The sequence below is a fragment of the Pseudomonas sp. MWU12-2020 genome, assembly GCF_023100605.1.
Lineage (GTDB): Bacteria > Pseudomonadota > Gammaproteobacteria > Pseudomonadales > Pseudomonadaceae > Aquipseudomonas > Aquipseudomonas fluorescens_H.
The window spans coordinates 1-52,833 of the sequence record NZ_JALMEX010000001.1 but is presented as its reverse complement, the minus strand read 5'-3'; the positions used below and the strand labels follow the sequence as shown (position 1 = coordinate 52,833).

Genomic DNA, 52,833 nt, shown 5'->3' with positions numbered 1-52,833 from the left:
GCTGCATTGACGGTCACTGACGGGTTGGCGTTGACTGTGGTCGGGTAGGGGTCTTTGCCGCCATTGCGGCCAATCGGTATGGGTTGAACTTCCCGATTGAGAACGATCACGCCGTTGCCATCGGCGTGGGCGGTGAAACTGATCAGAGAGCTGGCTGCAGATCCGATCAGCAAGAGGCAGGTCAAGCCTTTATTGATATTCCCCACGGCGGCAATTCCTTCTTCAGTGGGCTGGCTCTTGTCAGCGTTGTGAAGGAGAGAGCGAAAGCTGTGCCGCTTTTGAGTTGTCCTTGACTTTCAATGGGTTAGTGCCGAGCCGTGCAGCGCTGTTACATAATCTGTCTCAGCGCTGAAACAGTCGTGCAGGCGCGTGCGGGGGCAGGGGCGGTGCAAAGCTCTGGAACAAGGGTTTGCGCTGAGGTGTTTCACGGCAGTAACAGATGTCCTGACAGAACGATGAAGGCCATTGAAATGGCTGCTTTGCGCGGGGATGGGTGTTTCAGGAATGGACACTTGAGCCCCGAAAGGAGCCCTTTGACGGTTAAGCAGCCAACAAACGCCTCACTGCATCGAAGGCCTGAGACCGCCGTTCATCCCAGTTGCCCTGAATGATTTGCAGCGGTTGCCGGTGCTGTTCCAGCCAGTCGCGGGTGGCCTGATAGAACGCCAGTCGTTCACTCAGTTGCGGCTGGCAGCGTTGGCCGTCGTCGGTCCAGTCGATCTGTTCCGGCGACAACAGCAGGTGCAGGTCGTAATGCCGCGCCAGCAGCTCGGACTCGAGCCAGTGCGGGCAGTCGCCGAACAGCGTCTGGCTCCAGAGGATGTTGCTCAGCAGGTGGGTGTCGAGAATCAGCAGTTCCGGTTGCTGCGCCCGTGCCTGATCCTCCCATTGCAACTGCCCTCGGGCGATGTCGGGGATGTCATTCAGGCAGGTGTCGCGAGGATTCTGCTCGATGAACCAGCGCACGTATTCATCCACCCGCAGGCCACCAAAGTGTTCCTGCAGGCCTGCCGCCAGCCAACTCTTGCCCGTGGATTCCGGGCCGGTCAGTACAACGACTTTCATCGCTGCAACGCCGGATCGGCGCGCCACTCACGCCAACCTTGCACGGCAATCAAGGTGAACAGGGCGTAGAGCGCCGCAGTGAGGTAAAGACCCTTGTAAAGAAACAGACCGACGAAAATCACGTCCAGCACGAACCACAGCGCCCAGCATTGCAAGCGTTTCTGCGCCATCCAGAGTTGTGCGACCAAGCTGAAGGCCGTCAGCGCGGCGTCGAGCCACGGCTGCGCCGCATCGGTCCAGTGCGCCATGGCTGCGCCGAGCAGCAGACTGCCGAGCGCTCCGACACTCAGACCGAGCAGGATCGAGCGCCGGTCCAGACGGGTGACATCGCGCCCGTCATGCATCGTCCCGGCGCGTGTCCATTGCCACCAGCCGTAGACTTGCAGCGCGGCGTAGATCACTTGCAGCAACATGTCCGAGTACAGCTTCACGTCATAGAAGATCCAGCTGTACAGCAGCACCATGACCAGGCCGATCGGCCAGCACCACGGATTCTGTTTGACCGTCAGCCAGACGGCGATCACACCGAGGGCGGCGGCAAACAGTTCAAGCCCGGACATGGGGGTTCCTTGGGGGAATTGAGGAGGGAGCGGATTGTACCCAAAAAACTGTAGGAGTGAGCCTGCTCGCGAGGGCGGTGGGTCAGCCACTCTTGGTTGACTGATACGACGCTATCGCGAGCAGGCTCACTCCTACAGGGGAGCGCTGTTAGACGCGGAATTGCCGCAGAAGCTGGTTCAGTTGTTCGCTCAATTGGCCCAATTTCACGCTCGCCGCGCTCGACTGCTCCGCCGCCAACGCGGTGCTATGAGACAGGCCTGCTGCCTGCGTGACGTTCTGATTGATGTCCTCGACCACATGCGCCTGTTGCAGTGTGGCGCTGGCAATCGAGGCGTTCAGGCCATTGAGATTGCGCAGCGCCTGGCCGATGGCGTTGAGGCTGGCGCCGGCGAGGCCGGCCTGTTCGATGGTCAGTTGCGAGGCCTTGCTGCTGTCGCCAATGACCTTCACCGCCGCTTCGGAATGATTCTGCAGGCGTTCGATCATGGTCTGGATTTCCGCCGTCGATTTTTGCGTGCGCTGCGCCAACAACCGAACTTCATCGGCCACTACCGCGAAGCCACGGCCCTGTTCACCGGCGCGGGCCGCTTCGATGGCTGCGTTGAGTGCCAGCAGGTTGGTCTGCTCGGCAATCGAACGGATCACCTCCAGCACACTGCCAATCTGCGTGCTTTCCGCTGCCAGGGTGCGAATCACCTCGACCGCCTGATCAATGGTCCCCGACAGTTTATCGATCTGTTGCAGACTGCCGTCGATGTTGATCTGGCCCTGTTGCGCCTGGGCTTCGGCATCGCGCATTTCAGCGGCAGCATGTTCGGCATTCTTCGCTACGTCCTGTACGCCGTAGGTGACTTCGTTGATCGCGGTCGCCACCAGTTCCATCTGCTGCGATTGCTGTTGGCTGCGTTGCTGGGCCTGGGTGGCATCGTTGCCCAGTTCACTTGAGGACTGGCCCAGCGCACTGGCCGAGATCTGCAAATCGCCTATCACCCGGCGCAACTTGGCGGTAAAGGCGTTGAAGTGATGAGCCAGTTGCGTGACTTCGTCCTGGCCGTGGGTGTCGAGACTGCGAGTCAGGTCGCTTTCACCGCTGGCGATGTTGGCCATGGCGTTCACGGTTTCCTGCAGCGGACGCACGATGCTGCGGGCAATCAAAATCACCAGCAGGGCCATGATCACGGCGATCACCAGACCGATCACCGAAGCCTTGATCACCTGACCCTGGAACTCGCTCTGCACATCGTCGATGTAAACGCCGGAGCCGAGCACCCAGCCCCATGGCTCGAACAGTTTGACGTAAGAGGTTTTCGCCACCGGCTCGCTGGCGCCGGGCTTGGGCCAACGGTAATCGACCATGCCGGCGCCCTTGCTTTTGGCGATTGCGACCATTTCGTTGAACACCGCGAAACCGTCCGGATCACGGATCGCCGAGAGGTTCTGGCCTTCGAGCTTGGGGTTGGTCGGGTGCATGACCATCACAGGCGTGAGGTCGTTGATCCAAAAGTAGTCGCTCTGGTCGTAGCGCAGACCGCGAATGGCGGTCAGCGCCTGTTTCTGTGCGGCGTCGCGGGTGAGGGTGCCGGAGGTTTCGAGGTCGTGGTAGTAGGTCAGCAGGCCGCTGGCGGTCTGCACCACATGCTGGGTTTTCTGCGCCTTGGCGTGATACAGGTCGTCGTGGATCTGCTTGAGCATCAACACGCCCAAGGTCAACAACATGACCACTGCCACAATCAAAATGAGCCACAAGCGTCGGCTGATCGACACACTGCGCAAGCTGTTCATAACGCTGTCACTCCGATTTCTTTTTCTTGTAATAAATCAACGCCAGCATCCAACCACGTTTGGGTGATCGGGCATACGCGACCCAAGTCGAATAACGCCGCAGCACTATTAAGGCTTGTCTGTTAGGATTTCGGCCCCGCGCGTAAAAACCTGAATCCAAGTTGATATTTCACGGAATTTTGACCGTTTCGTGTGGATCCTGTGTGCGCGGAATCGGTACAGCAACAAACAGCTACGCTGAACGCAGTGAACGTAAAAAAATATTATCGGGGCATGCCGCCGTGCATCGCTCTTTGGGGGACTGATGGATCTTTGGACCGCCTTGCAGGCGCTGATTCTTGGAGTTGTAGAGGGGCTGACGGAGTTTTTGCCCATTTCCAGTACCGGACACCAGATCATTGTTGCCGACTTGCTCGACTTCGGCGGCGAACGGGCCATGGCGTTCAACATCATTATTCAGCTCGGCGCGATCCTCGCGGTGGTCTGGGAGTTTCGCCGCAAGATTCTCGACGTGGTGATCGGCTTGCCGACTCAGCCGAGTGCGCGGCGCTTCACCGCCAACCTGCTGATCGCGTTTCTGCCGGCGGTGGTGTTGGGGGTGATTTTTGCCGATTTGATTCACCAATACCTGTTCAACCCGATCACGGTTGCGACTGCGCTGGTGGTGGGTGGCGTGATCATGTTGTGGGCCGAACGCAGGCAGCATGAAGTGCACGCCGAAACCGTGGACGAGATCACCTGGAAGGACGCGCTGAAAGTCGGTTTCGCGCAATGTCTGGCGATGATTCCCGGCACTTCGCGTTCCGGCTCGACGATCATCGGTGGCCTGCTGTTTGGCCTGTCGCGCAAGACCGCGACCGAGTTCTCGTTCTTCCTGGCTATGCCGACCATGGTCGGTGCGGCGGTGTACTCCGGTTACAAGTATCGCCACCTGTTTGTGCCGGCGGATTTCCCGGTGTTTGCCATCGGCTTCATCACTGCGTTCATCTTCGCCATGATTGCCGTACGCGGTCTGCTCAAGTTCATCGCCAGCCACAGTTACGCAGCGTTTGCCTGGTACCGGATCGTTTTCGGTCTGGTGATTCTGGCGACCTGGCAGTTCGGCTGGGTCGACTGGTCGGCGGCCAAGGCATGAGTGACTCTCGCGCCCGTCGCCCCGAAGGACGTCCATCCGGTGGTGGGATTCAGAACCTCAAGTTGAAACTGATCGTTCTCCTGATCGTTTGCGCACTGCCGCTGTTCGGTTCGGTATCGATGTGGCTGCGCGGAATCTCGCTGGTGCCGCTGGCCGCCTATGGGATCGTCAGCGTGCTGGCGTTCTTTCTGTATTGGGCTGACAAACGCAAGGCTCGTGCCGACGCCTGGCGAACCCCGGAGAACGTACTGCACGCGGTGGAGCTGGCGGGTGGCTGGCCGGGTGCGCTGATTGCTCAGCAGGTGTTTCGGCACAAGACGCGCAAGGTTTCGTATCAGATTCTGTTCTGGGTGATCGTGGTGTTGCATCAGGTGTTCTGGATCGACCAGTTGTTTCTGGGTTCGAACCTGCTTTCACTGTTCTGAAGCAACACAAGAAACTCTGTGGGAGCGGGCTTGCTCGCGAATGCGGTGTGTCAGACAGCATATTCGTCTATTGGCACACCGCATTCGCGAGCAAGCCCGCTCCCACCAAAATCAAAAGCTAAAGCAACAATCCGATTTGGGTTTTCTTCGGCAACTTGCTCACCACCAGCTGATGCGAACGCTGCAGCAAGCCCTGCAGTTCCTCGGCACCCAGCGGGTAGGGTGGGTGCATGATGATCCACTGCGCCCGCGCCAGATAAGGCGCCGGATGAATGCCCGGGCGGTCGCAATGGCCGAGAAACAGATCCTTGTCGACCTTGAACGCCAATGAGTCGCCACGCAGCCCTTGCAGGGCGAACATCTTGTTGCCGGCAATCGAAAACACCCGCACGCCGCCCCATTTGTAATCTTCCCACGCGCCCGGCAAGGCCAGGCAGAAGGCGGCAACGTCCGCTTCGTTCATCTTTCCCTGTTTCATAACAAACGCTCCCCGCACGCATTGAACGAATCGACCAGGTGATCGATCCACGCCCGCACCGCCGGCATCACGCCACGCCGATGCGGATACACCGCCTGCAACCAGCCGCCGGGCAACGACCACTCGGGCAACAGCTGCACCAGCGCGCCGCTCTCGAGGTCGGCTTCGCAATACATCATTGGCAGCAAGGTGAAGCCTTGGCCGGCGAGCACACAGGCCTTGCGCACGATGAAGTCGTCGATGCCCAGTCGCGCCTCCATGTTCAGCTCGACGCTGTTGCCTTGCTGGTCGAGCAAGCGCACATGGACCATGCGATCGGCTTCCAGTGCGCCGAGCACCGGCAGATGCTTCAGATCCAGCGGGTGGGCGATGGTTTTGCCCTCGACGAATGCCGGGCTGGCCACCACGACCATTTGCGCCTGACGCAGACGCCGGGTCACCAGCAACGGATCTTCATCACCGAGTTCGCGCACACGCAACGCAACGTCGAAACCTTCGGCGACCAGATCCACACGGCGATTGAGCAGCACCACTTCCAGTTGCACTTGAGGGAATTTGCCGAGAAATTCGCTGATCACCCACGGCAACATTTCCCGCGCGAGACCGGTAGGGCAGGACACGCGCAAGCGGCCGCGTGGCTCGCTGGACATGCTGGCGACCGCTTCGTCGGCCATTTCCGCTTCCAGCAGCATTGCCTGACAGTGACGCAAGTAGCGCTCTCCGACAGCGGTAAGGTTCAACTGGCGGGTGGTGCGTTGCAGCAGCCGGGCGCCCAGGCGCTCTTCGAGTTCGGCGATACGCCGCGACAACCGCGACTTGGGAATGCCCAGCAGACGCCCGGCCGCCGCGAAGCCGCCAGCCTCGACCACCTTGGCGAAATAGTAGAGATCGTTGAGATCCTGCATGAAAAGTCCACCGTTCTATCAGTGGGACGAACTATCGCATTGTCAGCGGCTAATCAGCTATTGGTTTCTTCCGTAGGATTGTCTCCATTCCGTCGCCGTCGGCGATTCTTTCCAGGAGATCCCACATGAAACTGCTGCACATCGATTCGAGCATTCTGGGCGACAACTCGGCTTCCCGTCAGTTGAGCAGCCAAGTCGTCAAAGCCTGGCAAGCCGCCGAGCCTGCTGCTGTCGTGACCTACCGCGACCTGGCCGCCGACGCCATCAGCCACTTCTCGTCGACCACCCTGGTGGCTGCCGGTACCACCGCAGAACTGCGCAACGCCGCGCAACAGCACGAAGCCGAGCTGAGCGCTTCGACTCTGGCCGAATTCATCGCCGCCGACGCCATCGTTATCGCTGCGCCGATGTACAACTTCACCGTGCCGACCCAACTCAAGGCCTGGATCGATCGCGTTGCCGTTGCTGGCCAGACTTTCCGTTACACCGAAGCCGGCCCGGAAGGCCTGTGCGGTGGCAAGAAAGTAATCATCGTCTCCACCTCCGGCGGCATCCATGCCGGTCAGGCCAGCGGTATCGCTCACGAAGAGTATCTGAAACTGGTCCTGGGCTTCCTCGGCATCACCGACATCGAAATCGTCCGCGCCGAAGGCCTGGCTTACGGTGATGAAGTGCGCAACAACGCGATGAGCGCCGCTCAGGCGAAGATCAGCGAGCAACTGTTCGCCGCTGCGTAAGCATTACGTAAAGACCAGCTGCCGTTCAGGTAGCCCCTCAAAAAACTCTGTATTCTGGTTCTGCAAGGGCCAGATGCGGAGTTTTTTGTTTCTGACTGTTGCATAATCTGGCCCGGGTTATGCAGTCAAACGATCAACGTCTGAGTGCACCGCCGCGCCGGATTACCGAACCACAGGGTTGCGGGCGTGTCGGAACACAAAGGATCTTTCGATTGAGTAACACAGGGTGGGCCATCCCATGATGCGTCTTTGTGCAGCGTTACTGATTTGCCTGCTCGGCAGCCTCGGTTCAGTGCATGCCGCGCCCGGGCGACACCCTGTCTGGAGCGTCGGTTATCACGAGATGACGTTCCTCGATCCGCTGGATCTTCAACCGATGCGTGCCATCGCCTTCTATCCCTCCAGCGACCGCGAACACACCAGCCTGCTTGAGGGCTACACCGTCGAGGCCGGCGCCGACACCAAGGTTGCCATCGGCCGCTTTCCGATGCTGATGCTTTCCCACGGCAACACCGGCACGCCCATTGCGCTGCATGACCTCGCCACCTCGCTGGCGCGCAAGGGGTTTGTGGTGGTCGCGGTGATTCATCCCGGCGACAACTCCAAAGACCACAGCCGCCTCGGCACCCTGAGCAATCTGTACGGGCGGCCGATCCAGATTTCCGAAGCGATCACCGCGACGCTCGGCGACCCGATGCTCTCGCCGTTCGTCAACGCCGATCAGGTCGGGGTGATTGGCTACTCGGCCGGTGGCGAGACTGCGTTGATCCTTTCTGGTGCGCAGCCTGATCTGGACCGCTTGCGCCGTTACTGCCAGGAGCGCCCGGACGATCGCGATGCCTGCAACACTCAGGGCGAACTGATCGTCGACCGTGACGATTTGCAGCCAGTGGCCGACCCCCGGGTGCATGCCTTGCTCCTGATGGCGCCGCTGAGCCTGAAGTTCGGCCGCCACACCCTCGCGGATGTGCATGTGCCAGTGCTGCTTTATAGCGGCGACGGCGACAAATTGGTGGCCTTCGATAAAAACGCCGCTGCACTGGCGCGTAAACTGCCAACCGCACCGGACTTCAAATTACTGGCCGGGGCAGGGCACTTCGTGTTCATGGCGCCGTGCAATGAAGAGCAGATTCGTGCGATGCCGGCGCTGTGCACCGATGCTGACGGCGTGGATCGCGAAGACATCCACCGCAACCTGATCTCCGAAGCCGGGCAGTTCTTCTCGCGGACGCTGGGCAAGCCGAGCCGGGCGGGGATGCAGACCGCGGATCAATAAAAAACGCAATTCCCCTGTGGGAGCGGGCTTGCTCGCGAATGCGGAGGGTCAGTCAATCTAGATAGCGACTGATCCACCGCATTCGCGAGCAAGCCCGCTCCCACAGTGATTTGTACGAAGTTTCAGGACATCGCCCGGCGTTTGAGCAGCAGGGTCAATCCCAGCCCGATCACTGACAACAGCGCCGCACTGAAAAATATCCACGCATAGCCCAGATTCAACGCCACCGCACCCATCAACGGCCCGGCAATCGCCAGCGCCAGATCAAAGAACACCGCATAGGCCCCCAACCCCGAGCCACGGCTGGAACTGGGCACCTGCTTGATCGCCTCGACCCCCAGCGCCGGATACACCAGCGATAAACCGAACCCGGCGAGTCCCGCGCCGATCAAGGCAAACGCGGTAGACGGCGCCAGCCACAGCAGCACCAGCCCAACGGTTTCGATGCTCATGCAGGCAATGGCCGAATTGAAGCCGCCAAAACGGCTGATCGCCGAAATGAACAGCAGCCGCGACACGATGAAACACACGCCGAAGACCGTCAGGCAATACGCGGCGCCGCTCCAGCCACGGTTGAGGTAATAAAGAGTAATGAAGGTGGTCAGTGTGCCGTAACCGATGGACGCCAGGCTCAAGCTGGCCCCATACGGTGCAATCCGCCCGAAGACTGCCCAAAAAGGCAGCCGTTCGCCGCGCACCACTGGCACCGAAGGTTTATTGCGGATCAATACCAAAGCGCCCGCAGCCAATACCGAAAGGGCGATGCCCAGGCTGGCAAAGCCGTAGTCGGCGACCATGACCACGCCCAGTGGCGCGCCAATCGCAATCGCGCCGTAGGAGGCAATGCCGTTCCAGCCGATTGATCTTGCCGTGTGTTCGACCCCGACCTGGCCCATGCACCAACTGATGGTGCCGACCCCGATCAAGCCCTGTGCCACGCCGAGCAGCAGGCGCCCGACGATCAGAATCATCAGGCTCGGCAACGGAAAATCCTGCAACAGCGTCGAAATCAGCGTCAGTAGCCCGCTGAGGACAATCCCGCACAAGCCATAGACAATCGCCCGTTTGGTGCCCAGCGTATCCGACATGCGCCCGGCCATCGGCCGACTGAGCAGGGTGGCCAGATACTGCGAGCCGATCACCAGACCGGCAATGATCGCGCTGAAACCCAGTTGTTCATGCACATAACCGGGCAACACCGCGATTGGCAGGCCGATGCACAGGAAGGCGACAAAGGTGTAGAAAACGATGGAGACGATCTGCAGGGTGATCGTCAGGGAGCTTTGCGGAGGCTGTTGCTGCGCAGACATGTGAACTCGTTCGCGGGCGGCGGTGGGAGAGTCGGCATCATGGCTTGGCGTTGAAATAAAAGGAAGCAGGCTAACTATTTTTACTGGAGTCGGTGGTGTTTTTGAGGGCATCTTCGCGAGCAGGCTCGCTCCCACATTTGGAATGCGTTTCCCGTGGGAGCGAGCCTGCTCGCGAAGGGCTTCACAGCACAAAATCACTATCCCTTGAAATGCAAAAAGCCCTGTCACACCGACAGGGCTTTCGCTTGAAGCTTAGAGCTGTAGGCTCGTGGCTACCTTTAGAACACCACACCCTGACTACGCAGGTAGTCATCATAGGTGCCGCTGAAGTCGGTCACGCCATTCGGGCTCAACTCGATGATGCGCGTGGCCAGGGACGATACGAACTCACGGTCGTGGCTGACGAAAATCAGCGTGCCCGGGTAGTTTTCCAGCGCCAGGTTCAGCGCCTCGATCGATTCCATGTCCAGGTGGTTGGTCGGTTCGTCCATGATCAGCACGTTCGGCTTTTGCAGGATCAGCTTGCCGAACAGCATGCGACCTTGCTCACCACCGGAAATCACTTTGACCGACTTGAGGATCTCATCGTTGGAGAACAGCATGCGGCCCAAGGTACCGCGAATCATCTGCTCGCCCTGCGTCCACTGACCCATCCAGTCGAACAGCGTGACGTCGTCTTCAAAGTCGTGCGCGTGGTCCTGAGCGTAGTAGCCCAGTTCCGCGGCGTCGGTCCACTTGACGCTACCGGCATCCGGGGTCAGTTCGTTGACCAGGGTGCGCAGCAGGGTGGTCTTGCCGATGCCGTTCGGGCCGATGATCGCTACGCGCTCGCCCGCTTCAACCTGGAAGCTGAAGTCTTTGAACAGTGGCTTGCCGTCGAAACCTTTGGCCATCTTTTCGACCATGACGGCCTGACGGTGCAGCTTTTTGTTCTGCTCGAAGCGGATGAACGGGCTCACGCGGCTGGAAGGCTTGACCTCGGCCAGCTGGATCTTGTCGATCGCCTTGGCACGGGAAGTGGCCTGTTTGGCTTTCGAGGCGTTGGCCGAAAAGCGGCTGACGAACGATTGCAGCTCGGAAATCTGTGCTTTCTTCTTGGCGTTGTCCGACAGCAGTTGCTCGCGGGACTGGGTCGCCACGGTCATGTACTCGTCGTAGTTGCCCGGGAACAGGCGCAATTCGCCGTAATCCAGGTCAGCCATGTGGGTGCACACGCTGTTCAGGAAGTGACGGTCGTGAGAGATGATGATCATCAGGCTGTTACGCTGAGTCAGAACGTTTTCCAGCCAGCGAATGGTGTTGATGTCCAGGTGGTTGGTCGGTTCGTCGAGCAACAGCACTTCCGGATCGGAGAACAGCGCCTGAGCCAGCAATACGCGCAGTTTCCAGCCTGGCGAGACTTCGCTCATCGGGCCGAAATGCTGTTCCAGCGGAATACCCAGACCCAGCAACAGTTCACCCGCGCGGGATTCGGCGGTGTAGCCATCCATCTCGGCGAACTCGGTTTCCAGCTCGGCCACGGCCATGCCGTCTTCTTCCGACATTTCTGCCAGCGAGTAGATACGGTCGCGCTCGGCCTTGACCTTCCACAGCTCTTCGTGACCCATGATCACGGTGTCGATCACGGTGAATTCTTCGTAGGCGAACTGGTCCTGGCGCAATTTACCCAGGCGCACGTTCGGCTCGAGCATGACCTGACCGCCGGACGGGTCGAGGTCGCCACCGAGGATTTTCATGAAGGTCGACTTGCCGCAACCGTTGGCGCCGATCAGGCCGTAGCGGTTACCCGCGCCGAATTTGACCGAAACGTTTTCGAAGAGCGGCTTGGCGCCGAACTGCATCGTGATATTTGCTGTGGAGATCAATTACTTTACCTATCAATGGGTTGCGAGCCGCACATTTGGCGCTTGGGCCATTCCTGGGGCATTTTGGAGCTTTTCCATCTCGCCCCAGTCACCGCTGGAATTCAGCCAGCGGGCATAGGTCGAGAGCAGCATTTGGACGCTGTGTCCAAGCTGTTGGGCAATAAAGGCGGGATTCATGCCAGACATTATGCATATTGTCGCATAAGTATGACGGCAGTTGTACGGCGGCCGATAACGAACCTTCAGCCTTTCCAGTGCCGGCCCCCATTGTTTGTGCAGGTCCGAGGTCTGTCTGACGTGCTGGCTCATCTTGGAAGGGGGGAACACGTAGGGGAAATCCTTGATCGCCCCGGTGCCAGCCTTCCGGCGCTCCGCGTACTGCTCAGCAAACGCCAGAGCGTGCAATGCGCGATCATTGAGCAGCACATACCGATTTTTCTTCGTCTTGGTGCGCTCCTTGATCACGCCTTGGGCGATCGCGCGACAGACGTGAGCCTGGCGCTTCACCCTGTCCACGGCATCCCAGCGGAGGGCGATGATCTCCTGCGGCCTCATGCCAGTGAAGAAAGCGAACTCGAAGAAAGCCGCGTAAATCGAACTGGGCCAATGCTCAGTGCTGTATAGCTCCGCGATTATCTTGTTGGCCTCTTCCAGCGTGAACGGATCAGGCTCACCCTTCTTGCGCTTCGGCGCGTCCAATAGCTCGGCCGGGTTCTTCCCGATGAGCTCTTCTCGCACAGCATCATCCAGAATGGTGCTCAGTCGGACGATGGCGTTACGTTTCACGCCTGGCGATGACCACTCAATCTCCCCTACGATTTTTCGCAGCAGCATCGTGCTGATCGCCGTCAAGCGAGTGAGTGCCAGGTATGGCATCCAGTACAGGTTCAGCGCGCTTTTGTAGTTGAGGTGCGTGCCTTCCTCAATTTCCCTTCCGCTCAGCCAGGCCTGCGCATACTCCCCGAACAAAACCTCCTTGCCCCCGGACAATGCCGACCCGGGGAACAGTTCTGCGTATTTTGCTTCGTCGAGCAGGCCATGCTTGATCAGCCCGACTACTTGATCTCTAAGACTGGTGGCAGCCTTGATGCCCGCTTTCGTGGTGGGAAGCGCGAGTGTTTCGGATCGACGCTTACCGTCCCAACTAAAACGGATCCGGATGGTGTCGCCCCTGATTTCCAGCCCGGCGGGCAAACCCAAAGGCTTTCGAGCCATTCGTCGTATCTCCTGATGCTGTACATGATGTTGTGCCCGAACTTGTTCCATACCCCTTCGGGGATCTGGTTTCTGCTGCGTCGGGTCTGCAGGGCCTTCATGGTTGTACCGAGGCGTTCGGCCATTTGCTTTTCGGTGATTTTGTCGGGGTCTGGTGCTTTTAGAACTTGCAGCTCTCCAGGCATAGCGGTGTCCTCTGCCCGGGGCGGGCGTAATTGCTCCATGCCGCGCGTGGCGGCAGAAGGTGGTGATGGGTTATGCGCTTGCCTTGGCCAGGACTGCGTCGGCGACCGCCATTGCAGCTTGGGCGTCGTCCACGTAGGCGGGATCGAACCCGCCAGCGAGATGGATGGTTGCTTGGCAGGCGCGGAGGTTCTCGCGGGTGAGTTTCAGCGCCGCCACCAGCTCTTCGTGCAGTCCGCGCTCCTCGCGGCCTATACCCCAGAAGCGCTGGCCCCAGTGCTCGGCCGGCGGCGGGTTGTTGTTATGCGCGCCGAACGCCAGTGCACCGACTACAGAGTCCAGGAGGTCGCGCTTGTAGGCGTTGTCGCCGTCGATGCTCAGGCCCTGCCGGCGCAGCGCGTCGAGCGCGTTATTCAGATTCGCCTCGGGCGACGGCAGCACCAGGTCAAAGTCGGACTTGCCTGGCCGGCAGGCGATGACGAACATCTGGCAGTCGAGCGGCAGGTGCTGGGCGATATCCATGATCGCTTCGATAATGGCGTCGCGCAGGTGGTGTTTTTGATCGGCCATACGAATTCCTCGCCTGCCGTACACCGGCAGGCTGTTGAGTTGGGGGAGGGGTTACTGCTGGATGAGTTCGGCGGGGACGCTCACCGTGGCGCCGCGCTTGGCGAAGAGAACGGCGCGGAACACGGCGATGGTTCGGGTTTCGCCGGGCTGGCGGTTGAACGGATCGTTCGTCGCGTCGGCCAGCCACTGGTGCCGGTGGCCAACATCGACCCAGACGCCGTACTTCGTGATCAGTTGGTCGGCGTCGGGCAGGGCGAAGAGATCCAGCTGCCCCGCCACGGGCTGCTGCTTACCCTCGATCGCGTTGATTGCCCAGTCCAGCGCCGGGCCGTTCAGTTCCTCGGTGCGGACGCTGACCAGGCAGCTCATCGAGCAGCGCTCGATGTCTTCGGCGGCGATGGCGGAAATCCAAAGAACATCCGCCGCTTGCCTGTGTAGCCACACTCTTGGCATCCGGCGGCCGGGTGGGTGTTGTACCCATAACTGCAGCTTGAGCAGTCGCAGCTACAGCCTGAGCATTCCATTGTGCACTGCGCCTCCTGCTCGACTTCGTTGTCTCGGGTGATCAAGAAGTTGGAGCGCCGATCCAGACGAAAGCCGGTGATTTTCTCAGCCTCCTCATAAGTGGATGGCTCTCTGCGGAAACCCCATTTGGCTGATGGGTCGGCAACGATGCGAGTAACTGTTCTCATCGCCACGGCCCCCTGTAGATCAGGTAGGCCATGTAGAGCGGGGCGAAGATCATAGTAGGTGCGCTCCCGATTCAAGTAGGCCGTCGCGGTCTTGACGTAGCGCCTCATTCTCGGCGATCAGTGCCAGCACAGCCTCGGGCGAGCACTCTTTGAGAAACTGCTCATCACGGTGCAACAGGCCAGCATCCTCGATCATCCCAACCCATCCGTGCGAACGGATTACTTCGTCGCGGCAGCGCTCGGCGAGTTGTTTAAGTTTTGAATGGTCTGTCATGGCTGAACCCTCTTAAACTCAACGACCCAGCACCAGGGGTTGGCGTCCCAGTCGCCGCCGGTGGAGTTCCACAGACCCGCAAATGCTTTCGCTGCCGTGGTTTCAAGCGCCGTTTTCCCGTCATCAGGCCCGACCATGTATCCGGTGCAGATCGGCCAGCCGTCGTCAGGGCGAAAAGCTACGGCGCTGATTCCTTCTGCCATCGCTTGCACTTCGCTGATGTCCTGCAGCCGCTCGACGCGGACGTCGGTGATCTCCAGCAGGATGCGGCTGGCCCAGCGCGGCATGTGGATTGATGTCCGGCCTCGGCCCCGGGCGATCATGGAACATCCGGTTTGGCGTGTACTGTTGTCCGCCGGGTACCAGATTGGCTCGCCTTGGCTCAAATCTCGCGGCGCTACTGCGTCGACTTGGGCGTCCGCTGCCCATGCCTCGCGCACCCACAGTCGCTCGCCGCGACGGCCATACGGGCAAGGCGCGAACTCTTCCAGCTCTTTGGCGCACTCCGCTTCGGTCGCCCCGAAAACGCCGAAACCGTAGCGCGGGTCGCGCTGGGCAATTGCCATCCAGCGATGGCGCTCGCCGGCAGCAACTGAAGTGTCCTCAACCGGGATCTGGCAGCCTTTGACCGGCCGCCGCGTGACCGTCTTCCTGCCATCCAGAATGGCGCGCACCATCGGGGCCGAGAACAGGATCGGCCGTTCCTTTATTTCAGGCATGACTTCGTCCTTGCCGCTATAGCGGCTATCAAATTCAGATGAGGGAGAGGTATCGTTGCCGCCATTAAAAAATGGAGGTGGGAAGTGGTCGTTCACGGAGTCGAGTATCGGTTTTGCTGCGCTTCAAGCGTTGTTGAAGGACACGATGGCCTTGCGCTTGAATGCTGGAGAGGTAACAACGGGCTGTTATTTGAGATCTTTCGAAATGACGAGACACTCCGCTATGAAGTGACCCTTTTCGTAGAGAATGTACCGCTTGAATTGCTTGAATACGCCGTACCGATCGCCCGAGAACGCTTAGGGGATTTTGTTCCTTATCCCTGACAATTCGTCCTTGCCGCTATAGCGGCTGACTTTTAAGGGGGAAGGAGTTAGTGGTTACTGCGGGAGTTTGCCGAGGTGGTCTTCGAGGAACTGCTCGGTGAAGGGCTGAGGTGGATCGAGCGGCGCTTTCAAACCTCGTTCCAGCTCATCAATCCGCTGATCCGCTGCGTTCAGGCGCTGCTGCAGGGCGTCACGCTCAGCGGTGACCTGGTCGAAGTCGGAACCCAGTACATACCGCACGGATTCATGCCCGCATTCGCACGTATCCCACACATCGTCCTGGCACCATTCACGGCCGCTTGATTGACCCTGCTCCTGGCAGGCGGGGCCGAGGTAGATAACTTTGAGTTCGCTCACTTCGAATGTCCCTTTCAATTGTCAGTGCCCGTGTAGGTGCGCCAAGGCACCTTCACGCCGTTTACGAGGAATCCCCAGTCACCGCGCCACTTGCTGGTGATGAAGAGGGTGATGACGCCGCCGGGTGATACCTGGTCGATGCGGTGGTATTCGCCGTGGTTGAGGCGGGCGGTGTCGCCTTCGGAGCGTTTCAGCCACTCGCAGGCGTCCTTCATGAGCCACTCAACGATCCTTGGATCTGGATTCGGAACCATCGTCGACCTGACCGCTTTCTTCCACCAATCGCTCGCCGGTCGCTGCTCGTTGTACCAACCGCGCAGGATGATCGTCCGTGCGTTCCACGGGTGATCGTGCAGGTCTCGATCTTCGTCCGGCCGCAAGATGTGGTGAATGCGGAACGACCACGGGCACCACCACAGCGCCGCCTTGTGCGTCTCCCGGCTGTACGGGTTGAATAGCCACCAGCGGCCCATGTACATCTCGGTTCCGTCGGCGGACATGATGTGCTGGTACGGGGTGAGCTTGGCGCGGGCGATGAGCCAGTCGGCGATTGCGGGGCGCGCGAGTACCTTGGCGATGATTCGCCAGAAGAAGTTCAGCATGGATGGTGTCCTATGCCGGGGCATGCCCGGGCGGTGGAGGGTCGTGAGAGATCAGCTACAGTTCAGGCTTCAGCTGATAGGAGAGTTTTGATGATTGAGGAGTTCGAGAAAGGGGGAATCACGCTCTACGCCGGGCGCTGGCCTATCGCGCCGGCTGTAGGGCCTGTTCGACCTGATGGTTCGGTGTTAGACGAGAAAGGAGTGCTGCGCTTCCAAATTATCAATGATGAGTTGTATACGGCCAGCAGTCTTCTCGTCGGCACGATCCACTTATTTGACAAGGAATGGATTGTTACAGATGACAAAAACAATGTTCTGTACACGTTGCGGCGCGATATTGGGTCGTGATCTCACGCAGCCTTCATGAGGGCTTCGATGATCCGCTGACCAGCGAGCGGCGGAACCGCGTTGCCGGTCATGTGCATCGTCAGTTTGTGGTTGTCCGGGCGGAGCGTGTTCTTCGGAAACGACTGTGCGGCCATGGCCTCGTCAGCGCTGATCATCCGCATCATGTCGCCGTCGACGACTGCCCAGCGGTCCAGCGTGGTGATAGTGCCGATCGGGCGGTCAAGGCTGCGACCGGTGAGCCCTGAGCCTGAGCCGTAGTAAGGCATCACGAACCGATCGCCGAAGCGTTCGCGACCATTTTTCACGCGGGTCAGTGTCGACGCGGCGCGGCCTGGCTTGTTGATCGGCGACCACTTGCCGGCGTCGAAGTCGATAATGTCGCGAGCGGGTACGTGCTGATAGCGTGGCAGTTGCAGGTGCAACGGTGCCTTGCTGCGCGAGCAGACCATGAAAAGGCGTACTCGGTGTTGCGGGACGCCGAGATCGGCGCAGTCCACGATGTGCGGCGCCAGTGCGTACCCCAGCCGCTGCATCGCGTCAGCCCACGCCGGGTACAGAATCCAGTCCATGAACTCCGGTACGTTCTCGATCACCGCGAACTCCGGCCGGTTGACCTCGGCGTTCTGTACCGGCGCCCACGCTGTCGATCGCGAGTTGTCGTGCTGAGGGTTGCCGGCAGCCTTGCCGCGAGCCTTGGTGTGCCCTTGGCAGCAGGGAGAGGCGAGCATGACGTCGTGCTTCGGCACGTCCGCCCAGTTCGCCTGGTGCAGATCCTGACAGGCGTGGACGGTGTCTGGGTTGTTCCGCGTGTGCCATTCGACTGCCTCGGGCCAGTGGTTTGCTGCCCAGAGAACGTTTAGGCCGGCGTTGCGGCCGCCCTTTGTCCATCCGCCGAACCCGGCGAACAAGTCGATTGCTGATTGCATAGGGGGATCCTCGCCGGCTGGCGTGATTCGTAGAAGTGGGGTATTTGTGTTTGGCCCGGCATGGGGCCGGATCAAGGAGTGAAAATGAAGCGGCGCGAATATTTCAGAGAATGCAGCAGGCTTTCTGGCGTTGTTGCCGATAAAAACGAGGCTTTCGCCAATTTCGTTTCAGACCACCCAGACTTGACCGAAGAAGACTTCGAGGAGTTCGACGCTCATCAGGCAGAGCTGTCGATCGCCATGGGTGAATGGCAGCGCTTCTGCCAAGAAAACAGAGGTAACCTCACCGACTGATCTGCACCTATTCATCCATTCCTACGCGAAGTGCCTCGCGCTGATAAGCCAGCTTCAATTTCCGCGACACGTTTTCGGGTATCACGTATTCGTGTCGCGGAGGGGTGAGTAGGGGAAGGGCGCCGCCCGGGCCAAGGCCGTGCAGGTGGTGAATCATCAGCGTGATCGCCTCGCCCTGTTCCTCGATGCCGCTCCAGGCCATCAGCTCAGCAAGGGCTTGGCGCGTAGCGGGCAGGGTATGGAACCGAACCTCTACTTCGCCACGGCTCTTCCTCTTCGCCGCGGCTTTCTCTGACCGTTCCGCATTGCTCTTGGCCATGGCCTACCTCTTCAATTCCGCTGGCCGGCAAGTCCAGCCAGGTTTGTCGGCGGCGCGTGGCCGCCCGGTTGATGGTTCGTCTCACGCTGCAACCTTTACCTGATGCCAGGCGCCGGCGGCGTAGAACAGCTTCGCGGCTTGGGCTTCATCCATCGAAACTTCGTCCGGAATGGCGATCCAGCCTGATGCCACCAGATGGTTCGGGTTCGCGCTGTTGCGCAACTCCAGGTAGTAATGCTCGATGGCATCGGTCAGGCGCTCGACCTTGTAGATGCCCTCGGGCGAGATCTCAACCGACTTGATGTACTCGGCGCCGCGCTCGTCGCGGCACATGGCGCCGATGTAGATCGTCCAGCGGTAGGAGAAGTCGAATATCGCGTTGGCGATCGCCAGACTGCGGATCTGTTTGCAGCTCTTCCAGTTCGCCATGATCTGGCTTCCGCTGGGGTCGATATTTACCACCGCGACGTGGTTGGTGCGCAGTAGAGCTCGGCAGCTGCGTTCGGCCCGGGCGAAACCGTTGTTGGGTTTGCGTTTCGACTTCATAGCGAGTCCGCCATTTTGCGCAGAGCCTTGCGGTCGGCGGCCGATATCGGGTTCGGTCGCCGCTTGAGGACCGTTTCAGGGTCTACTTTGTTGGAGCGGGGCGGTGGCAGCGGATTGCGCGGCGGGTTTTTCAGTTGTTCGATCCGCCCGCCGGTGGCCAGGTACTGGGCGACCTGGTCATTGATGGATTCCGCATGCTGCCGCTGCTGCTCGATCAGGTTGACGTGGTTGCTGATCATGCTGGCCTCACTTGATCCGGATCGAGCTTTCGCCGCGCTCAAGGTGAGCCCAGATCGGTTCCGGTATCAGTTCATGTTCCGCGTCTTCGCCGGCTTCGATGCGCTTGCGCACCACGTCGTTGTGATCACGGATTTCCTTGAGCTTCGCAGCGATCGACTTTTTGTCAGGGGCGAACACAGTCTTCGTTTCGATGAAGTCATCAGGAATCTCGTCTTCCTTGTCGACGATCACCTTTTCAGGCGCCAGCGCCAGCGTGATTGTGAACAGCGGTCGCTTGATTGACTTGATCGCCGCGGCTTCCATGTTCCGGCGCAGGTAATCACTGATCTGGGAAACGCTGTTTTTCTTCACGCGTTTCAGTTCGTTGAGGCGCTCGACCTCTTTGTCGATGGCGTCGATATCGCTCTCGATGTTCCGACGCAGCATGACAATGTTGTCGGCCTTCACCTCGAACTCGCCTTGAATCTCGTCCATGGCGTGCTGCAGGGCCTCTTTCAGGCCCTCATCATCGGTGTCGGCCATTCCCTGAAGTTCGGCGAGCTTGCCGGTCAGTGCGTAAAGTTGAGTCATGCTGCATTCTCCCGCTCAGTGGCTTCGGTAATGCGCTTCCACTCCAGTGAAATGCGCTCGGCACCTCTGGTGTCCTTTCGAATAGTCAGCTTGCGTACGGCGACGTCGTGGATCTTCTTCAGTTCCTGGGCGGACTGGGCGCCAGCCATGGTGTCGATGACCGATTTGATGTAATCCAGCCGTTCCTGCTTCTGACGATCTTCTTCCGCTACCCGATCTTCTGCCTTGTTCAGTGCCACCTCATCCCGAACTGTTTCGACATATGCGGCGTCATCGAACAGCCCCATGTGGATGTCCGCGGCGAACCCGAGCGGCTGGAGGCATTTACCGATGGCATCTGTGAGCGACTTCTTTGCCGCCTCCCAGTCGGTGATGATCTTGCCTTGCTGCAGGAGAACGAACGGCGTGTGCCCGTAGTGCGTCACGGTGCATTTCTGGCCGCCTTCGCCCTGGTACCAAAGCTCAATTCTCACGGTGTGGACTTTCGCGTTGATGAGTGGCGCGGTCGGCCATTCCTTGGTCGGCGCTTGCAGCGGGCCGCCTTCGTCGAATCGCTCTTCAAGGATGGTCCAGCCCCAACCTTCACCGCATGGGCCGAACACTTCGGTGGCCTTGCGCATCAGGTAGGTGGGTTTGATGGCGGTGCCTTTGAAGCCACCCATGCCGGTGAAGTTCTTCGTGGCGCTCGGGTCGGTCGTGTCGACCTGATCCCAAATTCTGGTGTTGGACATGACTGTTCTCCGCGCCACCGGAAAGGGGCGCTGTGGAAGTGTTATTCGGTGGCTTTGGCGACAATCGCCCGGGTATCTCGAAGTAATTCGGCCTTCTCGCTTTCGTAGCGATCTGGATGCCACTGGCAATCGAGTGCCGACCAGCGCTTGGCAATGCTCAGAAGGTCGGGCGCGGCGGCGATCAGCTTGGCGTCAGCCTCTTCATAGACCCAGTCGACCACCTGCTCCTGATCGTCGTTGAAGTCGATTGCGAACGCGCGCTGCCCTGGCACGTTCGAATGCGAGACCTCTCGGACGGTCCATGGTGCTGGCGTATGCTCTTGTGCGGGCACGGGGAATCCTTGGCCGCGACATGCGCAGCGCTTGAAGTTGAAAGTCAGGAGGTGACGCGGTCGGCGAGGGCGCTGAGCAGCATCAGGAAGGTGAAAACGCCGAGGGAAGAGAACGCACCGCGCCAGATGATCAGGCGGCGCGCCCATTGGCGACTGGTCACTGGAACACCTTGTAGGTGGTCGACTGCGGCGGCTGGCATGTGCTGGAGGAATCGCGCGCCACGTTGTAGCTGGCCATCACGATCAGCAAGCCGCCGGCGAGAACCCAAAACATGATCTTCATGGCCGAGCCCTCACAGCGATGCGTCCGCCTTTCATGGTCACCGACAGACGCTGCGGGAGGTTGTCGACCAGATCCTCGCGCTTGCGGCCGATCACCTCATTGAAGGGCAGGCCGAAGCCGAGGATGGCGATCTTGCGCTCGATGTCTGCCAGTTGTTCATCAACCAGCGTTGTCACGATTGGCGTGGTCATGCTGCCAGCTCCTTGCGCTGCCGACTGATCTTCAGCAGGCGGGCGCTGTAGTGTTTGAATTCTTCTGCGGTGATGGCGTTGGCCGTGAAGTGCTGGATGATCAGCCCCTCGGCCAGGGTTTCGTCGATCTGGCGGGCGCCGGCGTGTTCAACAGCCTCCAAAGCCTTATCGATGGCGATGTGAGCGCTCATAGAGCGCTGTCCATGTCGTCCTCGGCTGCTTCGCGCTCAGCAGCAACTGCATCGGCGGCGTGAGGGCGGAGGAAGTTGGCGGCGATCGCCTCAAGCTGCGTGACCGGGCTGTTACTGCCCAACAGGTGCTTGGCGTGCGTCAGTGCCTCGGCCGGACTGCCAACCACGACGGCCAGCACCAGGTTGGCGAACGAGTCGCAATCATCCAGACCGTCGATCTGCCGCTGATTCAGGTGGTGCTGCAGGTGTTCGGCGTACTCCGCCGAGGTCACTTTCTGCACCGGGCCAAACCGGCGCTTCCATTCCACATCCGAGCCGCACACCAGTTGTTCGGCGGCGCTTTCCAGCCATTCCCGATGATCTTCTGGCTCGCTCACCGCCGGAGGCAACTGCGCGTCGTACATGGCCTGACAGAGTTTCAGTGCTGCGTTCATGCGACCTCCGGCCAATGGCGCTCAATGCTCTGTTTTGCGTAAATGGACAGCCGCTGGTAACTGTTCACGCCGCCGCAGCCAGGCATGGTTCCTTCCAGCTCGACACAGGCGCGAATGTCGCAGCGCCGCGAGCAGACCCAGCCCCCGTAGTGGCATTGGTGGACTTCACCTTTCGGTTCAGGGTGATAGGCGAGGCCGCCTTTCCACGATGGCGAGCCGCGCAGCTTCAGCCCGCAACCTCGGCAAACCGCTTGTGTGTCGGTGCAGTTGTGCATGACGACCTCCAGTGTTTGGGGTTAGGCAGAAACGGATGAATTCAACTTGTGGTGCCGAGCCATAGCTATCCAATAATCTCGGTTGGCCTTTGCCCGTTCGACCATTGAGTTGGGGCCGTGCTTCTTCCCGAACATCATTCGGTAGTTCTGGCTCCTGGCCCTGTCCACGCATTCGCGAACACTCATAGCTTTCTCCACTCGTTGATTGATCCAACAAAACTCGGATGCACTCGTTCGCTCCGCTGGTTGCCGTTGGGCGCGGAGGGGAGTGCATTCGGGATTGGTCGGGAAGAAGTGGGTGCCGGTCTTTCCCGGCTGTCACGGCGCTTGTGCCAGATCAAGGTAGCTCGCCAATACCAGGTTGGCGCTGACCCTGCGCAATGCGGGTTGAGCTATTCGCCGGTTGGTGCAGATGGCCGGAGCTGATCCCGGCATGACTATTAGCGGCCTTAGTGACACCGGAGTTTCACCGGGGCGAAGGTTTCAGCCGATTATTTTTGGACTCGCCGTGGCCATCTGGGCGCTTACTCACTCTACCGGCCACGATTCCCGCGATCCCTCAGGTCTTACACTTGCCCGTCAGCCCGGGCATTCATCTGCTTGTTGCGGTGATGCAGGTGGGCGGTTATAGGCCGCAGTTTCGTCCGCATCGGGGTGTGATCTAGCCGGTGCTGATCTCCGACTTATTAGTCTTGTTGCTCTAAAGACTTTTAAACGGCGTATTTTCAAGAGTTTCACGAGCAACCGGGGCTGCTGTAGCCGCTATCAGCGCATCAGCCTGCGCGTTCAGATCACACCCCAATGCGCTCTCATAGAGAGGATTGGGCAGTTAACGACAGGCTGTCGTGGCGCTGGCTGGTCAGTCGTAGATGCCGTAGCTGAACTCGTCCTCATCGCAATCGACGATGATTTTGGATTTACCGAAGTAAAGTGCGGCAACCATCTTTTCGAATGGAGAGCGGAATTTCAGGGTCTGGCTGATCTTCTCGTTGTCGATTTTGGCGGCGTATACAGATCCGACCTCATGCCCCTTTTCGTTTCGGTCCTTCCCGTAACGGTCGAAACTGATGTGGATCGCGTTGCCGAGCATGTGTTCACTGCGCTCGGAGCGTCGGGAGTAGGTCGAAGCTCCGTGATCCTTCGGTTCCTTGTCGAAGTAGATGTGCATGCCGCCGTAGTCGGATGGCTGGAAGCGAATGTCCGGAGCTTCCCAGTGCTCTTCGGCTGCCGACTCTTTGTGGTCTTCGACGAAGGCTTCCAGCAACTCCTGCAGGCTGATCACTTCCGGCATCGCATCTTTGTTCAGCACCTCGTCGATCTGTTTCTGCGCCAGGCGCACCATGTCGGCTTCGACGCCGCTGTTTTCCCACTTTTCCTTCAAAGCAGCAGCGATCATTGCGTTGTAGCGAGTCAGCTCAAAGATTTCGGTCAAATTAGCTGGCAGCGCGGCCTTGATTGCTTCTTCGACCTGCTTACCCATGTCGCCATAACGGCCGAAGCAGTTGTCGACCACGTTCGTGAACATCTTCTTGACGTGCTCGTCGATGATTTCGACTGGCTTGTCGCTGTTTGCAAAAGCAGTGACGCGCTCGGCGAGCAGCGCTTGAAGTGTTTGTTCGCTCATTTGATGCTCCGTGCTTGATCGGTTGATTTCCCGTCTGGCCCTGTCGCCAAGGCCAGCCAGTGAAATCGTCATGCTGCGAACAGCTCATGCTGCTGTGGCGCCGGCATCAAGTAGGCGACCAGCTGCTCGGTCGGCCACTCCGTGACGTCGGTCCAGTCGGGATAAATGACCTTGAACACCTTTGGGTGCAGCCATTGGCCCTGCTGCTTGTCCGGGCTGATGCAGAACTTGAAGCCTTCATCACGCAAGCTCATGCCGCCGCCTTGCAGTCAGCCGCTGTCATGCGCCGCCCATCGTCCAGCTCGACCACGCACACTCCGTTGGTATAGCCATGCTCTGCGTTGAGCCGATTCGCCTCGCGGATGCAGACGTCCAGATCTTCGTCGACGAATACCTGCAGCTCGCCGCGGAGAGTGATGCGAAGAACCTTGTTCATCGTGTTGCCCTCGGTTGTTTTCCCAATGCACCCGTCACCAGGTGCATCAGTGAAAAATTCCGTGTTGCTATCCGCCCCATGCGCGGCGCCGCGGTTTCCCCACCTGGCCGGCGTCACACATTTCGTGTTCGGTGCTCTTCGCCGGCTGGCTTGCATGGTTTGGCGTCCTCCCATATGGGGAGTCCGGCAGGTTCCAGAGCCTGCATGGGGATCGAAGTTTGTGTTTCGCGCTATGCCCGTTTCCGGGGATCGATCCGCGAAGATTCCTGACTGTTAAAGAGCGGCGGGTCTCTTGAGGCCCTGGCACCGTCTTGCGTTGGCGTTGAGGCAAATTTAGAAAACTTAACAAGATTGGTCAAGGCCTATTTTTAGAAAACTTAACAAAAGTTTAGAGAGGCTGATTTGCGGGCACAAAAAAGCCCGCCGATTGGCGGGCCTTGGGGGGGGGGCGGTGTTACGTCAGTTCGCGCCGCGTGAGTACATCGCCCACCAGAAGACGTGACCGAGGATCACGATCTGCTGCTCCTGGATCTGATCGAAGGTGTAATCCTCGTCGGGATGCTCGTCGCGATTGAAGCTGCGAAGCCTAAGACCGGTCGGGATTCGGTAGAGTTGCTTCACGCGCAGCTGTCCATTGTGATTGATGGCGTACATCTCGCCATCGACCACGTCGCGCAGAGTGTTCTTACCGATGTTGATGCCCACCGTGGCGCCGTCGCGTAGCACAGGCACCATGCTGTTTCCGCTGACAACCACGCACTTGGCGTTGCTGAACTGAACACCATTGTGGCGCAAGTCCTTCTTGAAGAAGCGCAGCCGAGAGGTATCGCTTTCTTCAATAGCAAATCTTCCCGAGCCTGCCGCCAACTCAACTTCTTGAAGGAAGGGGACGTAGACCTCGTCATCGTCGAGCGGGGTGTCGTCGTCCCACGTCTCGATCGTTCCGAGCGGTATCGACTTGTGCGCCTCGGGCGATCCAACACCATCAGATAGCCAATCCGGCGAACAGTCCAAGGCTTTGGCCAAGGCGAGCAGGTTCTTGCCCTTCGCCCCATTCGTACCAGCCAGCCAGAAAGAGACAGTCGTCCGAGAGACGCCAGTCATTTCGCTTATGTCAGTCGCTCGTAGGCCCTTGGCCTCCATTCGACTCTTCAATCGTTCGCTGAAATTCATATTTAGGATTCTAAACAAGCATCTGTTTAGATAACTTGCACTTTGCTGTTAACATTTCTAAACTCGCTCGCAGTGAAGTGGAGAAACCTTAAATGACCTATGACCAAGCCCTGCAATTCTTCGGCTCGCCCGGCGCGATCGGTGAAGCCCTGCGCGTCACCCGTAGCCGCGTCTCGCAGTGCCGATCTGCCGGTGGCTTCTCCTACCCAATGCAATGCGTGTTGGAGAAGGAGTCCGCCGGGAAGCTCACTGCGAGCCGTCACGACGACCCTGCCAGCTCGACCAAGCAAACAGCTGCATAACCAATTTCCACAGCCAGGAGCATCGAAGCATGTACATGGACCCCAATCAAAAGCGCGCCATCCCGGTGAAGGTTCGTTTCGAACCAGTGCTTGATCGGATTCTGCGTAAGGCCGCGACCAAAACCCGTATGCAGCACGCCACCTACCTCTACGAAATCATCGAGTGGGCAGTGGCCAATGGCGTGATCGAGGAACTGATGCAGGACAAACAAGAAGATATCGCGGGCTGAAGCCCCTTTGGAGGGCCAAATGACCGTAGAGCTGGAAAGGCTGCCTCCGCAAACGCGGAAAAGGGTGGAGGAGTTGATGCGCGCCAATGGCTGGAGTTTCAGCCATGCCGTCAACGCAATGATGGAAACCGCGATTGCATGCGGTGCGCTCTCAGAAGTGGGGCGAAAGAAAGCCAAGGTGCTGAAGTTGGTGCCCCCAATGAGGGCCTCTGGCAGGGACTCTTAAGGGTAATCCAGAGGGCCTCTGCCAAATTCGGGACGAAAAAAAGCCGGGATTGCAGCCCGGCTCTCTTAAAACGCGTTGTGGAGCAAATCATGCACCAATCAATCCAAACGATCAATACCCCGGCCGGTGTCGCGACACAATTTGGCAACGGTGGAAACGTGTCGCGTACCACTATGTCTTCTCGCGAGATTGCCGATCTGGTCGACTCGCGTCATGACAAGGTCAAACAATCCATCGAGCGCCTGGTAGAGCGCGGTGTAATCGTCCAACCCCCAATGGGGGATGAACAATTCCGCGACTCGCTTGGCCGCCCACGAACCGAATCTGTCTATCACGTCGGAAAGCGCGACAGCTTCGTTGTTGTGGCTCAGCTCAGTCCTGAATTCACCGCCGCGCTGGTGGACCGCTGGCAGGAGCTGGAAGGGCAGATCGCCCAGCCGCGCGAACTCTCTCGAATGGACCTCATTCAGCTCGCGTTCGAAGCTGAGCAGCAGCGCCTGCAACTGACAATCCAGGTCGAAGCTCAGGCCTCGAAAATCCACTCTATGGAGAACCTGTTCAAGGAGGGGATGACCCATACCCAATTCTGCAAGGGCCTCAATGGGGTCAACGTCATGCAGGTGGGAAAATTCCTCGAGGGCCGGAGCTGGCTCTACAACGAGAGCAAATCCGGCCTGCGCTTCCGTGTGGCGTCCTACGCCCGCGACAAGTACATGACCGAGCATCAGCACGAAGTAACTCCCCACGGCAAAGAGCCGTTCGTTTCCTTCACGCCAGTCCTGCTGAAGAAGGGCGCCGTGCGCCTGTACGACCTGTACCTGGCCGGCGAGCTGCCAATGAAGAAGACCTGGGACGGGCTGTTCACCCATGACAAAGCACTGAGGGCCGCGTAATGGCCGGGGACTGGATCAAAATGCGAATCGACCTTCAGACACATCCGAAAGTTTTCCGCATGGTGTCCGCATTGAAAGCGGACAGACTGCGGATCATTGGCGGACTGCACATTGCGTGGAGCATCTTCGACACTCATTCAGACGACGGCGTGCTGCACGGTTACAGCGTCGATGCGATGGACGCTGTGGTGGGCTGGCCAGGCTTTACCCAAGCCATGATCGAGGTGGAATGGGCGTCCGTGCAGGACGATGGAAGCCTTGTAATGCCTCGCTTTGACGAGCACAACGGCGCCAGTGCAAAGCGTCGCGCCAACGACAGCGAGCGCAAGCGTAACGACCGCAAAAACAACTCTGTCCGCAATGTGTCCGCAAGCGATGCGGACAAAACTCGGACCAGAGAAGAGAAGAGAAGAGAAGAGAAGAAAGAGCAAGATCAAAAGCAAGGTGCTGGCGCACCGGCGAAGGCTGGCAAGTTCGATCCGCTCACTGCAAAGCCTGAAAACGTGTCCGAGAAGGCATGGGCCGATTGGTGCCAGCACCGCAAGGAAATCCGCAAGCCACTGACCGCCAAGAGCTGCGAGCAGCAGGCCAAGGCTTTGCTGGGTCACGCCGCGCCGGATCAGGTGCTCGCCACTTCGATCTCCAACGGCTGGACCGGGATCTTCCCGGAGAAGCGTGCCAGCAACGTGCACCCGTTCCCGCAATCCCGTCACACCGGCTTCGCTGAACGCGATTACCAGGCCGGCCTGATCCAGCGGGAGGACGGCAGCTATGCGCTCTGAGCCAATCCAAACCACTCCAGAACTGCCGCCGGGCACCCGTATTCAGCCTGCTGAGTGCGAAACCCACGGCAACTACGACCAGAAGGTCTATGCGGTGCTGGGCCGAGAGCTGAAAAGCAATTGCCCGGAATGCAGCCGTATCGCCCGTGAGAAGTCCGAGGCTGCCGAGCAGGCCAACAAGGCGATGGAACTGCGCATGTCCCTCGCTCGCAAGCTGGGCGACGCGCTGATCCCGAAACGGTTCACCACTCGCACCCTGGGCAACTACCAGGCCGAGAACGAAGGCCAGCGCAAAGCCCTCCGGTACTGTCAGCACTACGTGCAAATCTTCGACGAGATCCTGAAGACCGGCCGCTGCATGGTGCTGATCGGGAAACCCGGCACCGGGAAAACGCACCTCGGCGCAGGCATGGCCAACGAACTGCTGCACAACACGTCGCGCACTGCGGTGTACCGCACTGTCGGCGCGATCCTGCAAGCGATCCGCTCGACCTACGACAAGCACAGCGAACGCACCGAGGCAGAGATCCTGTCGAGCCTGATCGACCCCGATCTGCTGGTGCTGGACGAGGTTGGAGTGAGCAAGGAGCAGCCGAGCGACTTCGAGCTGACGACCCTGTTCGCAATCATCAACGGCCGTTACGAGCAGGAGCGCCCGACGGTGGTGATCTCCAACCTCGACGCGCACCAACTGCCGGGCGCAATGGGCGAGCGCTGTGTAGACCGCCTGCGCGAGGGCGGAATGATCGTGGTCCCGTTCGAATGGGAATCTCAGCGCGGCAAGGAGGGTTTCTGATGCCCAGTCAAAAAAGTTGGGAGCCAGATTTCGCGGCTGAAAGTGCGAAGTTCCGGAAGGATTCCGCTGAGAAGGGGATGTGCCTCGACACGTACCCTGGTGGTGGCGGGTTTTACGTCGATCAGCGCACTCAGCACGCATGGGCTGAGTGGATTCGCCGGGTAGTAGCGGAGCAAATGGAAAACCAAAGGCTACAAAGCGCTGAAAGTGCACTCGACGAGTGGGTAGAAAAGACTGAGTGGGTACAGAAGACCTGCCACTGGTCAGAGCTGGGTAAGCACCGTGCTGACGTGCTGCGCGAACGCATCGAGCAACTTCAAGCCGGCTTCAAAAACTTCCACCGCAGCCTCTGCGAGCGCTTCGGCTACTTCCACGACGAGATCGACTGGCAGCGTGATCAGGTGTCGCTGGAAGAACACATCGCCACGCAGTTCAGCCATGTCAGCGCGGAGAACGCTGCGCTGCGTGGCCAGGTCGAGGCGCTGCAACGCGGAGCAGGGCAGCTGCAGGAAGAGAACGAGGCGCTGCGCCTTCGTTGCGATCGACTGGAAGAGGACAAGCAGTCCATGGCCGAAACCCACGTTCTCTACACCTGGCTGCGCAAGAAATGCGATCAGCCGAGCAATGATTTTGTGGCTGTGCAAATGAGCGTCGGCCTCGAATGGTTGCCTGTGCATGACCTCGATCTATGCCTGCGAGCCATGATCAACCGGGAGAAGCCATGAATCCGGAATACACGATCCGCGACCAGCGCGACGTAAACCGCTTGGCCGGCGTTCTGCACGCCATCGACCTGAGCAAGCCAAAAGTGGTGGTGATCCGCGACGAGAAGCGCCCGGACGTCTGCAACCGCAAAATGTGGGCAATGCTCAAGGACGTCTCCAACCAGGTGATCTGGTATGGAAAGAAGCTCAGCGACGAGGATTGGAAGTGCCTTTTCAGTGCCTCGCTGGAGAAGCAGCGCGCTGAGCCTGGCCTCGACGGTGGCTTCGTCGTGATGGCCGTATCGACCCGAAAGCAGTCCCAGAAATGGTTCAGCGATCTGTTCGAGCTGATGCATGCCTTCGGCGCCGAGCATGGTGTTCGCTGGACTGAGCAGGACAAGTGGGGAGGGCGGTACTGATGCGCGTAGCCATCAAGGAAAAGAAGGCGCCGAAGCCGAAGAAATGCCGCGTTGCCTCCTGCGGGGCCTCATTCGTCCCTCAGCGCTTAGGGCAGGCCGTGTGCAGCCCAGCCTGCGCGCTGACGGACGCGCCCCGGAATGAACAGAAGGCAAAGAAGGCGATCGCCCAGCGTGATCGCCGCGAGATCAAAGCCCGCAAAGAGAAACTGAAGACCAGAGCTGACCACCTGCGCGAAGCCCAGGCTGCGGTCAACGAGTACATCCGCCTGCGTGACGCGCACCTGCCGTGCATCAGCTGCGACTCGATGCCGAGCGACAGTGACCTGATCACCGGCAGCCGCTGGGACGCCGGCCATTACCGATCCGTCGGCGCCTGTCCGGAGCTTCGCTTCGAGCCGCTGAACATTCACCGGCAGTGCGTGAAGTGCAACCGCAACCTGTCCGGCAACGCGGTCGAGTACCGCATCCGGTTGGTGCAGCGCATCGGCGCCGACAAGGTGGCTTGGATCGAAGGGCCTCATCAGCCCCAGAAGCTTACCGTCGAAGAAATCAAAACCATCAAGGCCGAATACCGAGCCAAGACCCGCGAACTGAAGAGGGCTGTAGCATGATCTATCCAGGCGTTCTGAACGCAGTTGTCTCCGCCCTCGCGGCTGAGGCCATCGACAACACCAGCAAACAGGCATGGCAGAAGCTGTACAACTCTGCCGACGAAGAGGAGGGCGGCGATCTGGCGACACTGGTCCGTTCCCGTGGCGCCGACACCATCGACCGCACGCAGGTGGACTGCTGGGTGTCTGCCCGGCTGCACAGTGCGCTCGAGCCGAAGCACTGGGATGCGCTTGTGGCGAAGTACAGCACCCACAAGGGACGCAAGGTGCAAGCGATCTCAGCGTTGCAGACCCTCATCAACACCCCGGCCCCGAAGCTGTTTCTGTTCAAGGCGACCACTGCCTGGGCTATCCCGCAGCTGAAGGGGGCGCGGCCGAAGGTGGCCACGTCCGTATCCGTCGAGATCCCGCTCGATGCACCGGAGTGGCGTCGCGAAGCAGTGGTGAGGGCTGCGCTGGCGGCAGGCCAGGCCAAGGCGAAGAGAGATGAGTCCCGATCGGCCGACATGATCGTGCTGAAGGACAGCTTCTACGACATGAACACCTGGGACAACGACGGGACGCCGGAATCGACTCGACGTCGGTGGCGGCAGGATATCGGCAAGGCTGCTGACGTCTTGGTCGACGAGGCTCTGGCGCACGCTGCCGACATTCTGGAGGCGGAAGGTTTGCTGATTGAACAGGCTGCGTGATTGCCTGTTGACATCAGTGAGCGAATGAGCGAAATTAATCCCATCCTGTCATTCCTGCGTGTGTAGGACAGACAAACGAAACCCGGCCACCGCGCCGGGTTTTTTATTGCCTCGAATTCGACTCGCTGGGAGGTGCGCATGAAGCTGAAGGCCAAAGCCAATCTGCTGGAGCGCGCAAGAACAGCGTGGGAGACGGTCGCGCGACAGGTTGGTGAGACGGACTTCTCTCGCCATCCACAGACCGGTGAATACCTCCACCCTGGTGTCGCCATGGGTTGGCGCATCCACAAGAAGAATCTGTAGTTTCACCTGTAGCCAGGACAGCCCTAGGGAAGGCCTGGACGTCGATAGCCGGATAGTGTGACGTACGGAATCAACACCGGCAGCCCGCGCACCCTGACCTCAAACTTGCTTTCGGGGTGGCGCGAGACTGGATCAGCGAGATCGATGCAAAGGGGCGTCGACGCTGGGATAGTCTTTGGCAGACAGCTCGGAAAGACGAGCGCACCTATTCAGGGCCTCTGCATTCGCAGGGGCCTTTTCGTTTCTTCATGCCCACGGAGTCGAGCGCATGGATTTTTTGCACCGCCTGCTCGACAGATTGGATCTGCTGATCGCCGGCCTGTTCGGCGTCATCGTCGCCAGTTGGTGGCACAAGGACGATCTGACCGATTGGCGCGCCTGGCTGATCTTCCTCACCACTGGAGTGGCCTGCGCCCTATACCTGACCGGTATGGTCAGTGCGTACCTTGGCGTGACCGAGCCGAACATCGTTGCCGGTGTGGGCTTCCTGCTGGGAACCTTCGGCGGATCGCTGCTCGCAGCCATCAACCGAGCCATCAAAGACGCTGATCTCTGGGCGCTTATTCGCCAGCGGTTCGGGGGAGGCAATCCACCATGAGTCTTGAACTGATCAACTCCATTGCCTGCGGCTTGATTGCCTTGTGGGCGACCTGGTGTGTTCTGAGCGGTCGAGTGCGGGACGGCATCCTCGGCAAGCTGATCTATTCGGCGATCGCCATTAGCGGGTTTGTGGTGATGAGCCGCAACCAGAACATTTTCATCATCGGCCCAACCACTGCCGGGATCACGTTGCACGTCTCGCTGGCCCTTGCCGGTATGCGTCACATCTTCATGGTCATCTGGTGGCGGCGGGTGAAAGCCTGGCTTTGCCGGACGCTGAGTTGTGAACACTGCCTGCGTTGTGACAAGGCGCCGGGCGGGATCGAACGTCGATCCAAGTAAGTCGCGACACGTTTCGCGAATCAACAAATTGTGTCGCGACACTGGAGTGAACATGACCAGCGTAACTCGCCTGCGCCACGCGCTCCCGCTGAGCCAGGACATCAACAAGGCACTGATCGAACTGGATAGCGCGATCGCCAAGGCCGTCGATGCTGCCAAGGCTGCCGGCCTGCCTCAGGGCTTGATCGTCGCCGAGCTGCACGGGCACGCCCATGCACAGACCCACAACATGGTGAAGGCATGACTGCTGAAACTCACGACATCGCCGACCATCGCCCGCACCTGATGGTAGTAGCCAGTGACGGCGCCCATGTCATCCCGCGCGCGCTGATCCAGTCAGTGATCGACCGCAAGCAGCCATCTACCATCCTCACCGAGCCGGTAGTGCAGCGCATCATTGAAGAGTGGCTTCAGAAGGTCACCAGTCAGGATTCCCCATGACAACCAAGCAACCCGACTGGGAGGCGATCGAACGAGCCTACCGGGCCGGTTCGCTTTCCATCCGAACCATCGCTGAGCGCCACGGCGTGAGCGACACCGCGATCAGGAAGAAAGCCAAGGCCCTTGGATGGGCGAGAGACCTTTCTGACCAGGTGCGGAAAGAGGTTCGCAGCAAGCTGGTTCGCGGAGAGGTTCGCAATGACCAAGGCGCGAACTGCGAACTCGACGCCGAGATCATCGAAGAGGCCGCTGAGGAAGGCGCCCGGGTGGTTCGCAGTCACCGGCGAGACATTCGCAAAGCGACGATCCTTGCGAACCTGCTGATGGATGATCTGATGACCACCATCCAGCGCCGCGAAGAGATCGAGGAAGACATCGAGGCTGAGACCTCGGAAGACAACAACGGCATGCGCCGAGCCTCGATGCTCGCCGCCGTGGCGCTGCCCAGCAATTCCAAAACACTGTTCCAGCTTTCCTCTGCAATGAAGAACCTGCAGGTTCTGGAGCGTCAGGCATTTGGCCTGGACGAGAAGGAGAAGACGGACGACGCCGACGAACTCTCGAAGATGATGGACGAACTATCGAAGGACGCCTGACATGAAGCCCGAGCACATGAAGCTGCTCCGGGATAAGCGTTGGCGGTTGAACAATCTCTACTTCATCACCGACAAGCAGGGCAAGAAAGTCCGCTTCCGGATGACGGACGAGCAGATCGAATACTTCGACGGGATGCATACCCGCAACATCATCCTGAAGGCTCGACAGCTGGGCTTCACCACTGAGTGCTGCATCATCCAGCTCGACGCCGCTCTGTTCGAGTCGGCCAAGTGCGCGTTGATCGCCCACACCCTGAACGACGCCAAGCGCCTGTTTCGGGAGAAGGTGAAGTACGCCTACGACAACCTGCCGAAAGATATCCGCGCGGCGAACCCTGCGAGCAACGACGCCGCCGGCGAGCTGGTGTTCAGCAAGGGTGGTTCGCTTTACGTCAGCACCTCGTTCCGGGGCGGCACGCTGCGTTACCTGCACGTGTCCGAGTTCGGGAAGATCTGCGCCAAGTTCCCGCACAAGGCCCGCGAGATCGTCACCGGTGCCTTCGAGGCGGTGGCCACTGACTGCTTTGTCACGATCGAGTCCACGGCAGAGGGGCGTGCGGGCTACTTCTTCGACTACTCACAGAGTGCCGAGAAGCAGCTGCTGTCAGGCACGCCGCTCGGCAAGCTGGACTGGAAGTTTTTCTTCTTCAGCTGGTGGAAGAACAAGGCCTACTGGCTCGACCCGGCTGAGGCGGTCATTCCGCAGCGGCTGACCGACTATTTCAACGAGCTGTTCGCCAAGCACGGCATCGACACGAACCCGGGCCAGCGCGCCTGGTACGCCGCCAAGGAGAAAACCCTCGGCGACGACATGAAGCGGGAATACCCGTCGATCCCGGCCGAAGCCTTCCAGCAGTCGATCGAGGGCGCCTACTACGCCCAGCAGTTCACGAAGCTGTATGCCGCTCAGCGCATCGGAGCGATACCGAATAACAGCCACCTTCCGGTGATGACCTTCTGGGACATCGGCGTCGGCGACTCCACGGCCATCTGGTTCGTGCGGCAGGTCGGCAGCGAGTACCACGTCATCGACTTCTACCAGAACAGTGGGGAAGGCCTGCGGCACTACATGAAGGTGCTCAAGGACAAGGGTTACACCTACTCCGAGCACTGGGGGCCGCATGACATCGACAACCGCGAGTTCGGCAGCGATGCCAAGACCCGCCGTGAAATGGCGCGCGAAGGCTACGAGATCGACGGCCAGCACTACCGCATGACGTTCCAGGTCGTGCCGAAGATCGGCGTCGATGACGGTATCGACCAGGCTCGCGAGATCCTCGCCCACTGTGCCTTTGACGAGGCCAAGTGCGAAGAGGGGATCACTGCGCTGGAGAACTACCGCAAAGAGTGGGACGACAAGAAGGGCTGCTGGAAAGACCGGCCGCTTCACGACTGGGCATCTCACCCGTCTGATGCCTTCCGCTACTTCGCTGTCGCCAAGACGAAGCGCGCAACCATGACCCACATTCCTGTCACCTTCACTTTCTGAGGCCAATATGCCCAACTACAGCGCCATCAGGCAGGAGTACAGCGATGCCTTGCCCGGCTGGCAGCTGGTCAAGCGTTGCGTAGCCGGGCCGCGAGAGGTTCGCAAGTACGACGAATATCTGCCCATGCCTGACCCGCTGAATCAGTCGCCCGAGAACATCGCGCGGTATCAGCAACTCAAGAAGCGGGCAATGTTCCTCAACGTCACCGGCCGCACGCGCACCGGGCTGCTTGGCGCGGTGTTCCGCAAGACGGCAGAGATCAAGCTGCCCTCGGCAGTCGAGTACCTGCTGGAGAACGTCAGCGGTGACGGCTCAAGCCTTGAGCAGTTGTGCAAAGAAGCTACTGGCGAGTGCCTCGACACCGGCCGCGGCGGTCTGCTGACTGACTTCCCGAAGGTGGAACTGCCAGAGGGACAGACTTCGCTCACTGTCGCGCAGGCGGCGAAAGCGCGTGCCTACGTCCACTTTTACCCGGCCGAGAGCATCGTCAATTGGCGGGAGGACGTGATCGACGGCGTGCGCCGGCTGACGCTGGTGGTGCTGCACGAAAAGATCAACGAAACCACGGATGACGGGTTCGAGTTCACCGCCAAGGATCAATACCGCGCGCTGATGCTGATCGACGGGAAGTACGTCCAGCGCGTGTACTCGGAAGATTCGCCGGACGGCATCGAAACGAATCCGACCGATAAGACGGGCAAGGCCTTCGATCACATCCCGTTTCACTTCTTCGGCTCACAGAACAATGACGCCAGTATCGACAAGGCGCCACTGGAAGACCTGGCCGAGGTGAACATCCTCCATTACGGCAACAGCGCCACGGTGGAAGAGGCGGGCTTCATCAGTTCGCAGCCGACGCTGTTCATCACCACGGACATTCAGCCCGACGAATTCATCAAGCTGAACCCGAACGGGATGCATATCGGTTCGCGTCGTGGGCACAACCTCGGCAAGCAAGGCTCTGCCGTCATGCTGCAGGCCAAGGAAACGCAGCTGGCCCGCGAGCTGATGAAAGACAAGGAAGATCAGATGCTGATGATCGGCGCGCGCATCGTCCAGCAGGGCGGTGGCGCCGAGACAGCAGAGGCTGTTCGCATCCGCTACAGCTCTGATAACTCGGTGCTGGGCACGATCGCTGGCAACGTCTCCGAGGCGGTGCGGCTGTCTCTGTTCGACGCGCAGCGGTTCATGATGGAGGCGGTCGACGAAGCTGGCACAGTCTTCTGGCTCAACCAGGAGTTCTTCGATGAGGCTATGGATGCTCAAGCGATCCTTGCTCAGATGCAGCTCTGGCAACAGGGCATCATCGCCAAGAAGGACTTGCGCACCAACCTGCGTCAGGCTGGGGTGCTGGAATCTGACCGCGCAGATGAGGACATCGATGCGGATCGTGAAGAGGAAGCGCCTGTGGTGGGCAGCGAACCAGATTCGCCACCAGCCAACCAGCCACCCGGGGTGAATGATGAGTAGCGAGGGCTATCTGACGGATGCCACCACTCGGCACCAGGTCTACGTCCAGCGATACGCCGGCGGCAACCTGAAGCGGGTGGCGTCATTCATCAGTAAGGCCATCAACACGGCAAAGGCTCGCGTTGCGGCAGGCCTCAGCGCCTACGGCACGCGTCGATACACCTCGCAGATAGAAACGCTACAAGGCGATCTGCGGGGTATCTACGACGACATGAAGGGCAGGGCGCAGCTCGACCTCGGAGAGTTCGCGGTCTATGAGGCCGAGTTCAACGGCAAGATGCTGGGCAAGGTCATCAAGGCCGTTGTGCAGTTCCACGTGCCGTCGGCTGAGATGGTGAGCGCCGCTGCACTGGCTGACCCGATGCTGCTGGAGGCTCGCAAGGGTGCCCAGCGCATCAGCATCAGCGGTGCGCTCGACCAGTTCGGCACCAAGAAGGCCGCCGAGATCATCGGCGAGATTCAGATCGGTTCCAGCCTGGGCGAGACCAGCCAGCAGATCGGCCGGCGCCTGACCAGCATCCACCAGTTGCATCAGGATCAGGCCTCGTCGCTCGTTCGCACCATGACCAACCATGTCGCCAGCACGGCGCGCATGGAGACGCTCAAGGCTAACGACGACATCCTGCAGGGCTGGCGCTGGATCTCCACGCTCGACAGCAAGACCAGCGCCATGTGTCAGGCGAGGGATCAGCACATCTACGGATGGGACGACCCCAAGCCGCCCGGCCACTGGAATTGCAGATCGAGCGCGCTGCCGGTTCTGAAAGATGAGTTTGCCCGCGAGATCCCGGGTTCTGCCAGGCCCTCAATCGGCCCTGATGGCGTCACGCTGGTATCCAGCAAGACAAGCTATCAGGAGTGGCTCTCGCGTCAGCCTGCCGCGTTCCAGCGCGATATCCTCGGCCCGAACCGGTACGCACTCTTCACCAAGGGCGAGCTGACACTGGAGAAGTTCGTGGATGACAACGGCAAGACGCTGACCCTTAAGCAACTGAAAGACCTTGAGCCGCTGGCCTTCGAGCGAGCGGGCCTATGACAACGAGCCACACAAACGACCGGCCTTGAGCCGGTTTTTTTATGCCTGCGGCTGAGCCAACGGCAAATCATCCGGGGGATGACATGAAGTACAAGATCAGCAAGGCGGAATACGAAGCGCTCGATGCGGCAATGCAGGCGCTCTACAAGGTGATGGGCGATGACTTCGTTCTGAGCGTTGAGGGCTTGCCAGCCGGCGGTGAGGATCTGGAGGGCCTGAAGCGCCAGAACCAGACGCTGCTGGACGAGGCCAAGGAAGCCAAGCGCCTGAAGCGCGAGGCGGACGAGAAGCTCGAGCGCGAAAAGCTCGATGCAGCCAGAGCGAAAGGCGACTTCGAGCAGCTGTATGCCAGCAGCGAGCAGGCCCTTGCGGCTGAACGCTCGCGCTTGGCTGAGTTGACCGCCAGCATCGAGCGCCGCGACCTGACGTCGGCAGCCTCGAAGGTCTCCAGCAGCATCGCCGACGGCGAGAACGCCGAGATCCTGGCCGAGTTCGTCCAGCGCCGCCTGAAGATCGTAGACGGTCAGGTCAAGGTCACGGATGCCGCCGGCAACCTGACCATCGCCAGTCTCGAAGACCTGGCAAAAGAATTCCAGCAAGCGCCGCGCTACGCATCACTGGTGCGCGGCACGCAAGCGAACGGCGGCGGGGCTGCCGGGGGTAAGGGTGGCGGGGCCACCAAAACGTGGGACCAAATGACCGGCATGGAGCGCGTAGAGCTTCGCCGAACCAACCCCGCCGAGCACGCGCGCATGAAAGCCGCTGCTGAGGCCAAGTAAAAGGAAATTCTGCAATGCCAACCATTCTCTCGGACGTCGTGTTTCGCGATGAGCTGCGCGACTACATCACCGTCAACAGCGTGGAGCGCACCGCGTTCTTCGAATCCGGCATCCTGACCAGTAACTCGGACATGTCCACGCTGCTGGCAAGCCCGTCCAACACCTTCACCATTCCATGGTGGGTAGACCTGGACGCTTCCATCGAGTCGAACTACTCGAACGACGTGTACACCGACATCGCTGTACCGCTGTCCGTGCACACTGACAGCATGCAGGCGCGCGCGGCTTACCTCAACGAAGGCTTCAACTGCATGAACCTGGTGAAAAACATCACCAATCAGGATCCGCTTGAGTTCGTTGCGGGTCGTTTGCTGAGCTACTGGCGCAAAGTGGCCCAGCGCCGCGCCATTGCCACTACCATCGGCATCTATAACGACAACGTCGCAGGTAACGGTGGTGACATGGTCGTTGACGCCGGCGGCACCATCAGTGCTGCGGCCATCATCCGCGCCAAGGCGACCATGGGTGACTACAGCGGCCAGCTGGGTGGCTTGAGTGTCATTGCCATGCATTCGGCCGTTCAGACCGAGCTGCAGATCCTCAACCTCATCGACTTCACCCCGATCGCCGACCAGATTCCAGAATTTGGCCGCTTCCAAGGTATGCGCGTTGTGGTGGATGACGGTATGCCGGTTATTGCGGGCACTCCGAACAAGTATCTGTCGGTAATCTTCGGCCCGGGCGCCCTCGGCTTTGCCGAAGAAACTCCGCCAGGTGAAGACGGACTCGAGTACGAGCGCGCTCCTGATCGCGGTAACGGTGGTGGCGCTGAAACCCTGTGGACCCGTCGCAATTTTGTGGTTCACCCGCTGGGTTATTCGTTCACCAGCGCGACCATCACCGGAACCCCGACCACCACTCGCCCTATCTCGGCGAACTGGGCGGACCTGGCGCTGGCCACCAACTGGACCCGCAAGTTTGCACGCAAGCAGGTACCGCTGGCGTTCATCACTTCCACCGTATCGGCCTGACCGATAGCCGGCCCCTTCGTGGGCTGGCGAACTTGAAGGAGAAGCATCATGCCAGTTGAAAAAGATCGCCACATCGATCCCGAGCTCAAGGCTCGCTGGGGCTTCGGCGGCACCGAAGGCAATATCACTGTCGGCCCAGAGACCGTAGGCGAAACCGGCGGCGTCGATCACGCTCGATCGCGCATCGCAGAAGGTGGCGGCCGTAACAATGGCGGTGGCGCTGAGCCATCCCGCGAGGCTCTGCAGCTCGACGCCGTAAACGCGCTGGCTGCGGACCTCGAAGCGGGCGTACTGAACCCTGTCGAGGGTGACGGCCCAGCGGTTCGCCTCTATCAAGCCCTGTCCGGCATTCAGCAGAGCATGCAAGGCCTGGCGGATGCCCGCGACGCTGCGGTAAGTAAGTCTGATGGGCTGCAGAAGCAGGTCGATGACTTGCTGGCGCAGGCTGAGCAAGCACGCCTTGCGGACGCCGAAGCAAAGGAAATTGCCGTTCTGAAGGCCAAGCTGGACGCGGCGAAGGTGGCCTACCGCGCCAACACCTCGAAAGAGTCGCTGCAAAAGCAGGTCGACGAACTCGCCAAGTAACACCCGGGGCTTCGGCCCCACTCATTCAAGCGGAGGCCTGATGGCTACCTACATCACCGTGGCGGACGTTGACGCCGAGCTCGGGCCTTCATGGGCGCCAGACGACAAGAAAGCTCGCGCCGTGCTGCAGGCGAATGCCTATTTGACCTCGCTCAACCTGGTCGGCATCGACATGGACGCCATTCCCGAAGAGGTGAAGCAGGCCGGCGCCGAGCTGGCGGTCGTTGCTTCTGAGGGCAAGTTGTACCAGCAGCAGACCGAGGGATCACTGGAAGCCAAGACGGTGAAGGCCGGATCGGTGACCACAAGCAAGACGTTCGCCTCAATCGACACCAGCAAATCCACTGCGCTGCCCGATGGGGTCCAGTTCGCGCTGGGGCTTCTTGCGCCTTGGCGCGCCAGTGGCTTCAGCTTCAACGTGTACAGGTGACCCATGGGCCTACGTGAAGAGATCCAAGCGGATCTGGCCGAGGCCTTCGACACTGACCTGGCGGACGCTGTGCAGCCCTTCAGCGGCGGCGTGACGCTGCCGGGAACGTGGGATCCGGTCAACGAGATAGCTGGCGCCCCTGTTGTCATCGCCTACACAGGCCGGGGCGTATTCGACGCGTTCAAGATTGCCCAGGTCGACGGCGTGAACATCCGCGCCACCGATCAACTGCTGATCGCGCTGACCAACGAAACGATCGGCGGGGTTCCGGACATCGGCCACAAGATCAACGATTTCGACGTGGTCAACGTCCAGACCGACCCGGCCGGCGCCCATTACGAGATCCAGCTGAGGAAAGTCTGATGGCCAACAAAGCGGGCTGGAGCCATAGCCTCACGGACTTCGCCGATCAGGCTGGCGAGGACATCACCCAGATGGCGCGCGTGATCGCGACCGCCATGCTCGCGGAGGTGGTGAACCGTTCGCCGGTCGGCAACCCTGACCTATGGCAGGCCAATGTGGCGTTGCGCACGAAGAACGTAGCGCTGGCAGATGCCTATGACGCGAACGTCGACGCCCGCAACGCTGCGCGCACCGGTGGCAAGGCCTTCAAAAAGCTGACCAAGCGGGAGCGCGAAGAGAACTACTTCGTCAAAGCGCAGGCGGCTGGGAAGGGGTACATCGGCGGCACATTCCGAGGCAGTCATCTGGTCTCGATCGGCGCGCCGGACATGACCGTGACCGACAACATCGACCCGTCTGGCCGCGAAACGATCAGCAAGGGCAGCATGCTCATCAAGGCCTCGGGCAAGTTTCCCGTGATCTATATCCAGACCAACAGTCCCTACGGCGAGATGCTGGAGCTGGGGCATTCCACGCAGGCGCCCGGCGGGGTTTATGACCTCGCGTTCATTGGCGTATCCGAGGCATACACATGACCTTCGAGCAAATCAGGGCGCTCATCACTGCGCGCATGGTCGCCTTCACCGGCATTGAACAGGCTCGGATTGATTACCCGAACCAGCCGGAAATGTTCACGCCGCCGGCGACCGGCCTCTGGTGCCGGCTGAATATCCAGTACGCCTCGGCCTTCATGGCTGGCATGGCCGATCGGCCGCACACCCGCAAGCCCGGGCAGATCAGCATCCAGTGCTTCGCCCGAGAGCGCACCGGCACAAAGGCCATCAACGAGCTGGCCGACGCGCTCGAAGCGCACTTCGCCTACTGGCAGTCCGGCGATCTGGAATGCATGGAAGCCAGTCAGGTGGTCGCCGGCGAGTTCGAGGGCTTCTACCAAACCAACGTCAACATCCGGTTTCGCGCCGGCTGACAGCAAAGCAAACGCCACGCCCGCGCCTGCGGGTTTTTTTATGCCCGCGAAATAGGAGGCTCCAATGAGCTCTGGCGCAAAAGTTGTAAGCCACATCATCCCCGAGGTGACGCCCGGCGTTACCCCGACCGGCACTTGGGACACGCTGCGCCTGACCGGCAATGCGCTGACCCCGACCGTCAACACCCAAGTCAGCGACGAGATCACCGATACTCGTCTAAGCCAAGGCTCGGTGGCCACCAGCATCGATATCGGCGGCGACCTGACGGCTGAATTCTCGTTTGGCTCGTTCGATCAACTGCTGGAGGCCGCGTTCTACGGCAACTGGACCGGTAACGTGCTGAGCGTCGGTGACACCCGCCACACCTTCAGCATCGCCAAGGGTTACGACGACGTCGGCGTCTACGGCGTTTTCAAGGGCGCGCACGTTTCGACCTTCGCGCTCGACATCCCGTCTGACGGCAAGATCACCGCCACCTTCAACATGGCGTGCCTGGACTACACCGACAGCGAAACCTCAATCGTCGTCTCGCCGAACGCACCGACCACCACGCCGTTCCTGTCGAACAACAACGTCGGCACGATCCTGGTGAACGGCCAGTCTCTGGAAGGCGTGGCCTGCGTCTCGGCCATGACCGTCAACCTCGACAACAGCCTGCAAACACAGCGCTGCCTCGGCTCTGACAGTCTCGGCCCGGGCGCACACATTGCTACCGAGGCGGCGATCACTGGCAGCATCACGCTCGCCTGGTCGAAGCGGGCGTGGGAGATCTGGAAGAACACCTTCACCCGCGCACCAATCGGCGTCGTGTTCCCGATCACCGACAGCCTGGGCAACAAGTACACCTTCAACTTCCCGGCGGTGGAAGTGGACGGCGAACTGCCGAATGGTGGCAAGCGCGACCTGATCGAGGTGACGCTGAACTACACCGTTGCCAAGGTTAGTCCGACCATCACCCGCGTTCCGTTCGTGCCTGTGACCAGCGTCTCGGTGGCGCCTACGACCGCTTCCATCGCGGTAGCCGCGACTCGTCAGCTCACTGCGTCGGCATTGCCGGCCGAAGCCGCACAAAACGTCACTTGGTCCAGTTCGGCGCCGAGCGTTGCCACCGTCAGCCCTTCTGGCCTGGTCACCGGCGTCTCCGCTGGCTCCGCGACGATTACCGCCACCAGCGTGTCGGACGTCACCAAAACCAGCACGGCGGCGATCACCGTCACTGCATAAACCTGCTCGACCTTTGGCTGCCCCGGCATTCACGCCGGCCGGGGCAGCCCTTTTATTGGCGCGGCGTTGAGGAATTACCATGGCTCTGCAACTGGGCAAGAAGAAACCTGCAGTCACCGGCGAGCGCTGGGCGAACTTCGACAAGGACACCAAAGTGCTGCTGGCCGGCATCGACAACCCTGAGTATCAGGTCGCGCTGGAGCGCATGCGCCGCCGCATTCAGCGCAACGATGCGCGGTTTGAAGAGGGCCAGGTGGGCGTGGTCGCCGGCGAGAAGACCGAACACCAGAACCATTCGATGCTGCTGGCAAGCTTCATCGTGAAGGACTGGGATGGCGTGCTGAACGCCGAGGGCAACCCGATCAAGTACAGTCCGTCGATCGCCGCCGAGCTGCTGGAAACCAATATCGAGTTCTTCGTCTTCGTCCTGCGCGAGGGTGCAGCTGCAGCCAATGACGCCGCTGAAGAGCGAGCTGAGTCGGTGGGAAAGCCGTCTGCCGCTTCGAGTGGGAGCAAGAGTGGGGCGGGGAAAGCGAAAAGCGCCGCGCGGTCTACGCGCGCCTGAAGCTGGCGGTACCGGATGAGCCGGAAAATGATCCGATAACCGCCTACCTATTGAACCTCTACCGCAATGTGTGCCGTGGGCGCCGTTACATCGCCGGCATGGTCGGAGCCTTTCCGCTGCCTCTGTCGGCGCGGGAGATCTCAGGCTGGCTGGAGTCGCACCCGTCGCCGCTTCCGCGCGAAGAGATCGACGACGTGATGTTTGCGCTGGATGCAGTGTGCTTGGCCAGCGACGATGGTTAGAATGAAAATTCATAGCCACGGAGAGGAAGACATGCAGCGTAATTGGGACTTGATCAGGATGATCCTCTTGGACCTCGAAGAGGCGAAAGGTGAGCATCGAAAGGCTGAGGAAATGCCGCCGTTCCCGGCTGACTGGGTGGCTCTTCACATGAAAATGATGGAAGAAGGCGGCCTGATCGAGGGCAACGACCCTGGATTTCTCAGCGGCCCTCCCCAGTTCTTTGCGCTTGGGCTGACATGGAAAGGGCGCGAGTTTCTCGACAGCATCAGAACCCAGTCGGTTTGGGATAAGACAAAAGGACTTCTGAGAGAAAAGGGGATTGGGCTGACACTCGACACAATCAAGGCCGCAGTGGTTACCGTGGTAACTCAGCTTTTGAAGTCTTGATTTTGTCGAGGCCCTCTGGTTGATGCTAGATTCCCCCTTCAAACAGGGAGGGGGTGTCTTTGAAAAGACAAATAGCATTTGGTGTTGCATTCCTACTGCTGGCGGGCTGCGAAACAACTAGAGTCGCGCCAGAAAAGGCCTCTCAGGTCCCAGCAGAGGATGTTTTCGCTTTCGGTAAGCCAAGCGCAGCAGATGATGCGCGTATTGTTTTCACGCAAGACGCTGGTGCTTTGAGTTGCTTAGGTGCCGGCATGCAGGTGTTCTTGAACGAAAGGCTTGCTGCTGAAACAAGTAGCGGAAAATCGGTGAAGCTTTACCACAAGCCTGGCCCTGTGCAGCTGAGTATCAAGAACAATGCCGCATGCGCCGGCGGTGATCTGCGCGGGCTATTGCTTGATCTGAAACCAGGCTACTCGTATTCGGTTCGCGGGTACCGCGGCATGTGGGATAAAGCAGAGCCGCTTCTTACTGCGCCCGAGCCGTACAAGTACGCGAAATAGCGAGGACTTATGAGAACGATATTCGCCGCACTCATTGCTGTAACTGCGCTTTTTTCAATGTCGGCGCAGGCTGCCGAAAGCTCTTGCAAGAAAATTTCTGCCTTGGCCGGTGAGGCAATGACTGCTCGTCAAAAAGGTGAGCTGCTCGAGGACTCGCTCGACAAAATTGGTGATGGCAGCAAATTCGCCAGAGGGGTCGTTCTCAAGGCTTACGAAAAGCAAGTCATGATCACAGACACCATGAAGGAAGAAGCAGTAAAAGAATTCCGCAATGAGGCGTATCGAGTCTGTCTCAACGCGAACAGCTGAATCAGCACCCAATGAATAACCCGCTCCGGCGGGTTTTTTTGCGCCTGGAGAAAGACAATGGCTCAGACATCCCGCCTCGTTCTGGAAATCGATAGTCGGGACGCCGAGCAAAAGGCTGCCGACACTCGAAAGGCACTTGAGGCGCTCGAGGGGGCAGGTCTTCGTGCCAAGCCGGTGATGGACAAGTTGGCCGACGGAATCGACAGCGTTGGTCAGTCCTCGGAAACAACGGGCAGGAAGGTAAAAACGCAGAAAGAGCAGTTGGAAGAGCTGCTGGGCAGTATTGATCCTGTCACCCGAAAGCTGGGCGAACTGGACAAGCAGGAGAAGGAACTGGCCAAAAACCGGAAGCTTGGCTTGATCGACGCGGATACCTTTTCCGAATATCAAACGAAGATCAATACCACGCGAGCAGATCTCGGGCGATTCAACTCTGACCTTGGCAAAACCGGCATGACGGCGAAGGCAACAGCTGCCGCATTGCGGGGAGTCCCTGCGCAGTTCACTGATATCGCCGTATCGCTGCAGGGCGGTCAGGCGCCACTCACCGTTTTCCTACAGCAAGGTGGGCAGCTTAAAGATATGTTCGGGGGTGTTGGGCCGGCAGCAAAAGCGCTGGGCGGCTATGTCCTCGGCCTGGTCAATCCTTTCACCTTGGCTGCGGCAGCGGTAGGCGTGCTCGGTCTGGCCTACTACCAAGGCTCGAAAGAACAGGATGCCTACCGTCTTTCCCTCGTAACAACCGGTAATGCTGCCGGCACCACGACGCTCGCACTTTCTGAAATGGCCAAGCGTATCAGTGGCACCGTTGGCACCACGGCAGATGCTGCCGCAGCGCTTGCGCAGCTCGCCGGTACAGGGAAGATCGCCAGTTCCAGCTTCGAGCAAATCGCAACGTCCGCCATCGCCTACGAGAAGGCGACCGGGAAGGCAGTATCAGAAACCATCGCAGAGTTTGTGCGGCTGGCGGACGACCCGGTGAAGGCGGTCGCTGAACTCAACAACAAGTACAACTTCTTGACCGCTTCGGTATATGAGCAGGTCCGAGCGGCGCAGGAGATGGGCGAGAAGGAGGCCGCTGCAGCGATCGCTCAGGAAGCTTACGCCAAGGCTTTGGGTGAGCGAGCCGCAACTATGAAGTCAAACTTGGGCTCGCTCGAAAAGGCATGGAACGATCTTGCTGGCGCCGCGAAGAGTGGCTGGGATGCAATCCTCGGTATCGGGCGCGAGTCGAACAGCGGTCCGGACGTAAAGGCGATTCAGCAGAAGATCAATTACCTGAAATCTACCCTTGATACTGGGTATGAGGACGACAACACCAGAGAGCGGATCGCGTCGCTGCAGGCCGAGCTCGATGCCTACGACAAGAAGTCGAAGGCTGAGCAGAAGGCTGCTGAGGAAGGCGCCCGTGCAGCCCAGGTTCAGCGTGATGGGCAAGTGGCTTACGAGGCTTTTGAAAAGAGCCTTGAGCAGAACTTCACCAAACGCCAGAAAATGAACAAGGCGCTTGAGGATGAGGAAAAACGCATCAACGCCGCTCGCACAGCAGGCTATACCATCACCGCTGAGCAGGAGGCCGCAGCACTAAAAGCGATTCGCGAGAACTCCATCTACAAGGAGTCCGAGGAGAAAAAGCCGAAGGCTTATACCGAAGACGCCGGCATGAAGGCGCTCGACCAAGCCCGCCAGCAATATGCCGTGCTGCAACAGCAGAACTCGCTGATCGGGGTGCAGAAAGGTGAGGTCGACAAGCTCGGCGCCGCCGGCCAGGCCCTTGTGAAGTGGGAGCAGGAACTCGCTGACATCAAGGGCAAGCAGACCCTGACGGCTGATCAAAAGTCGTTGTTGGCCAACCAGGAGCTGATCACCGCTCAACTGAAGAAGAACGCAGTGCTCGAAAAGGAAAACGCGCTGCGCAAGATCGCGACCGACGAGACGCAAAAGCTCGCCGCATTCCAGACCAATCTTGCAAGCCAGTTGGCGAAGGCTCAGACCGGGCTGGACAACAATCTGGCCGGCATGGGAATGGGGGATCAGCAGCGGCAGCGCCTGCAGGAGCAGCTCAATATCCAGCAGCAGTACCAGTCTCAACTGGACGCACTGGAGCAGCAGCACAACGAAGGACGGATCAGCGACAACCTGTACAACCAAGAGACTGAAGCCCTGCGTTCAGCGTTGCAAACTCGCCTCGCGATGCAGCAGCAGTATTACTCGGACGTCGACAAAGCCCAGTCGGACTGGTCGCTCGGCGCCTCGTCGGCGTTTCAGACCTACTCCGAGCAGGCCCGCGACGTTGCCGGCCAGACCCGCAATCTGTTCACCAACGCCTTCAGCAACATGGAGGACGGCATCATCCAGTTCGTGAAGACCGGGAAGCTGTCGTTCAAGGATCTGGCGGACGGCATCATCGCCGACTTGATCCGCATCCAGGTGCGTCAGGCGGCGGTGGGCATCTTCGGCACGCTGTTCAGCGGGCTGGCTGGTGCTGGTGCATCTGCGGCCGGCAACGGTTTTGCTGCCGGCTCTGCCGCGGCGACATCGTCGAGCCTGGGCGCATCGGCGGCCGGGTACAGCTCGAAATACGGCTTCTCCGACGGCGGCTATACCGGCGACGGCGACAAGTTCGAGCCGAAGGGCGTGGTGCACGGCGGTGAGTTCGTGGTGCGCAAGGATGTGGTCAGCCAGCCAGGCGCTCGGGAATTCCTCGAGCGCATGAACGCGAACTCGAAAGGGTACGCGGATGGCGGCTACGTCGGATCGGCTGCCGCAACCACGAAGTCCAATGTCGTGCCGATCTCCTCGGCGTCACCCGCTGCCCCGGTCATCCAGCAAAGCTTCAGCTTTCAAGGCACTCCAGATGACGCCACCGTCAACATGGTCAAGGAGGCCGCGATGCAGGGAGCGAAGGGCGGCTACGAGCTGGTCGTGCGCGACCTGAAACAAAACGGAACCATCCGCCAGCTGATCGCGCGGCGATAAGCCTTTAAGGAGTACCGCATGGCTCTCACGTGGCCGGCTTCGCTGCGCCCGTCAGAAATGACGTGGGGCATCGTCAACAACAGCAGGGCGTTCACTTCGACACTCTCGAACGCCCAGCAAATCATCGGCTACCCGGGCGCCTACTGGCAGTGCACGCTGACCTTCGGGTTATTGACGAGGGCTCAGGAACGCGAGCTGTCGGCGTTCCTCGGGCGGCTCGACGGCATGATGGGCACCTTCAACCTTCCGGCTTTCACCAGGCGCAGGACGAACAGCGTCGGCGCACTGACGGTGGTTACTGGTAACGCTCAGGCGCGGTCGATGGTCATCGGCGGCGCAACGGCGAACGCCCCGGCTTTCAGCGCCGGCGACTACATCACCATCGCCGGCGAGATGTTCGAAGTCACAGATCCTGCATCAGCAAATGCGCAGGGCAGAGTGACCGTGCTGCTCAACAAGCGGATACGCAAGACGCTCACGGCCGGTACTGCCGTCGAGTATCTCAACCCGTACTCGGAAATGCGGATGACCTCTGACACCTGGTCCATGTCCGTGCGCCCGGTGGTCTCGAATGGCAGCTATCAATTCAGGGAGGCCTTCTGATGCCCTCAGCATTCCCGTTCAGCCAGAACGTGGTGAACATCATCGCCACTGGACGGTTCATGCCGGTCTACGCCGTGCAGCTCGATTTCGTGGACGGCATGGTCTTCGCTCACACCGGCACTGGTGACCTGGTAGTCGACGGCATCACCTATCAGGGGGTGGGAAATTTCGGCCAGGTCAGCCAGTCGCAGGAAAGCGACAACTCCGGTTCGCCGATGTCGGTCGAGCTGACCCTCAGCGGCCTGGATGCCTACATCCTCTCCGAGACGAACGTACGCGGTTGCCGCGGCCGGATGGCCAAGGTCCTGTTCGTGGTGTTCGACGAGGCTGGCAACTACGCGGCAGACATACTGTTTTCCGGCCGGATGGACGCAGCCAAATTCTCGTTCGCCGGCAACGGCCAAGACGGCAACAGCATCACTGTGCCCGTGGTTGACCGGATGGCCGAGTGGAGCCGCACCGGTACCGAGCGCTTCACCGACGAAAACCACCGCGCACGCCACGACGGCGACCGGTTCTTCTACGCCATCGCCCAGATGTCCGAGTGGCCCATTTACTGGGGCTCGAAGAAGGACGCACCGACATTCACCTATGGAAGTTAGCCATGCGCTACCGAGACTGGACAACCCGTCTGAACGACGTGATCAAGGCCGCCCAAGAGCGGCCTTTTTCATGGGGCGAATTTGACTGCTGCCTGTTCGCTGCTGACTGCACGGCGGCGATTTGTGGCGTCGATCCGGCCGAGAACTATCGCGGCAAATACACAACGGAAACCGGCGCCAAGCGGCAGCTGAAAAAGCAGCACGGCAGCCTCGAGGCGGCGTGGGACACCCATTTTTCTCGGGTGCCGCTGGCTTTCATCCAGCGTGGTGATGTCGTGATGTACGACGCGCCCGGCGGCCGGAGCATGGCTGTTTTCTGGGCTGGCGATTATTGGGCAACAACCGACGACGGCGCAGCCCGTGTCGTATGCGAGCCACTGGCCGCGTGGAGGGTTGAATGAGCGGCGGCGTCAGAAAACTTGCCTCGGTCGTGGTTGGTGCGGTTGTTGGTTTTGCCCAAGGTGGCCCGTGGGGTGCGGTCGCCGGCGCTGCGCTGGCCTTCTACGCATCGGAGCAGCAGGAAAAGCTCAACACCAAGTCGCCATTGCGCGACAACGAGCCGTCGGCGCAGACCGTTCGGTCGTCGAAGGCGCCGGTCCGTTTCATCCTTGGCCGCGTTTCCACTGGCGGCGTGCTGGTCTGGGCGCAAGAACAGGCCGGAGCACAGGGTGAGGGCGAGTGGCTGCACCTGGTGTACGTGTTGTGCGAAGGCCCGATTACGGCACTTGAGAACATCTACCTTGGTGAGGAAGAGATCGGAAGTTACGGCGCGCAGGCGACCTATGAGCTGGTGGTCAATCCGACCCAGGTGAACGCTTTCCTGAAGGCCAACTGCCCGGACTGGAAGGACAGCCAGATCGGCAGAGGCCTGTCATTCGTTAGGGTTTCGCTGCAGTACAGCGCAGAGAAATTCCCGTCAGGCATCCCGGATACCCGTTTCGTGGTGCGCGGCCGCAACGACGTGTACGACCCACGCACCGGTACCGCGGTTTACAGCGCCAATACCGCGCTGCATCTGCTTTGGTTCTTGCGCGCGCGTTGCGGAGTACCGGACGACGAGATCGTGTTCGAAACCTTCGCCAATGCTGCCAACGTGTGCGACGAGGCCCTGACCAATGCCGATGGCTCGACCAGCCAGCGCTATCGCAGCGGCTGCGTAATTGGCGCAGACGAGCAGCGCACGGGAGTGCTGCAGAAGCTGGAAGCAGCCTGCGGCGGGCATCTGATCCGTGTCGGCGGTCGCTGGATGCTTCAGGCGGGTGCGTATTACGGCCCGTATGACTTCGAGATCACCGAGGACATGGTGATAGGCACTGTCACCGGCAGCACTGAGCCGACCAACGACTCGGCGATCAACACCGTCCGGGGCACGTTCATTGACCCGTCGCAATCGTGGACGGAAACCGACTACCCCGAGGTAAGTGTTGCCGAATGGATCGTCGAGGACGGTGGCGAGGCAGCGGAAACGCTGACCTATTCCTATGTCACCGACCCGTACCAGGCTCAGCGCCTGGCGAACATGGAGTTGCGCCGGCGCCGCGCGGGCGGTGCGATCAGCATTCCGATGAACTTCTCAGGCTACAACTGCCGGCCAGGTCGCGTGGTTCGGGTGAATCTGCCCTCGCTCAATATTCTGGGTGAGTTCATCGTATCTGACTGGTCGATGGGGGATAGCGAGGGCTGCACTGTCCAGGTCAAACAGTACGAGGCTGCAATCTTCGATGATGCCGTAGGGCAGCCGTACGACCCAATCGGCTTTATCAAGCTGCCATCAGGTGGTTTAGGTACTCCCACCGGTCTGAGATGGGAAGCAGGAGACGAAGCCGAGATCATGCAGGGCGTTCTGTCCTGGGCACCACCTTCCGGCATCGTTTCGTCTTACGTGGTCACCGTGCGCTTCGGCGCGACAGCCGTCAAATCCGTCTCAGTGCCGGCGACGGCGACAGAGTGCCCGTTGAATGGTTTGCCATCGGGCAACTACACGATGAGCGTTACAGCGCTCGGGCCGATGGCGCGGTCGGGAGAGGCAACGATCACTGTCAGCATCAATGGTCCGCCCATTCCTGAAAGCTGCGTCGTTCAGTCATCGATCGACAACATCGTGCTGATCCCGCACAACTCGCAGAACGGACTGAACGGTGGCACCTATGAGTATTTTTTCAGCACCTCACCAACGGCGACCGTAGCGGATGCGGAGTATTTGGGCCAGGGATTGTCTTTCACCCACACCGGCTTGGGGTTCTGGACGAATTACTACTACTTCATCCGATCGTCGAACGCCTATGGGAAAAGCTCATTTCTCTACGTCCCAGCGCAAACTTCTAACGATGTTTCCGCCTATTTGGCGGCGCTGGCGGGTAAGGTCGGACACACGGAGTTGGGTCAGGACATTATCGATGAAATCGATAAAATTCCGGGACTGCAAGAGCAGATCGATGCCCTCGACGGCCTGAAGACTTACAACCCGGACGAAACCTACGAGGAATACGACCTTGTCGTCGTCGGCAAGCGCATCTACCAAGCTACCGGCCCGGTACCAGTCGAAACCTCACCGCCAAACTCTGCATATTGGCTTGACGTAGGCCAGACCGTGCAGACCGCGAATGGCTTGGCACAGCAGGTATCGACGAATACCGCCGAAATTCTTGAGCTCGACGGAGCTGTCACCGCCCAGGCAACAGCAGTACAAGCTCTTCGCGCAGCTTTTCGTGACGATAATGGACAGGGCGACTTGGACGGTGCCCTGAAAGAGTGGGGAACGACGGCTTCCTTGGCCTCTGAAAGTAAAGTTCGAGCTTCGGAAAACGAGGCGATGGCTCGGCGGATTACCTCTTTCGACGCCGCGATAGGTGAGAACGCCGCCAATATCACCGAGCTGGAAGAAGTCGTTGCTACAAACGCCTCGGCAACCGCGACGAAGATTGAGCAGTTGAATGTCTCCGTTGGCCAGAATGCGGCTGCAATTCAGCAGACTTCCACCGCTTATGCCGACACCGCTGGAAAGCTGAACACCATGTGGTCGGTGAAGATGCAGGTCACCGCCGAAGGGAAGTACGTTGCCGCCGGTATCGGTCTTGGCATCGAGAACACTGGTGCCGGTTTGCAGAGCCAGTTCCTGGTTGCAGCTGACCGGTTCGCTATTGTGAACAGCATTGTTGGTGGCGCGACCACAATTCCTTTCGCGGTAGAGGGTGGACAGGTCTTCATCAATTCGTTGTTGGTGAAGGATGGATCGATCGGTAACGCCAAAATCGGATCATTCATTCAGTCAGACAACTATATCGCTGGGGTGCTTGGGTGGCGTTTGGACAAGCTCGGGAATCTTGAATTTAACGGGCCGGCACCGGGAGGGGGCCGACTGACAATGACAAACAGGGCCATCAAGGTCTACGACCAAAATGGCGTCAAACGGGTTCAGCTGGGAGATCTCGACGCATGACTTATGGAGCAAGAGTCTGGGACGAGAACGGCAATCTCTCCATGGATACCAACAGCTTCACCTATCAGGTTCTGTGGCAGGGAGTGATCGATTTCAGCGGGGCGGTTCAGAATTACACACTGAGCATTCCGGGGTTCAATCCGGCAAATTGCGTCTTCATGATTATCCCGACAAGAGCGCAGGACGTGCAGAGTGCGGAAGCTGACCCGCTTGGCAACACCCGCTCCTATCCCTACGTGACAACCTCTGTCGGGCAGGTCGTGGTCAGGCCGCTCAACCCTTCATCACCAGGGGGGACTACTCCTACCCGGATAGTTGCCAAAGGGTATGCGGTGAGGTTCGCGACATGACTTACGGGTTTAAGAGCATCAACGACAACTCGTTCGTGCAGATCGACTCCGAGGCGCCGCGGTTGTGCCTGCTGACAAAAGGTGCGTATTCGGGCGTCAGCTCGGCGACAGCGGTGTTCGCCCGGGCGGTGACCAGCGTGGACCCACCACTGGTG

Annotated in this window: 75 protein-coding genes (1 of these 75 only partly in view); 44 read left to right on the top strand and 31 right to left on the bottom strand. The window is 59.8% G+C overall.

The window, feature by feature from the left end; genetic code table 11:
- The 4 genes from M0814_RS00370 to M0814_RS00355 all read right to left on the bottom strand — a co-directional run.
- Positions 1-206, bottom strand: the beginning of a protein-coding gene (locus M0814_RS00370) for a hypothetical protein (protein WP_003225361.1). Its footprint begins 253 nt before the window's first position; 206 of the gene's 459 nt are visible here — the first part of the coding sequence; it begins with the start codon at positions 204-206; its stop codon lies beyond the left edge, outside the window.
- 334 nt (positions 207-540) lie between these two features.
- Positions 541-1,065 (bottom strand): AAA family ATPase, encoded by a 525-nt coding sequence (locus M0814_RS00365; RefSeq protein WP_103485121.1) that lies wholly within the window; start codon positions 1,063-1,065, stop codon positions 541-543.
- A complete protein-coding gene (gene pnuC / locus M0814_RS00360; RefSeq protein ID WP_041064427.1) occupies positions 1,062-1,625 on the bottom strand; it encodes a nicotinamide riboside transporter PnuC in 564 nt (187 codons plus the stop codon). The genes M0814_RS00365 and pnuC overlap by 4 nt, the downstream gene beginning before the upstream one ends.
- Positions 1,626-1,773: 148 nt before the next feature.
- On the bottom strand, positions 1,774-3,408 hold the full coding sequence (locus M0814_RS00355) for a methyl-accepting chemotaxis protein (protein ID WP_103485120.1): 1,635 nt from the start codon (positions 3,406-3,408) through the stop codon (positions 1,774-1,776).
- A 304-nt stretch (positions 3,409-3,712) separates the two neighbouring features.
- Here M0814_RS00355 and M0814_RS00350 point away from each other — a divergent pair, with 304 nt between their 5' ends.
- Both M0814_RS00350 and M0814_RS00345 read left to right on the top strand, forming a co-directional pair.
- Positions 3,713-4,543: an undecaprenyl-diphosphate phosphatase gene (locus M0814_RS00350; protein WP_103485119.1), complete on the top strand. Its 831-nt coding sequence runs from the start codon at positions 3,713-3,715 to the stop codon at positions 4,541-4,543.
- The gene (locus M0814_RS00345) at positions 4,540-4,968 is read left to right on the top strand and encodes a DUF1294 domain-containing protein (RefSeq protein ID WP_103485118.1); all 429 of its coding nucleotides are present in this window, start codon (positions 4,540-4,542) and stop codon (positions 4,966-4,968) included. Before M0814_RS00350 ends, M0814_RS00345 begins: the two co-directional genes overlap by 4 nt.
- A 118-nt stretch (positions 4,969-5,086) precedes the next feature.
- Here the strand turns inward: M0814_RS00345 and M0814_RS00340 are convergent, their stop codons facing one another.
- Both M0814_RS00340 and M0814_RS00335 read right to left on the bottom strand, forming a co-directional pair.
- Positions 5,087-5,446, bottom strand: coding sequence for an MmcQ/YjbR family DNA-binding protein (locus tag M0814_RS00340; RefSeq protein WP_103485117.1), 360 nt, complete (start codon positions 5,444-5,446; stop codon positions 5,087-5,089).
- Positions 5,443-6,351 carry a LysR substrate-binding domain-containing protein gene (locus M0814_RS00335; RefSeq protein WP_103485116.1) on the bottom strand — a complete coding sequence of 303 codons (909 nt, stop codon included), beginning with the start codon at positions 6,349-6,351 and terminating at the stop codon, positions 5,443-5,445. The genes M0814_RS00340 and M0814_RS00335 overlap by 4 nt, the downstream gene beginning before the upstream one ends.
- Positions 6,352-6,476: 125 nt before the next feature.
- On the opposite strand from M0814_RS00335, the gene M0814_RS00330 reads away from it, so the two are divergent.
- The gene (locus M0814_RS00330; RefSeq protein WP_103485115.1) at positions 6,477-7,088 is read left to right on the top strand and encodes an FMN-dependent NADH-azoreductase; all 612 of its coding nucleotides are present in this window, start codon (positions 6,477-6,479) and stop codon (positions 7,086-7,088) included.
- Between the two features lie 238 nt (positions 7,089-7,326).
- Positions 7,327-8,364: a dienelactone hydrolase gene (locus M0814_RS00325; RefSeq protein ID WP_003225347.1), complete on the top strand. Its 1,038-nt coding sequence runs from the start codon at positions 7,327-7,329 to the stop codon at positions 8,362-8,364.
- A gap of 122 nt (positions 8,365-8,486) precedes the next feature.
- On the opposite strand, the gene M0814_RS00320 is transcribed toward M0814_RS00325, so the two are convergent.
- The 9 genes from M0814_RS00320 to M0814_RS00280 all read right to left on the bottom strand — a co-directional run bounded on the left by M0814_RS00320 (position 8,487) and on the right by M0814_RS00280 (position 16,475).
- A complete protein-coding gene (locus M0814_RS00320; RefSeq protein WP_103485114.1) occupies positions 8,487-9,674 on the bottom strand; it encodes an MFS transporter in 1,188 nt (395 codons plus the stop codon).
- A 278-nt stretch (positions 9,675-9,952) separates the two neighbouring features.
- The gene (locus tag M0814_RS00315) at positions 9,953-11,539 is read right to left on the bottom strand and encodes an ABC-F family ATPase (protein WP_080593251.1); all 1,587 of its coding nucleotides are present in this window, start codon (positions 11,537-11,539) and stop codon (positions 9,953-9,955) included.
- A gap of 12 nt (positions 11,540-11,551) precedes the next feature.
- On the bottom strand, positions 11,552-12,754 hold the full coding sequence (locus M0814_RS00310) for a tyrosine-type recombinase/integrase (RefSeq protein WP_103485113.1): 1,203 nt from the start codon (positions 12,752-12,754) through the stop codon (positions 11,552-11,554).
- A gap of 255 nt (positions 12,755-13,009) precedes the next feature.
- Positions 13,010-13,507: a hypothetical protein gene (locus M0814_RS00305; RefSeq protein WP_103485112.1), complete on the bottom strand. Its 498-nt coding sequence runs from the start codon at positions 13,505-13,507 to the stop codon at positions 13,010-13,012.
- A gap of 51 nt (positions 13,508-13,558) precedes the next feature.
- Positions 13,559-13,951, bottom strand: a complete 393-nt coding sequence (locus M0814_RS00300; RefSeq protein WP_247868447.1) for a hypothetical protein — start codon at positions 13,949-13,951, stop codon at positions 13,559-13,561.
- A gap of 297 nt (positions 13,952-14,248) precedes the next feature.
- Positions 14,249-14,473: a hypothetical protein gene (locus M0814_RS00295; protein ID WP_103486585.1), complete on the bottom strand. Its 225-nt coding sequence runs from the start codon at positions 14,471-14,473 to the stop codon at positions 14,249-14,251.
- Positions 14,470-15,192: a hypothetical protein gene (locus M0814_RS00290; protein WP_112997832.1), complete on the bottom strand. Its 723-nt coding sequence runs from the start codon at positions 15,190-15,192 to the stop codon at positions 14,470-14,472. Before M0814_RS00290 ends, M0814_RS00295 begins: the two co-directional genes overlap by 4 nt.
- Before the next feature lie 378 nt (positions 15,193-15,570).
- Entirely contained in the window at positions 15,571-15,873 is a 303-nt protein-coding gene (locus M0814_RS00285) for a hypothetical protein (protein ID WP_146774711.1), read from the bottom strand.
- 14 nt (positions 15,874-15,887) lie between these two features.
- Positions 15,888-16,475, bottom strand: coding sequence for a hypothetical protein (locus M0814_RS00280; protein WP_103484829.1), 588 nt, complete (start codon positions 16,473-16,475; stop codon positions 15,888-15,890).
- 90 nt (positions 16,476-16,565) lie between these two features.
- Between M0814_RS00280 and M0814_RS00275 the strand changes: the two genes are divergently transcribed.
- On the top strand, positions 16,566-16,823 hold the full coding sequence (locus M0814_RS00275) for a hypothetical protein (RefSeq protein ID WP_103484830.1): 258 nt from the start codon (positions 16,566-16,568) through the stop codon (positions 16,821-16,823).
- Positions 16,824-16,825: 2 nt separating this feature from the next.
- Here the strand turns inward: M0814_RS00275 and M0814_RS00270 are convergent, their stop codons facing one another.
- On the bottom strand, positions 16,826-17,749 hold the full coding sequence (locus M0814_RS00270) for a DNA cytosine methyltransferase (protein WP_112997833.1): 924 nt from the start codon (positions 17,747-17,749) through the stop codon (positions 16,826-16,828).
- A gap of 84 nt (positions 17,750-17,833) precedes the next feature.
- Between M0814_RS00270 and M0814_RS00265 the strand changes: the two genes are divergently transcribed.
- A complete protein-coding gene (locus M0814_RS00265) occupies positions 17,834-18,043 on the top strand; it encodes a hypothetical protein (RefSeq protein WP_103486280.1) in 210 nt (69 codons plus the stop codon).
- Between the two features lie 7 nt (positions 18,044-18,050).
- On the opposite strand, the gene M0814_RS00260 is transcribed toward M0814_RS00265, so the two are convergent.
- From M0814_RS00260 to M0814_RS00195, 15 genes are all read right to left on the bottom strand, one after another.
- On the bottom strand, positions 18,051-18,362 hold the full coding sequence (locus M0814_RS00260) for a hypothetical protein (RefSeq protein ID WP_103486281.1): 312 nt from the start codon (positions 18,360-18,362) through the stop codon (positions 18,051-18,053).
- 81 nt (positions 18,363-18,443) lie between these two features.
- Entirely contained in the window at positions 18,444-18,908 is a 465-nt protein-coding gene (locus M0814_RS00255) for a hypothetical protein (protein ID WP_112997834.1), read from the bottom strand.
- Entirely contained in the window at positions 18,905-19,147 is a 243-nt protein-coding gene (locus tag M0814_RS00250; RefSeq protein ID WP_103486646.1) for a hypothetical protein, read from the bottom strand. The genes M0814_RS00255 and M0814_RS00250 overlap by 4 nt, the downstream gene beginning before the upstream one ends.
- A gap of 7 nt (positions 19,148-19,154) precedes the next feature.
- Positions 19,155-19,718, bottom strand: coding sequence for a siphovirus Gp157 family protein (locus M0814_RS00245; RefSeq protein ID WP_103486235.1), 564 nt, complete (start codon positions 19,716-19,718; stop codon positions 19,155-19,157).
- Positions 19,715-20,449: a hypothetical protein gene (locus M0814_RS00240; RefSeq protein WP_103486234.1), complete on the bottom strand. Its 735-nt coding sequence runs from the start codon at positions 20,447-20,449 to the stop codon at positions 19,715-19,717. Before M0814_RS00240 ends, M0814_RS00245 begins: the two co-directional genes overlap by 4 nt.
- A gap of 41 nt (positions 20,450-20,490) precedes the next feature.
- Positions 20,491-20,781, bottom strand: coding sequence for a hypothetical protein (locus tag M0814_RS00235; protein ID WP_146774712.1), 291 nt, complete (start codon positions 20,779-20,781; stop codon positions 20,491-20,493).
- A 157-nt stretch (positions 20,782-20,938) separates the two neighbouring features.
- A complete protein-coding gene (locus M0814_RS29065) occupies positions 20,939-21,064 on the bottom strand; it encodes a hypothetical protein (RefSeq protein WP_256616944.1) in 126 nt (41 codons plus the stop codon).
- Positions 21,061-21,255, bottom strand: a complete 195-nt coding sequence (locus tag M0814_RS00230) for a hypothetical protein (RefSeq protein ID WP_103486236.1) — start codon at positions 21,253-21,255, stop codon at positions 21,061-21,063. Before M0814_RS00230 ends, M0814_RS29065 begins: the two co-directional genes overlap by 4 nt.
- The gene (locus M0814_RS00225; RefSeq protein WP_112997835.1) at positions 21,252-21,446 is read right to left on the bottom strand and encodes a hypothetical protein; all 195 of its coding nucleotides are present in this window, start codon (positions 21,444-21,446) and stop codon (positions 21,252-21,254) included. The genes M0814_RS00230 and M0814_RS00225 overlap by 4 nt, the downstream gene beginning before the upstream one ends.
- Positions 21,443-21,880 (bottom strand): hypothetical protein, encoded by a 438-nt coding sequence (locus tag M0814_RS00220; protein WP_112997836.1) that lies wholly within the window; start codon positions 21,878-21,880, stop codon positions 21,443-21,445. Before M0814_RS00220 ends, M0814_RS00225 begins: the two co-directional genes overlap by 4 nt.
- A complete protein-coding gene (locus M0814_RS00215; protein ID WP_103486590.1) occupies positions 21,877-22,155 on the bottom strand; it encodes a hypothetical protein in 279 nt (92 codons plus the stop codon). The genes M0814_RS00220 and M0814_RS00215 overlap by 4 nt, the downstream gene beginning before the upstream one ends.
- An 859-nt stretch (positions 22,156-23,014) precedes the next feature.
- Positions 23,015-23,779: a hypothetical protein gene (locus tag M0814_RS00210; RefSeq protein ID WP_103486588.1), complete on the bottom strand. Its 765-nt coding sequence runs from the start codon at positions 23,777-23,779 to the stop codon at positions 23,015-23,017.
- A 68-nt stretch (positions 23,780-23,847) separates the two neighbouring features.
- On the bottom strand, positions 23,848-24,033 hold the full coding sequence (locus M0814_RS00205) for a hypothetical protein (protein ID WP_103486587.1): 186 nt from the start codon (positions 24,031-24,033) through the stop codon (positions 23,848-23,850).
- On the bottom strand, positions 24,030-24,215 hold the full coding sequence (locus M0814_RS00200) for a hypothetical protein (RefSeq protein WP_103486589.1): 186 nt from the start codon (positions 24,213-24,215) through the stop codon (positions 24,030-24,032). The genes M0814_RS00205 and M0814_RS00200 overlap by 4 nt, the downstream gene beginning before the upstream one ends.
- A 459-nt stretch (positions 24,216-24,674) precedes the next feature.
- Positions 24,675-25,388, bottom strand: a complete 714-nt coding sequence (locus tag M0814_RS00195; protein ID WP_103486679.1) for a helix-turn-helix transcriptional regulator — start codon at positions 25,386-25,388, stop codon at positions 24,675-24,677.
- Positions 25,389-25,480: 92 nt separating this feature from the next.
- On the opposite strand from M0814_RS00195, the gene M0814_RS00190 reads away from it, so the two are divergent.
- From M0814_RS00190 to M0814_RS00005, 38 genes are all read left to right on the top strand, one after another.
- A complete protein-coding gene (locus M0814_RS00190) occupies positions 25,481-25,690 on the top strand; it encodes a hypothetical protein (RefSeq protein ID WP_044463860.1) in 210 nt (69 codons plus the stop codon).
- 35 nt (positions 25,691-25,725) lie between these two features.
- The gene (locus tag M0814_RS00185) at positions 25,726-25,920 is read left to right on the top strand and encodes a hypothetical protein (protein WP_237143817.1); all 195 of its coding nucleotides are present in this window, start codon (positions 25,726-25,728) and stop codon (positions 25,918-25,920) included.
- Positions 25,921-25,939: 19 nt separating this feature from the next.
- Positions 25,940-26,146, top strand: coding sequence for a hypothetical protein (locus M0814_RS00180; protein WP_103486678.1), 207 nt, complete (start codon positions 25,940-25,942; stop codon positions 26,144-26,146).
- A 173-nt stretch (positions 26,147-26,319) separates the two neighbouring features.
- A complete protein-coding gene (locus M0814_RS00175) occupies positions 26,320-27,039 on the top strand; it encodes a Rha family transcriptional regulator (RefSeq protein WP_112997844.1) in 720 nt (239 codons plus the stop codon).
- Positions 27,039-27,821, top strand: a complete 783-nt coding sequence (locus M0814_RS00170; RefSeq protein ID WP_112997837.1) for a DNA replication domain protein — start codon at positions 27,039-27,041, stop codon at positions 27,819-27,821. The genes M0814_RS00175 and M0814_RS00170 overlap by 1 nt, the downstream gene beginning before the upstream one ends.
- Positions 27,811-28,617, top strand: coding sequence for an ATP-binding protein (locus tag M0814_RS00165; RefSeq protein ID WP_112997838.1), 807 nt, complete (start codon positions 27,811-27,813; stop codon positions 28,615-28,617). Before M0814_RS00170 ends, M0814_RS00165 begins: the two co-directional genes overlap by 11 nt.
- Positions 28,617-29,342, top strand: a complete 726-nt coding sequence (locus M0814_RS00160; protein ID WP_103486674.1) for a hypothetical protein — start codon at positions 28,617-28,619, stop codon at positions 29,340-29,342. Before M0814_RS00165 ends, M0814_RS00160 begins: the two co-directional genes overlap by 1 nt.
- Positions 29,339-29,740 carry a recombination protein NinB gene (locus M0814_RS00155; RefSeq protein WP_103486675.1) on the top strand — a complete coding sequence of 134 codons (402 nt, stop codon included), beginning with the start codon at positions 29,339-29,341 and terminating at the stop codon, positions 29,738-29,740. Before M0814_RS00160 ends, M0814_RS00155 begins: the two co-directional genes overlap by 4 nt.
- Positions 29,740-30,351, top strand: coding sequence for a recombination protein NinG (locus M0814_RS00150; protein ID WP_112997839.1), 612 nt, complete (start codon positions 29,740-29,742; stop codon positions 30,349-30,351). Before M0814_RS00155 ends, M0814_RS00150 begins: the two co-directional genes overlap by 1 nt.
- Positions 30,348-31,043 (top strand): hypothetical protein, encoded by a 696-nt coding sequence (locus M0814_RS00145; protein ID WP_112997840.1) that lies wholly within the window; start codon positions 30,348-30,350, stop codon positions 31,041-31,043. The genes M0814_RS00150 and M0814_RS00145 overlap by 4 nt, the downstream gene beginning before the upstream one ends.
- Positions 31,044-31,181: 138 nt before the next feature.
- A complete protein-coding gene (locus tag M0814_RS00140) occupies positions 31,182-31,346 on the top strand; it encodes a hypothetical protein (RefSeq protein WP_158547276.1) in 165 nt (54 codons plus the stop codon).
- A 268-nt stretch (positions 31,347-31,614) separates the two neighbouring features.
- Entirely contained in the window at positions 31,615-31,944 is a 330-nt protein-coding gene (locus M0814_RS00135; RefSeq protein WP_112997841.1) for an MFS transporter, read from the top strand.
- Complete coding sequence (locus tag M0814_RS00130; protein WP_112997842.1) at positions 31,941-32,288, top strand: hypothetical protein; 348 nt, start codon at positions 31,941-31,943, stop codon at positions 32,286-32,288. Before M0814_RS00135 ends, M0814_RS00130 begins: the two co-directional genes overlap by 4 nt.
- Positions 32,289-32,340: 52 nt before the next feature.
- A complete protein-coding gene (locus tag M0814_RS00125; protein ID WP_103484259.1) occupies positions 32,341-32,532 on the top strand; it encodes a hypothetical protein in 192 nt (63 codons plus the stop codon).
- Positions 32,529-32,729 carry a hypothetical protein gene (locus M0814_RS00120; protein WP_103484258.1) on the top strand — a complete coding sequence of 67 codons (201 nt, stop codon included), beginning with the start codon at positions 32,529-32,531 and terminating at the stop codon, positions 32,727-32,729. The genes M0814_RS00125 and M0814_RS00120 overlap by 4 nt, the downstream gene beginning before the upstream one ends.
- Positions 32,726-33,325 (top strand): hypothetical protein, encoded by a 600-nt coding sequence (locus M0814_RS00115; protein WP_103484257.1) that lies wholly within the window; start codon positions 32,726-32,728, stop codon positions 33,323-33,325. The genes M0814_RS00120 and M0814_RS00115 overlap by 4 nt, the downstream gene beginning before the upstream one ends.
- Position 33,326: 1 nt before the next feature.
- Positions 33,327-34,814: a terminase gene (locus M0814_RS00110; RefSeq protein WP_103484256.1), complete on the top strand. Its 1,488-nt coding sequence runs from the start codon at positions 33,327-33,329 to the stop codon at positions 34,812-34,814.
- A gap of 7 nt (positions 34,815-34,821) precedes the next feature.
- Entirely contained in the window at positions 34,822-36,285 is a 1,464-nt protein-coding gene (locus tag M0814_RS00105) for a DUF4055 domain-containing protein (RefSeq protein ID WP_103484255.1), read from the top strand.
- Positions 36,278-37,321 (top strand): minor capsid protein, encoded by a 1,044-nt coding sequence (locus tag M0814_RS00100; protein ID WP_103484254.1) that lies wholly within the window; start codon positions 36,278-36,280, stop codon positions 37,319-37,321. The genes M0814_RS00105 and M0814_RS00100 overlap by 8 nt, the downstream gene beginning before the upstream one ends.
- An 83-nt stretch (positions 37,322-37,404) precedes the next feature.
- A complete protein-coding gene (locus M0814_RS00095; protein WP_103484253.1) occupies positions 37,405-38,100 on the top strand; it encodes a hypothetical protein in 696 nt (231 codons plus the stop codon).
- Between the two features lie 14 nt (positions 38,101-38,114).
- Positions 38,115-39,131, top strand: coding sequence for a coat protein (locus tag M0814_RS00090; protein ID WP_103484252.1), 1,017 nt, complete (start codon positions 38,115-38,117; stop codon positions 39,129-39,131).
- Between the two features lie 48 nt (positions 39,132-39,179).
- Complete coding sequence (locus M0814_RS00085) at positions 39,180-39,716, top strand: hypothetical protein (protein ID WP_103484251.1); 537 nt, start codon at positions 39,180-39,182, stop codon at positions 39,714-39,716.
- A gap of 40 nt (positions 39,717-39,756) precedes the next feature.
- A complete protein-coding gene (locus M0814_RS00080; protein WP_103484250.1) occupies positions 39,757-40,146 on the top strand; it encodes a DnaT-like ssDNA-binding protein in 390 nt (129 codons plus the stop codon).
- Between the two features lie 3 nt (positions 40,147-40,149).
- Positions 40,150-40,509, top strand: a complete 360-nt coding sequence (locus M0814_RS00075) for a hypothetical protein (RefSeq protein WP_103484249.1) — start codon at positions 40,150-40,152, stop codon at positions 40,507-40,509.
- Positions 40,509-41,084: a hypothetical protein gene (locus tag M0814_RS00070; RefSeq protein ID WP_103484248.1), complete on the top strand. Its 576-nt coding sequence runs from the start codon at positions 40,509-40,511 to the stop codon at positions 41,082-41,084. The genes M0814_RS00075 and M0814_RS00070 overlap by 1 nt, the downstream gene beginning before the upstream one ends.
- Positions 41,081-41,476 carry a phage tail terminator-like protein gene (locus M0814_RS00065; RefSeq protein WP_103484247.1) on the top strand — a complete coding sequence of 132 codons (396 nt, stop codon included), beginning with the start codon at positions 41,081-41,083 and terminating at the stop codon, positions 41,474-41,476. Before M0814_RS00070 ends, M0814_RS00065 begins: the two co-directional genes overlap by 4 nt.
- Positions 41,477-41,540: 64 nt before the next feature.
- Positions 41,541-42,701 carry a phage tail tube protein gene (locus M0814_RS00060; RefSeq protein ID WP_103484246.1) on the top strand — a complete coding sequence of 387 codons (1,161 nt, stop codon included), beginning with the start codon at positions 41,541-41,543 and terminating at the stop codon, positions 42,699-42,701.
- 79 nt (positions 42,702-42,780) lie between these two features.
- Positions 42,781-43,266, top strand: a complete 486-nt coding sequence (locus M0814_RS00055) for a hypothetical protein (RefSeq protein WP_103484245.1) — start codon at positions 42,781-42,783, stop codon at positions 43,264-43,266.
- A 2-nt stretch (positions 43,267-43,268) separates the two neighbouring features.
- Positions 43,269-43,508: a hypothetical protein gene (locus tag M0814_RS00050; protein ID WP_103484244.1), complete on the top strand. Its 240-nt coding sequence runs from the start codon at positions 43,269-43,271 to the stop codon at positions 43,506-43,508.
- A 31-nt stretch (positions 43,509-43,539) separates the two neighbouring features.
- Positions 43,540-43,896 (top strand): DUF2513 domain-containing protein, encoded by a 357-nt coding sequence (locus tag M0814_RS00045; protein WP_158547277.1) that lies wholly within the window; start codon positions 43,540-43,542, stop codon positions 43,894-43,896.
- A gap of 59 nt (positions 43,897-43,955) precedes the next feature.
- On the top strand, positions 43,956-44,396 hold the full coding sequence (locus tag M0814_RS00040) for a hypothetical protein (RefSeq protein WP_103484242.1): 441 nt from the start codon (positions 43,956-43,958) through the stop codon (positions 44,394-44,396).
- Positions 44,397-44,405: 9 nt separating this feature from the next.
- Entirely contained in the window at positions 44,406-44,705 is a 300-nt protein-coding gene (locus tag M0814_RS00035; protein WP_103484241.1) for a hypothetical protein, read from the top strand.
- 57 nt (positions 44,706-44,762) lie between these two features.
- Positions 44,763-47,684, top strand: coding sequence for a phage tail tape measure protein (locus M0814_RS00030; protein ID WP_103484240.1), 2,922 nt, complete (start codon positions 44,763-44,765; stop codon positions 47,682-47,684).
- Between the two features lie 18 nt (positions 47,685-47,702).
- A complete protein-coding gene (locus M0814_RS00025) occupies positions 47,703-48,287 on the top strand; it encodes a hypothetical protein (RefSeq protein WP_103484239.1) in 585 nt (194 codons plus the stop codon).
- Positions 48,287-48,889: a hypothetical protein gene (locus tag M0814_RS00020; RefSeq protein ID WP_097090050.1), complete on the top strand. Its 603-nt coding sequence runs from the start codon at positions 48,287-48,289 to the stop codon at positions 48,887-48,889. The genes M0814_RS00025 and M0814_RS00020 overlap by 1 nt, the downstream gene beginning before the upstream one ends.
- Positions 48,890-48,891: 2 nt before the next feature.
- Positions 48,892-49,290 (top strand): hypothetical protein, encoded by a 399-nt coding sequence (locus M0814_RS00015; RefSeq protein ID WP_103484238.1) that lies wholly within the window; start codon positions 48,892-48,894, stop codon positions 49,288-49,290.
- Positions 49,287-52,328 (top strand): DUF1983 domain-containing protein, encoded by a 3,042-nt coding sequence (locus M0814_RS00010; RefSeq protein WP_103484237.1) that lies wholly within the window; start codon positions 49,287-49,289, stop codon positions 52,326-52,328. Before M0814_RS00015 ends, M0814_RS00010 begins: the two co-directional genes overlap by 4 nt.
- A gap of 41 nt (positions 52,329-52,369) precedes the next feature.
- On the top strand, positions 52,370-52,678 hold the full coding sequence (locus M0814_RS00005) for a hypothetical protein (RefSeq protein WP_247868446.1): 309 nt from the start codon (positions 52,370-52,372) through the stop codon (positions 52,676-52,678).
- Positions 52,679-52,833: the final 155 nt, after the last annotated feature.

Coding starts and splice junctions, on each gene's coding strand:
- M0814_RS00365 (WP_103485121.1), bottom strand. CDS start 1,065: ATGAAAGTCGTTGTACTGACCGGCCCGGAATCCACGGGCAAGAGTTGG.
- pnuC (WP_041064427.1), bottom strand. CDS start 1,625: ATGTCCGGGCTTGAACTGTTTGCCGCCGCCCTCGGTGTGATCGCCGTC.
- M0814_RS00355 (WP_103485120.1), bottom strand. CDS start 3,408: ATGAACAGCTTGCGCAGTGTGTCGATCAGCCGACGCTTGTGGCTCATT.
- M0814_RS00350 (WP_103485119.1), top strand. CDS start 3,713: ATGGATCTTTGGACCGCCTTGCAGGCGCTGATTCTTGGAGTTGTAGAG.
- M0814_RS00345 (WP_103485118.1), top strand. CDS start 4,540: ATGAGTGACTCTCGCGCCCGTCGCCCCGAAGGACGTCCATCCGGTGGT.
- M0814_RS00340 (WP_103485117.1), bottom strand. CDS start 5,446: ATGAAACAGGGAAAGATGAACGAAGCGGACGTTGCCGCCTTCTGCCTG.
- M0814_RS00335 (WP_103485116.1), bottom strand. CDS start 6,351: ATGCAGGATCTCAACGATCTCTACTATTTCGCCAAGGTGGTCGAGGCT.
- M0814_RS00330 (WP_103485115.1), top strand. CDS start 6,477: ATGAAACTGCTGCACATCGATTCGAGCATTCTGGGCGACAACTCGGCT.
- M0814_RS00325 (WP_003225347.1), top strand. CDS start 7,327: ATGATGCGTCTTTGTGCAGCGTTACTGATTTGCCTGCTCGGCAGCCTC.
- M0814_RS00320 (WP_103485114.1), bottom strand. CDS start 9,674: ATGTCTGCGCAGCAACAGCCTCCGCAAAGCTCCCTGACGATCACCCTG.
- M0814_RS00310 (WP_103485113.1), bottom strand. CDS start 12,754: ATGGCTCGAAAGCCTTTGGGTTTGCCCGCCGGGCTGGAAATCAGGGGC.
- M0814_RS00305 (WP_103485112.1), bottom strand. CDS start 13,507: ATGGCCGATCAAAAACACCACCTGCGCGACGCCATTATCGAAGCGATC.
- M0814_RS00295 (WP_103486585.1), bottom strand. CDS start 14,473: ATGACAGACCATTCAAAACTTAAACAACTCGCCGAGCGCTGCCGCGAC.
- M0814_RS00290 (WP_112997832.1), bottom strand. CDS start 15,192: ATGCCTGAAATAAAGGAACGGCCGATCCTGTTCTCGGCCCCGATGGTG.
- M0814_RS00280 (WP_103484829.1), bottom strand. CDS start 16,475: ATGCTGAACTTCTTCTGGCGAATCATCGCCAAGGTACTCGCGCGCCCC.
- M0814_RS00275 (WP_103484830.1), top strand. CDS start 16,566: ATGATTGAGGAGTTCGAGAAAGGGGGAATCACGCTCTACGCCGGGCGC.
- M0814_RS00270 (WP_112997833.1), bottom strand. CDS start 17,749: ATGCAATCAGCAATCGACTTGTTCGCCGGGTTCGGCGGATGGACAAAG.
- M0814_RS00265 (WP_103486280.1), top strand. CDS start 17,834: ATGAAGCGGCGCGAATATTTCAGAGAATGCAGCAGGCTTTCTGGCGTT.
- M0814_RS00260 (WP_103486281.1), bottom strand. CDS start 18,362: ATGGCCAAGAGCAATGCGGAACGGTCAGAGAAAGCCGCGGCGAAGAGG.
- M0814_RS00255 (WP_112997834.1), bottom strand. CDS start 18,908: ATGAAGTCGAAACGCAAACCCAACAACGGTTTCGCCCGGGCCGAACGC.
- M0814_RS00250 (WP_103486646.1), bottom strand. CDS start 19,147: ATGATCAGCAACCACGTCAACCTGATCGAGCAGCAGCGGCAGCATGCG.
- M0814_RS00245 (WP_103486235.1), bottom strand. CDS start 19,718: ATGACTCAACTTTACGCACTGACCGGCAAGCTCGCCGAACTTCAGGGA.
- M0814_RS00240 (WP_103486234.1), bottom strand. CDS start 20,449: ATGTCCAACACCAGAATTTGGGATCAGGTCGACACGACCGACCCGAGC.
- M0814_RS29065 (WP_256616944.1), bottom strand. CDS start 21,064: ATGAAGATCATGTTTTGGGTTCTCGCCGGCGGCTTGCTGATCGTGATG.
- M0814_RS00230 (WP_103486236.1), bottom strand. CDS start 21,255: ATGACCACGCCAATCGTGACAACGCTGGTTGATGAACAACTGGCAGAC.
- M0814_RS00225 (WP_112997835.1), bottom strand. CDS start 21,446: ATGAGCGCTCACATCGCCATCGATAAGGCTTTGGAGGCTGTTGAACAC.
- M0814_RS00220 (WP_112997836.1), bottom strand. CDS start 21,880: ATGAACGCAGCACTGAAACTCTGTCAGGCCATGTACGACGCGCAGTTG.
- M0814_RS00215 (WP_103486590.1), bottom strand. CDS start 22,155: ATGCACAACTGCACCGACACACAAGCGGTTTGCCGAGGTTGCGGGCTG.
- M0814_RS00210 (WP_103486588.1), bottom strand. CDS start 23,779: ATGAGCGAACAAACACTTCAAGCGCTGCTCGCCGAGCGCGTCACTGCT.
- M0814_RS00205 (WP_103486587.1), bottom strand. CDS start 24,033: ATGAGCTTGCGTGATGAAGGCTTCAAGTTCTGCATCAGCCCGGACAAG.
- M0814_RS00200 (WP_103486589.1), bottom strand. CDS start 24,215: ATGAACAAGGTTCTTCGCATCACTCTCCGCGGCGAGCTGCAGGTATTC.
- M0814_RS00195 (WP_103486679.1), bottom strand. CDS start 25,388: ATGAATTTCAGCGAACGATTGAAGAGTCGAATGGAGGCCAAGGGCCTA.
- M0814_RS00190 (WP_044463860.1), top strand. CDS start 25,481: ATGACCTATGACCAAGCCCTGCAATTCTTCGGCTCGCCCGGCGCGATC.
- M0814_RS00185 (WP_237143817.1), top strand. CDS start 25,726: ATGGACCCCAATCAAAAGCGCGCCATCCCGGTGAAGGTTCGTTTCGAA.
- M0814_RS00180 (WP_103486678.1), top strand. CDS start 25,940: ATGACCGTAGAGCTGGAAAGGCTGCCTCCGCAAACGCGGAAAAGGGTG.
- M0814_RS00175 (WP_112997844.1), top strand. CDS start 26,320: ATGTCTTCTCGCGAGATTGCCGATCTGGTCGACTCGCGTCATGACAAG.
- M0814_RS00170 (WP_112997837.1), top strand. CDS start 27,039: ATGGCCGGGGACTGGATCAAAATGCGAATCGACCTTCAGACACATCCG.
- M0814_RS00165 (WP_112997838.1), top strand. CDS start 27,811: ATGCGCTCTGAGCCAATCCAAACCACTCCAGAACTGCCGCCGGGCACC.
- M0814_RS00160 (WP_103486674.1), top strand. CDS start 28,617: ATGCCCAGTCAAAAAAGTTGGGAGCCAGATTTCGCGGCTGAAAGTGCG.
- M0814_RS00155 (WP_103486675.1), top strand. CDS start 29,339: ATGAATCCGGAATACACGATCCGCGACCAGCGCGACGTAAACCGCTTG.
- M0814_RS00150 (WP_112997839.1), top strand. CDS start 29,740: ATGCGCGTAGCCATCAAGGAAAAGAAGGCGCCGAAGCCGAAGAAATGC.
- M0814_RS00145 (WP_112997840.1), top strand. CDS start 30,348: ATGATCTATCCAGGCGTTCTGAACGCAGTTGTCTCCGCCCTCGCGGCT.
- M0814_RS00140 (WP_158547276.1), top strand. CDS start 31,182: ATGAAGCTGAAGGCCAAAGCCAATCTGCTGGAGCGCGCAAGAACAGCG.
- M0814_RS00135 (WP_112997841.1), top strand. CDS start 31,615: ATGGATTTTTTGCACCGCCTGCTCGACAGATTGGATCTGCTGATCGCC.
- M0814_RS00130 (WP_112997842.1), top strand. CDS start 31,941: ATGAGTCTTGAACTGATCAACTCCATTGCCTGCGGCTTGATTGCCTTG.
- M0814_RS00125 (WP_103484259.1), top strand. CDS start 32,341: ATGACCAGCGTAACTCGCCTGCGCCACGCGCTCCCGCTGAGCCAGGAC.
- M0814_RS00120 (WP_103484258.1), top strand. CDS start 32,529: ATGACTGCTGAAACTCACGACATCGCCGACCATCGCCCGCACCTGATG.
- M0814_RS00115 (WP_103484257.1), top strand. CDS start 32,726: ATGACAACCAAGCAACCCGACTGGGAGGCGATCGAACGAGCCTACCGG.
- M0814_RS00110 (WP_103484256.1), top strand. CDS start 33,327: ATGAAGCCCGAGCACATGAAGCTGCTCCGGGATAAGCGTTGGCGGTTG.
- M0814_RS00105 (WP_103484255.1), top strand. CDS start 34,822: ATGCCCAACTACAGCGCCATCAGGCAGGAGTACAGCGATGCCTTGCCC.
- M0814_RS00100 (WP_103484254.1), top strand. CDS start 36,278: ATGAGTAGCGAGGGCTATCTGACGGATGCCACCACTCGGCACCAGGTC.
- M0814_RS00095 (WP_103484253.1), top strand. CDS start 37,405: ATGAAGTACAAGATCAGCAAGGCGGAATACGAAGCGCTCGATGCGGCA.
- M0814_RS00090 (WP_103484252.1), top strand. CDS start 38,115: ATGCCAACCATTCTCTCGGACGTCGTGTTTCGCGATGAGCTGCGCGAC.
- M0814_RS00085 (WP_103484251.1), top strand. CDS start 39,180: ATGCCAGTTGAAAAAGATCGCCACATCGATCCCGAGCTCAAGGCTCGC.
- M0814_RS00080 (WP_103484250.1), top strand. CDS start 39,757: ATGGCTACCTACATCACCGTGGCGGACGTTGACGCCGAGCTCGGGCCT.
- M0814_RS00075 (WP_103484249.1), top strand. CDS start 40,150: ATGGGCCTACGTGAAGAGATCCAAGCGGATCTGGCCGAGGCCTTCGAC.
- M0814_RS00070 (WP_103484248.1), top strand. CDS start 40,509: ATGGCCAACAAAGCGGGCTGGAGCCATAGCCTCACGGACTTCGCCGAT.
- M0814_RS00065 (WP_103484247.1), top strand. CDS start 41,081: ATGACCTTCGAGCAAATCAGGGCGCTCATCACTGCGCGCATGGTCGCC.
- M0814_RS00060 (WP_103484246.1), top strand. CDS start 41,541: ATGAGCTCTGGCGCAAAAGTTGTAAGCCACATCATCCCCGAGGTGACG.
- M0814_RS00055 (WP_103484245.1), top strand. CDS start 42,781: ATGGCTCTGCAACTGGGCAAGAAGAAACCTGCAGTCACCGGCGAGCGC.
- M0814_RS00045 (WP_158547277.1), top strand. CDS start 43,540: ATGCAGCGTAATTGGGACTTGATCAGGATGATCCTCTTGGACCTCGAA.
- M0814_RS00035 (WP_103484241.1), top strand. CDS start 44,406: ATGAGAACGATATTCGCCGCACTCATTGCTGTAACTGCGCTTTTTTCA.
- M0814_RS00030 (WP_103484240.1), top strand. CDS start 44,763: ATGGCTCAGACATCCCGCCTCGTTCTGGAAATCGATAGTCGGGACGCC.
- M0814_RS00025 (WP_103484239.1), top strand. CDS start 47,703: ATGGCTCTCACGTGGCCGGCTTCGCTGCGCCCGTCAGAAATGACGTGG.
- M0814_RS00020 (WP_097090050.1), top strand. CDS start 48,287: ATGCCCTCAGCATTCCCGTTCAGCCAGAACGTGGTGAACATCATCGCC.
- M0814_RS00015 (WP_103484238.1), top strand. CDS start 48,892: ATGCGCTACCGAGACTGGACAACCCGTCTGAACGACGTGATCAAGGCC.
- M0814_RS00010 (WP_103484237.1), top strand. CDS start 49,287: ATGAGCGGCGGCGTCAGAAAACTTGCCTCGGTCGTGGTTGGTGCGGTT.
- M0814_RS00005 (WP_247868446.1), top strand. CDS start 52,370: ATGGATACCAACAGCTTCACCTATCAGGTTCTGTGGCAGGGAGTGATC.